At 72.8% G+C, this 57671-nt stretch carries 43 protein-coding genes and 1 pseudogene (1 of these 44 running past the window's edge); 30 read left to right on the plus strand and 14 right to left on the minus strand.

The window, feature by feature from the left end:
• On the minus strand, nt 1-1564 hold a 1564-nt coding region (locus H295_RS0134655), incomplete at its 3' end, for a BTAD domain-containing putative transcriptional regulator (RefSeq protein ID WP_020139952.1).
• A gap of 698 nt (nt 1565-2262) precedes the next feature.
• On the opposite strand from H295_RS0134655, the gene H295_RS0134660 reads away from it, so the two are divergent.
• Nucleotides 2263-3033 (plus strand): site-2 protease family protein, encoded by a 771-nt coding sequence (locus tag H295_RS0134660; protein WP_020139953.1) that lies wholly within the window; start codon nt 2263-2265, stop codon nt 3031-3033.
• Here H295_RS0134660 and H295_RS0134665 read toward each other — a convergent pair.
• Nucleotides 3015-3194: a hypothetical protein gene (locus H295_RS0134665; RefSeq protein ID WP_020139954.1), complete on the minus strand. Its 180-nt coding sequence runs from the start codon at nt 3192-3194 to the stop codon at nt 3015-3017. The genes H295_RS0134660 and H295_RS0134665 overlap by 19 nt on opposite strands.
• A gap of 113 nt (nt 3195-3307) precedes the next feature.
• Nucleotides 3308-4012, minus strand: coding sequence for an NADPH-dependent F420 reductase (gene npdG, locus H295_RS0134670; RefSeq protein WP_020139955.1), 705 nt, complete (start codon nt 4010-4012; stop codon nt 3308-3310).
• Between the two features lie 167 nt (nt 4013-4179).
• On the opposite strand from npdG, the gene H295_RS0134675 reads away from it, so the two are divergent.
• Both H295_RS0134675 and H295_RS0134680 read left to right on the plus strand, forming a co-directional pair.
• Nucleotides 4180-4782, plus strand: coding sequence for a hypothetical protein (locus tag H295_RS0134675; protein ID WP_020139956.1), 603 nt, complete (start codon nt 4180-4182; stop codon nt 4780-4782).
• Nucleotides 4783-4882: 100 nt separating this feature from the next.
• Complete coding sequence (locus tag H295_RS0134680; RefSeq protein ID WP_020139957.1) at nt 4883-6181, plus strand: MFS transporter; 1299 nt, start codon at nt 4883-4885, stop codon at nt 6179-6181.
• On the opposite strand, the gene H295_RS0134685 is transcribed toward H295_RS0134680, so the two are convergent.
• Nucleotides 6182-6412 carry a hypothetical protein gene (locus H295_RS0134685; RefSeq protein ID WP_020139958.1) on the minus strand — a complete coding sequence of 77 codons (231 nt, stop codon included), beginning with the start codon at nt 6410-6412 and terminating at the stop codon, nt 6182-6184.
• A gap of 58 nt (nt 6413-6470) precedes the next feature.
• On the opposite strand from H295_RS0134685, the gene map reads away from it, so the two are divergent.
• Both map and H295_RS0134695 read left to right on the plus strand, forming a co-directional pair.
• Nucleotides 6471-7328 (plus strand): type I methionyl aminopeptidase, encoded by an 858-nt coding sequence (gene map, locus H295_RS0134690; protein WP_020139959.1) that lies wholly within the window; start codon nt 6471-6473, stop codon nt 7326-7328.
• Nucleotides 7329-7445: 117 nt separating this feature from the next.
• Complete coding sequence (locus tag H295_RS0134695) at nt 7446-8093, plus strand: heme oxygenase (biliverdin-producing) (RefSeq protein WP_020139960.1); 648 nt, start codon at nt 7446-7448, stop codon at nt 8091-8093.
• Between the two features lie 67 nt (nt 8094-8160).
• On the opposite strand, the gene H295_RS0134700 is transcribed toward H295_RS0134695, so the two are convergent.
• A complete protein-coding gene (locus tag H295_RS0134700) occupies nt 8161-8817 on the minus strand; it encodes a PhzF family phenazine biosynthesis protein (protein ID WP_020139961.1) in 657 nt (218 codons plus the stop codon).
• 172 nt (nt 8818-8989) lie between these two features.
• Between H295_RS0134700 and efeO the strand changes: the two genes are divergently transcribed.
• From efeO to H295_RS0134720, 4 genes are read left to right on the plus strand one after another with little or no spacing between them, the layout of a single operon-like run.
• A complete protein-coding gene (efeO, locus tag H295_RS0134705; RefSeq protein WP_020139962.1) occupies nt 8990-10135 on the plus strand; it encodes an iron uptake system protein EfeO in 1146 nt (381 codons plus the stop codon).
• Between the two features lie 10 nt (nt 10136-10145).
• Nucleotides 10146-11387 (plus strand): iron uptake transporter deferrochelatase/peroxidase subunit, encoded by a 1242-nt coding sequence (gene efeB / locus H295_RS0134710; RefSeq protein ID WP_020139963.1) that lies wholly within the window; start codon nt 10146-10148, stop codon nt 11385-11387.
• A gap of 3 nt (nt 11388-11390) precedes the next feature.
• Complete coding sequence (gene efeU / locus H295_RS0134715; protein WP_020139964.1) at nt 11391-12263, plus strand: iron uptake transporter permease EfeU; 873 nt, start codon at nt 11391-11393, stop codon at nt 12261-12263.
• The gene (locus tag H295_RS0134720; RefSeq protein WP_106961020.1) at nt 12223-13224 is read left to right on the plus strand and encodes a hypothetical protein; all 1002 of its coding nucleotides are present in this window, start codon (nt 12223-12225) and stop codon (nt 13222-13224) included. Before efeU ends, H295_RS0134720 begins: the two co-directional genes overlap by 41 nt.
• A gap of 42 nt (nt 13225-13266) precedes the next feature.
• Here H295_RS0134720 and H295_RS0134725 read toward each other — a convergent pair whose 3' ends face one another.
• The 5 genes from H295_RS0134725 to H295_RS0134750 all read right to left on the minus strand — a co-directional run bounded on the left by H295_RS0134725 (nt 13267) and on the right by H295_RS0134750 (nt 18697).
• Nucleotides 13267-14004: a bifunctional DNA primase/polymerase gene (locus H295_RS0134725; protein ID WP_020139966.1), complete on the minus strand. Its 738-nt coding sequence runs from the start codon at nt 14002-14004 to the stop codon at nt 13267-13269.
• Between the two features lie 102 nt (nt 14005-14106).
• Nucleotides 14107-14736 carry a TetR/AcrR family transcriptional regulator gene (locus H295_RS0134730; RefSeq protein ID WP_020139967.1) on the minus strand — a complete coding sequence of 210 codons (630 nt, stop codon included), beginning with the start codon at nt 14734-14736 and terminating at the stop codon, nt 14107-14109.
• Between the two features lie 76 nt (nt 14737-14812).
• Complete coding sequence (locus H295_RS0134735) at nt 14813-15802, minus strand: small ribosomal subunit Rsm22 family protein (protein ID WP_020139968.1); 990 nt, start codon at nt 15800-15802, stop codon at nt 14813-14815.
• Between the two features lie 409 nt (nt 15803-16211).
• Nucleotides 16212-17327: a serine hydrolase domain-containing protein gene (locus tag H295_RS0134745; RefSeq protein WP_420706283.1), complete on the minus strand. Its 1116-nt coding sequence runs from the start codon at nt 17325-17327 to the stop codon at nt 16212-16214.
• An 11-nt stretch (nt 17328-17338) separates the two neighbouring features.
• Complete coding sequence (locus tag H295_RS0134750) at nt 17339-18697, minus strand: multidrug effflux MFS transporter (RefSeq protein WP_020139971.1); 1359 nt, start codon at nt 18695-18697, stop codon at nt 17339-17341.
• A 117-nt stretch (nt 18698-18814) separates the two neighbouring features.
• Here H295_RS0134750 and H295_RS0134755 point away from each other — a divergent pair, with 117 nt between their 5' ends.
• From H295_RS0134755 to H295_RS0134770, 4 genes are all read left to right on the plus strand, one after another.
• Nucleotides 18815-19837 carry a Gfo/Idh/MocA family protein gene (locus tag H295_RS0134755; RefSeq protein WP_020139972.1) on the plus strand — a complete coding sequence of 341 codons (1023 nt, stop codon included), beginning with the start codon at nt 18815-18817 and terminating at the stop codon, nt 19835-19837.
• Between the two features lie 389 nt (nt 19838-20226).
• Complete coding sequence (locus tag H295_RS0134760) at nt 20227-20985, plus strand: SDR family oxidoreductase (RefSeq protein ID WP_020139973.1); 759 nt, start codon at nt 20227-20229, stop codon at nt 20983-20985.
• A 365-nt stretch (nt 20986-21350) separates the two neighbouring features.
• Nucleotides 21351-22814 carry an ABC transporter permease gene (locus tag H295_RS0134765; RefSeq protein WP_020139974.1) on the plus strand — a complete coding sequence of 488 codons (1464 nt, stop codon included), beginning with the start codon at nt 21351-21353 and terminating at the stop codon, nt 22812-22814.
• A gap of 73 nt (nt 22815-22887) precedes the next feature.
• A complete protein-coding gene (locus tag H295_RS0134770) occupies nt 22888-23580 on the plus strand; it encodes an ABC transporter ATP-binding protein (RefSeq protein ID WP_020139975.1) in 693 nt (230 codons plus the stop codon).
• A 12-nt stretch (nt 23581-23592) separates the two neighbouring features.
• On the opposite strand, the gene H295_RS0134775 is transcribed toward H295_RS0134770, so the two are convergent.
• On the minus strand, nt 23593-24573 hold the full coding sequence (locus H295_RS0134775; protein ID WP_028810018.1) for an aldo/keto reductase: 981 nt from the start codon (nt 24571-24573) through the stop codon (nt 23593-23595).
• A gap of 40 nt (nt 24574-24613) precedes the next feature.
• Nucleotides 24614-24940 (minus strand): hypothetical protein, encoded by a 327-nt coding sequence (locus H295_RS0134780; protein ID WP_020139977.1) that lies wholly within the window; start codon nt 24938-24940, stop codon nt 24614-24616.
• Nucleotides 24941-25072: 132 nt separating this feature from the next.
• Here H295_RS0134780 and H295_RS0134785 point away from each other — a divergent pair, with 132 nt between their 5' ends.
• The 4 genes and pseudogenes from H295_RS0134785 (at nt 25073) to H295_RS0134795 (ending at nt 27163) form a co-directional block, all read left to right on the plus strand.
• On the plus strand, nt 25073-25627 hold the full coding sequence (locus H295_RS0134785; protein WP_028810019.1) for a DoxX family protein: 555 nt from the start codon (nt 25073-25075) through the stop codon (nt 25625-25627).
• A gap of 57 nt (nt 25628-25684) precedes the next feature.
• Nucleotides 25685-26032, plus strand: coding sequence for a MazG-like family protein (locus H295_RS0134790; protein ID WP_028810020.1), 348 nt, complete (start codon nt 25685-25687; stop codon nt 26030-26032).
• A gap of 57 nt (nt 26033-26089) precedes the next feature.
• Nucleotides 26090-26249 (plus strand): annotated as a pseudogene (locus H295_RS48630) (M24 family metallopeptidase); the annotation flags it as partial.
• A 320-nt stretch (nt 26250-26569) separates the two neighbouring features.
• Nucleotides 26570-27163 (plus strand): RNA polymerase sigma factor, encoded by a 594-nt coding sequence (locus H295_RS0134795; RefSeq protein ID WP_020139980.1) that lies wholly within the window; start codon nt 26570-26572, stop codon nt 27161-27163.
• Here H295_RS0134795 and H295_RS0134800 read toward each other — a convergent pair.
• Nucleotides 27138-27740 carry a helix-turn-helix domain-containing protein gene (locus H295_RS0134800; protein WP_020139981.1) on the minus strand — a complete coding sequence of 201 codons (603 nt, stop codon included), beginning with the start codon at nt 27738-27740 and terminating at the stop codon, nt 27138-27140. The genes H295_RS0134795 and H295_RS0134800 overlap by 26 nt on opposite strands.
• A 180-nt stretch (nt 27741-27920) precedes the next feature.
• On the opposite strand from H295_RS0134800, the gene H295_RS0134805 reads away from it, so the two are divergent.
• The 4 genes from H295_RS0134805 to H295_RS44070 all read left to right on the plus strand — a co-directional run bounded on the left by H295_RS0134805 (nt 27921) and on the right by H295_RS44070 (nt 36334).
• Nucleotides 27921-30947: an AfsR/SARP family transcriptional regulator gene (locus H295_RS0134805; RefSeq protein WP_020139982.1), complete on the plus strand. Its 3027-nt coding sequence runs from the start codon at nt 27921-27923 to the stop codon at nt 30945-30947.
• Nucleotides 30948-31222: 275 nt separating this feature from the next.
• Nucleotides 31223-31783, plus strand: a complete 561-nt coding sequence (locus H295_RS0134810; protein WP_028810021.1) for a sigma-70 family RNA polymerase sigma factor — start codon at nt 31223-31225, stop codon at nt 31781-31783.
• Nucleotides 31784-31826: 43 nt separating this feature from the next.
• Nucleotides 31827-35168 carry a right-handed parallel beta-helix repeat-containing protein gene (locus H295_RS0134815; protein ID WP_020139984.1) on the plus strand — a complete coding sequence of 1114 codons (3342 nt, stop codon included), beginning with the start codon at nt 31827-31829 and terminating at the stop codon, nt 35166-35168.
• A complete protein-coding gene (locus tag H295_RS44070; protein WP_234021749.1) occupies nt 35165-36334 on the plus strand; it encodes a S8 family serine peptidase in 1170 nt (389 codons plus the stop codon). The genes H295_RS0134815 and H295_RS44070 overlap by 4 nt, the downstream gene beginning before the upstream one ends.
• A gap of 225 nt (nt 36335-36559) precedes the next feature.
• Here the strand turns inward: H295_RS44070 and H295_RS0134825 are convergent, their stop codons facing one another.
• Entirely contained in the window at nt 36560-40477 is a 3918-nt protein-coding gene (locus H295_RS0134825) for a type VII secretion protein EccC (RefSeq protein ID WP_043218514.1), read from the minus strand.
• 153 nt (nt 40478-40630) lie between these two features.
• On the opposite strand from H295_RS0134825, the gene eccD reads away from it, so the two are divergent.
• The 9 genes from eccD to H295_RS0134870 form a co-directional block, all read left to right on the plus strand.
• Complete coding sequence (gene eccD, locus H295_RS0134830; RefSeq protein WP_020139987.1) at nt 40631-42037, plus strand: type VII secretion integral membrane protein EccD; 1407 nt, start codon at nt 40631-40633, stop codon at nt 42035-42037.
• Nucleotides 42038-42053: 16 nt separating this feature from the next.
• The gene (eccB, locus tag H295_RS0134835) at nt 42054-43532 is read left to right on the plus strand and encodes a type VII secretion protein EccB (RefSeq protein ID WP_020139988.1); all 1479 of its coding nucleotides are present in this window, start codon (nt 42054-42056) and stop codon (nt 43530-43532) included.
• A 121-nt stretch (nt 43533-43653) separates the two neighbouring features.
• Nucleotides 43654-43989 carry a hypothetical protein gene (locus H295_RS0134840; protein WP_020139989.1) on the plus strand — a complete coding sequence of 112 codons (336 nt, stop codon included), beginning with the start codon at nt 43654-43656 and terminating at the stop codon, nt 43987-43989.
• A 35-nt stretch (nt 43990-44024) separates the two neighbouring features.
• Nucleotides 44025-44345: a WXG100 family type VII secretion target gene (locus tag H295_RS0134845; protein WP_020139990.1), complete on the plus strand. Its 321-nt coding sequence runs from the start codon at nt 44025-44027 to the stop codon at nt 44343-44345.
• Nucleotides 44346-44362: 17 nt separating this feature from the next.
• On the plus strand, nt 44363-44845 hold the full coding sequence (locus H295_RS0134850) for a type VII secretion system-associated protein (RefSeq protein WP_020139991.1): 483 nt from the start codon (nt 44363-44365) through the stop codon (nt 44843-44845).
• Nucleotides 44845-47469 (plus strand): AAWKG family protein, encoded by a 2625-nt coding sequence (locus tag H295_RS0134855; RefSeq protein WP_020665703.1) that lies wholly within the window; start codon nt 44845-44847, stop codon nt 47467-47469. Before H295_RS0134850 ends, H295_RS0134855 begins: the two co-directional genes overlap by 1 nt.
• Nucleotides 47470-47476: 7 nt before the next feature.
• Complete coding sequence (locus H295_RS0134860) at nt 47477-47947, plus strand: YbaB/EbfC family nucleoid-associated protein (protein WP_020139992.1); 471 nt, start codon at nt 47477-47479, stop codon at nt 47945-47947.
• A complete protein-coding gene (locus H295_RS0134865; RefSeq protein ID WP_020139993.1) occupies nt 47940-48284 on the plus strand; it encodes a hypothetical protein in 345 nt (114 codons plus the stop codon). The genes H295_RS0134860 and H295_RS0134865 overlap by 8 nt, the downstream gene beginning before the upstream one ends.
• 7 nt (nt 48285-48291) lie before the next feature.
• On the plus strand, nt 48292-57671 hold the 5' portion of the coding sequence (locus tag H295_RS0134870) for a hypothetical protein (protein WP_028810022.1). Its footprint extends 5365 nt past the window's final position; only the first 9380 of its 14745 coding nucleotides appear in the window; the start codon lies at nt 48292-48294; the stop codon falls past the right edge of the window.

Here is a 57671-nt window from a genome sequence, read left to right on the forward strand (position 1 = left end):
CGTCGAGCAGGTCCCAGGACCAGTCGACGACGGCCCGCAGGGTCTGCTGCCGGGGCAGGACGGTACGGCTGCCGGAGGTCAGCAGCCGGAACCGGTCGTCGAGCCGGTCCGCGATCTGGCGCGGCGTCAGCATCCGCAGCCGGGCGGCGGCGAGCTCGATACCGAGGGGCAGCCCGTCGAGCCGCCGGCAGATCTCGGCGCACGCCTCCGGATCCTCCTCCACCCGGAACCCGGGCCTGGCCGCGGCCCCCCGGTCGGCGAGCAGCCGCAGTGCGACGGGCTGCGGCAGCGGCTCCACGGGACGCAGCAACTCCCCCGGCACACCGAGGGGTTCACGGCTGGTGGCCAGCACGGTCAGGCCCGGGCAGTGCTCAAGGAGCTTCTCCACCAGCCGGGCCGCCGCGTCGACGACATGCTCGCAGTTGTCGAGGATCAGCACCATCCGCCGCCTGCCGCAGTGCTCGGCGAGCCGCTCCACGGGATCGTCGTGCCGCTCGCTGCCGGCGGCTCGTATCGCCTCGGCACCGGCGCCGTACAGCACGGTCTCCCGGGCACCCACGGCGGTCAGCACCGCCTCGGGCACGGCGTCCGGATCGTCCACCGGAGCGAGTTCGGCCAGCCACACCCCGTCCCGGGCGGCCTCCCCCACGCTCTCCCCGGCCTCCTGCGACAACCGGGTCTTCCCGGCCCCGCCGGCCCCCAGCAGCGTGACGAGCCGCGCCCTCGCGAGGTCCCCGCGGATGGCCTCGATATCGGCTTCCCGCCCGACGAAGGAGGTGAGACGGGCGCGGAGGTTGCCGGCCGGCGGGCGGTGCGCACGGACCGGCTCCGGCTCGGGTTCCGGCTCCGATTGCAGCAACTCCCCGTGCAGGGAGCGCAGTTCGGGCCCCGGGTCCGCTCCCAGGCGGTCCGCGAGCAGCTGCCGTACGTCCTCGTAGGCGGCCAGCGCCTCCGCCGTACGGCCGGTGTCGCGCAGGGCGCGCAGCCGGAGGGCCTGGAGGGGCTCGTCCAGGGGGTGGCTGTCGCACAGGGCGGTCAGTTCCGGGAGCGAGTGCTCGGCCTGACCGAGGGCGAGCGCGGCGGCGTGACGGGCACGCAGGGCGTCCAGGCGCCTGGCCTCGGCCCGGGCCGCGTGGGCCGTGCGGTCGGGCAGGTCGGCCAGGGCCGGGCCGCGCCACAGGGCGAGGGCGTCGTCCAGGACCGCGGCGGCCTTCGCGGGGTCGTGGTCGGCGAGGGCGCGCGTGCCGTCGCCGACGAGCCGCTCGAAACGGTGCAGGTCGATGTCGTCCGGGGCGGCGGCCAGCCGGTAGCCGCCGTCCACCGACCCCACGGCCTCCGCCCCGAGCGCCCTCCTGAGCCGCCCCACCAGCGCCTGCACCGCGCCGGTCGCGTCGGCGGGCGGCTCCCCGTCCCACACCTCGTCCACGAGAACGCTCACCGGGACGGTACGGCCGGGCCGCAGCGCGAACACGGTCAGAAGAGCACGCAGCCGCGCACCACCGACGGAAACGGAGGTGCCGTCGGGGCGGAGTGCCTGGGTGGTGCCGAGGATGCGATAGCGCACGGTCCCATTGTCTCTGTTGAGGTCGGGGGCGGTCACGGAGTTATTGGCACGGGGTGTCGGGGGGGGTGAGGGGGTGCCGGGTTCGGTTGTTGGGCGGGTGCGGGTCCGTCGTGGCTGGTCGCGCCCCCGCTGCGCTGGGCTTGGGCCGGGCGCCTATGGGGGTGCCGGGTGCGGTTGTTCGGCGGGTGCGGATCCGTCGTGGCTGGTCGCGCAGTTCCCCGCGCCCCTGGGGAGTTGCAGTCGGCCTGCGCCATGAGGGGACCGTCAGCCGTCCCTGCCTGCCCCCCACCGGACCCTTCCGCCGCGCGCACCCGCCCCCACCGGACCGTTCCGCCGCGCGCGTCCGCCCCCACCGGAGGGTTGGCCGCGTACGGCGTGAAGGGGACGGGGTGGGGGGTGTCCGCCCGCAGCGGCCGGCGTCCGGAACCGGGCCCTGGGAAAGAGACCGAGGCGCCGGACCGAGGACGGACACCCCCCACCCCGGCACCGACCCACCCACCGGACGGAACGCGCTACGCACGCCCCCACCGAAGCCGGGCGGGCCGCCGCAGGCATTCAGGGGCGCGGGGAACTGCGCAAAACGCCCGCCCCCACCCACCCCGCAGACAACCGACAACCGGAACCCCCGCCCCACCCCCACACGTTCCCCCACATGCCCGGTACCGTCGGGCCGTCCCCCCGCGAGTACAGGGAGCCCCATGACCACCGCCACCACCCGCCACAGCGACCGGCGGATCAGCCCCGTGTTCCTCGGGATCGTCGCCGTCACGGCAGTGACCGGCTGGGCCACCTGGACCGGCTTCGCCGAGAAGCCCGGTATCGCCGTGTTCCTCTTCGTCACCGGCGCCTGGATCGTCTCCCTGTGCCTGCACGAGTACGCCCACGCCCGCACCGCGCTGCACAGCGGTGACATCACCATCGGCGCCAAGGGCTACCTCACGCTGAATCCTCTGAAATACACACACGCCCTGCTCAGCATCGTGCTCCCCGTCATCTTCGTGATCATGGGCGGCATCGGCCTCCCCGGCGGCGCGGTGTTCATCGAGCGCGACCGGATCCGCGGCCGCTGGCGGCACAGCCTGATCTCCGCGGCCGGCCCCCTCACCAACGTCCTGTTCGCGATCGCCTGCACGGCCCCGTTCTGGCTGCACGCCCTCGACGGCGTCCCCTGGGAGTTCCGCGTCGCGCTGGCCTTCCTCGCCCTGCTCCAGGTCTCCGCCGCGATCCTGAACTTCCTGCCGGTCCCGGGCCTGGACGGCTACGGCGTGATCGAGCCCTGGCTGTCCCACGGCGTCAAGCGCCAGATCGAACCCTTCGCGCCCTTCGGCCTGCTGTTCGTGTTCGCCCTGCTCTGGGTGCCCCAGGTCAACGCCGTGTTCTTCGACCTGGTCGACGCGGTCCTGCGCGGTCTCGGCGTCAGCGAGTACGACGCGTCGTACGGCTGGAGCCTCTACCGCTTCTGGAGCTGAGCGCCCCGCCCCCGCTTCAGGTAGTACCAGCACATGTTCGACGACAGCCCCGCCAGCAGGACCCACACGATCCCGAGCCAGCTGCCCTGGACGAAGGAGACGACCGCCGCGGCCACGGCGAGGAGGCAGACGGCGAGGGCGTAGAGGGCGAGGCGGGGCATGTCGACGGGCTCCTGTCAGGGGGACACTGCTGCACTGCGACGACCAGTGTCCCCCATCCCGTCACGTCCCCTCACGTCCCCTCGCGTCCCCCTCGCGTCCCCCTCGCGTCCCCTCACACGTCCGTGACCCGCAGCCCCGCATGCGCCTTGTACCGCCGGTTCACCGAGATCAGGTTGGCGACGAGCGCCTCGACCTGGTGGGCGTTGCGCAGCCGGCCCGCGAAGACGCCCCGCATCCCCGCGATGCGCCCGGCGAGCGCCTGGACGATCTCGACGTCCGCGCGCTCCTCGCCCAGCACCATCACATCGGTGTCGATCTCCTCGATCGCCGGGTCCTCGAGGAGTACCGCCGACAGGTGGTGGAAGGCGGCGGTGACCCGGGAGTCGGGAAGCAGGGCGGCCGCCTGTTCCGCCGCACTGCCCTCCTCCGGCTTCAGCGCGTACGCGCCCTTCTTGTCGAAGCCGAGCGGGTTGACGCAGTCGACGACGAGCTTGCCCGCGAGGTCCGCGCGGAGGGACTCCAGGGTCTTGCCGTGGCCCTCCCAGGGCACGGCGACGATCACGATGTCACTGCGGCGCGCGGTCTCGGCGTTGTCGGCGCCCTCGACGCCGTGGCCGAGTTCGGCGGCGGCGGCCTGCGCGCGGTCGGCGGCCCGGGAGCCGATGATCACCTTCTGTCCGGCCCTGGCGAGCCGGTAGGCGAGGCCCTTGCCCTGAGGGCCGGTTCCGCCGAGCACGCCGACGACGAGCCCGGAGACGTCGGGGAGGTCCCACGGGTCCTTGGCGGGAGCCTTCTGTGCACTGTCGCTAGAGGTCATGGGCCGACCTTACGTGCGCCCCGCCGACCCGGGCCGCCCAGGTGGGCTGCGTCACGGACGCCCACCGGAACACACATGGGAACGCCCGCCGCCCGCCTTGCCCGGTTCGGGGGAATCCGGGGTGAACCGCCGGTCGCTACGGACCGGTTGAGGCAGTATGCGGCTCCATGGACGCCGTACGGGTCGCGTTGTTGCGCGAGGTGCTCGCCGGGACCGAGTGGTGGGGGGCCACCCGCCGTTTCGGGGGTGTGCTGCGCGGTTCCGTGGTCTCGCACGGGGGCGGTCTGCTCCTGGTCGGCACCCCGGAGTACGAGCCGTGGCACCTGGCGGCCCATCTGGTGGACGAGGCGGCGTGGTCGGGAACTCCGGAGCTGGCCCCGACTCTCGTACGGCACGACGCGCGCCCCTCCGACCCCGCGCACCTGTCCGTCGGTCCCGGCCGGCTGGCCGCGGCCCGGCGCGGTGAGACCCTCCTCGTGGTCTCCCCGGCCGACCCGGACGCCCCGCTGCTGGAGCACGTCCACGACGCCCGGCGGGCCGGTGCGACGATCCTCGCCCTGGGGCCGGACGAGGGTGAGCTCCCCGCGATGGCCCATGAGTCGCTCGCCGTGCCGGAGGGCACGGAGCTGGACCTGGACACCGTGCAGCACCTGGTCAGTGCGGCGGCCGGGGAGAACGCGGTGCCCGCCCCGCGGGGCCAACGGCGTTGGTGGGACCGCCTCTCCCGGCTGGCCGACCACCTGACGGCCCCGCCGCCGACCCGCTGGTGAGCAGGCGCGGCCGACCCGCCGGTGAGCGTGGCCGCGGCCGGGGCCGGCGGCCCGAAAAGCGGTTGCCCGTGCCGAGTCCGTGCCCGGACCATGGCCCTTCGTGACCGACGACATCCCCGAACCCCCTTCCGGCCTCCGTGCGCTGCTCCCGGACCTCGCCCCCTGGCGGGCCTCCCGGGACTTCCGGCGGCTCTGGTACTCGGGGCTGATCTCGAACTTCGGCAGCTTCCTGACCTTCGTCGCGCTGCCGGTGCAGCTGAAGGAGCTCACCGGTTCGGCCGCGGCGGTGGGTGCGATCGGTGCCGTGGAGCTGGTCCCGCTGCTCGTGTTCGGTCTGTACGGCGGCGCGCTCGCCGATGCCTGGGACAAGCGGAAGCTGATCGTGTGGACGGAGGTCGGCCAGGGTCTGCTGAGCGCGGTTCTGCTGCTGAACGCGCTGCTGCCGGAGCCCGCCGTGTGGCCGCTGTACGTCGTCGCCGCGCTGTCCTCCGGCCTGGTCTCGGTGCAGCGCCCGGCGCTGGACTCGCTGTGGCCGCGGATCGTGGCGCACGACCACCTGCCGGCGGCGGCCTCGCTGAACTCCTTCCGCTGGACGGTCGGCGGGGTCGCGGGACCGGCCCTGGCGGGTGTGGTGGTGGCCTACGCGGGGCTCGGCTGGGCGTACGGCGCCGACCTGCTGACGTTTCTCGTCTCGGTCGCGCTGGTGGTGCGGATCGCGGCCGCCCCCGCCTCCCACGAGGCGGCCAGGCCGTCGCTGCGGGCCATCGCGGAGGGTGCCCGGTACGCGTGGAGCCGCAAGGAGCTGCTCGGCACCTACGCCGTCGACCTGGCGGCGATGTTCCTGGCGATGCCGCTGGCCGTGCTGCCGTTCCTCGCGGACGAGCTGGACGCCGAGTGGTCGCTGGGCCTGATGTACGCGTCCGTCCCGCTGGGCGCGCTGCTGGTGAGCCTGGTCAGCGGCTGGACCGGGCGGATCCACCGGCACGGGCGGATGGTGGTGCTGGCCGCGGCGCTGTGGGGTCTGGCGATCGCGGCGGCCGGGGTGATGAGCAACGTCTGGCTGGTCCTGCTGTTCCTGACCGTGGCGGGCGGCTGCGACATGGTCAGCGGGATCTTCCGGGGGATCATGTGGAACCAGACGATCCCGGACGAGCTGCGGGGGCGGCTCGCCGGGATCGAACTGCTGTCGTACTCGGTGGGCCCGACCGTCGGCCAGGTGCGCAGCGGTGGTTTCGCCGCGTGGTGGGGTGTACGGGCCTCGGTCTGGTCGGGCGGGGTGCTGTGCGCGGGGGCGGTGGGCCTGCTGGCCCTGTGTCTGCCGAAGCTGATGACGTACGACGCCCGCACGGACGAGCACGCGGCCCGGGTCAGGGAACAGCGGGCCGCCGCCCGGGTCTGATCAGTCGTCCTCGCGGCCCCCCGCCGGGGCGTCGTGCCACTTGGGGTCGTTCTCCCACTCCAGGTTGCGCTCGCGTGCCGTCTCCATCGCGTGCTCGGCCTCCGCGCGGCTCGCGTAGGGGCCGAAGCGGTCCTTGGCCGGGCAGTCCGGCCCCTCCTCGACCCGCTTGTGCTGGAGGCAGTAGTACCACTCGCCCGGCTTGCCGGCCGTGCGCTTCTTGAACAAGGGCATGTCCCGCTCCTCTCGCCACCGACATGTTCCCCCATCGGCGCTGGATAGACTCGTCGGCATGTCTGGCCAGTCACTGCTCGTGCCCGGGGCGCTGTCCCCCACCCGTTCCGTGCCCGGAAACATCCGTCGCCCCGAGTACGTCGGCAAGCCCGCGCCGCGGCCGTACACGGGTCCCGAGGTGCAGACCCCGGAGACCGTAGAGGCGATGCGGGTCGCCGGCCGTATCGCGGCGCGGGCGATGGAGGAGGCGGCGAAGCTGATCGCGCCCGGGGTGACCACCGACGAACTGGACAAGGTGGCGCACGAGTACATGTGCGACCACGGCGCCTACCCGTCGACGCTCGGCTACCGGGGCTTCCCGAAGTCCCTGTGCACGAGCGTCAACGAGGTGATCTGCCACGGCATCCCGGACTCCACGGTGCTGCGCGACGGCGACATCATCAACCTCGACGTGACGGCGTACATCGGCGGGGTGCACGGCGACAACAACGCGACGTACCTGGTCGGGGACGTGGACGAGGAGAGCCGGCTGCTGGTCGAGCGCACCCGGGAGTCGCTGAGCCGCGCGATCAAGGCGGTCAGGCCGGGCCGCCAGATCAACATCATCGGCCGGGTGATCGAGTCGTACGCGAAGCGCTTCGGCTACGGCGTGGTCCGTGACTTCACGGGCCACGGCATCAACTCGTCGTTCCACTCGGGGCTGATCATCCCGCACTACGACAGTCCGCACGCGACGACGGTGATGCGGCCCGGGATGACCTTCACGATCGAGCCGATGCTGACGCTCGGCACGCACGAGTACGACATGTGGGACGACGGCTGGACGGTCGTCACGAAGGACCGCAAGCGCACGGCCCAGTTCGAGCACACGCTGGTGGTGACGGAGACGGGGGCGGAGATCCTGACGCTGCCCTGACCGGGACCGGACCGGACCCGCCCTCTGCCGGGGGCGGGTTTTTCTTGTACGGTTTTACCGACAGAGCGTCGGTAAACCTATTGACTTAGGTAAGCCTAACTTCAGAGGATGTCCTGTATGGACTCGTTCTCGACACTCATCCGTACCGCGTCCCACGAGCAGCACGTGGAGGCGGAGACCTCGACGTTCATGAGCGACCTGCTGGGCGGCCGGCTGGGCGTGCAGGCGTACGCCCGCTACACCGAGCAGCTGTGGTTCGTCTACGAGGCGCTGGAGACCGGCACCGACAGGCTGGCGTCGGATCCGGTGGCGGGCGCGTTCATCCGGCCGGAGCTGTTCCGGCTGCGGGCGCTGGAGCGGGACCTGGCGCACCTGCGCGGGCCGCGATGGCGTGCGGGACTGTCGGCGCTGCCCGCCACGCGGGCGTACGCGGACCGGGTGCGCGAGTGCGCCGAGACCTGGCCCGCGGGTTACATCGCCCACCACTACACGCGCTACCTCGGCGATCTCTCCGGCGGCCAGATCATCCGGGACAGGGCGGAGAGGACCTGGGGCTTCGAGAAGAAGGGCGACGGCGTCCGCTTCTACGTCTTCGAGGAGATCCCCAACCCCGCCGCCTTCAAGCGGGGTTATCGCGAGCTGCTGGACGCGGTCCGTGCGGACGACCTGGAGAAGCAGCGCGTGGTGGCCGAGTGCAGGAAGGCGTTCGCCCTGAACACGACCGTCTTCCGGGCTCTGGGCGAGGAGTTCCCGCTCAGCGCCTAGGGCTCGGCGGCGGATCAGGCCGGCCGCGGGGAACCGTGCCGATGCCTGCATGTTCCGCCGGACAGGCCTAGCGTTCCGGCTGGCGTTCCAGGACGACGCGGCCTCCGATCTCGACCCAGCCGTACGGCTGGGGGGCGGTGAGGATCTGGGAGCCCGCGCCCTGGGTGATGTTCAGGGCCCGGCCCAGTTCGTCGGTCAGCTGGAGGGCCGCCGCTCCGGTCGCCTCGTCCTCGTCGACCCCGTCGCCCCGGCCGGGGAATCCCCTGGCCCGGATCCGGCCGGCGGCCTCGTCCTCCCACGCCCAGGCGTAGATCCACTCACCGGCGGGAGGGACGACCAGGTCGTCGACCTCGGCGGCGGAGCCGTACTGCCGGAACGTCCGCGGGGCCGCCCACTCCGCCCGCGCCTCGATCCAGCTGAACTCGCCGTCGAGCCGCGCTCCCACGACCCCGGCGGCCGTGACGAGTTCGGGCACGTCGAGCAGCCAGGCCACGCCGACGCACGGGTAACCCGCGAACGCGAGCCGCGCGGAGGGCGTGTAGATGTCGATGACACCGCGCTCGGGGTCGTCCACGAACACGGTCTCGCTGAAGCCGAGTTTGGCGGCGAACTCCTGCCGCTCGTCCCGCTCCGGCAGTACGGATCCCTCACGGACGACGCCCAGCTCGTTGCCGTAGCCGCCGTTCGGCGCGCAGAAGACGCGCAGCACGTCGTAGTCACTCACGGGGGAATTGAAGCACCCGCGCCAGGCCGGTCATGCAGGCGCGAGGGTCACGCGGCATCCCCGACCCACCCCCTTTGAATCTCCCTTGACTTGCCCTTGACGATTATTTTAAGCCATTTTCAGGTAAGGCTCAGATAAGTTAGGCGAGCCTCACCAACCCTCAGGAGCTTGCATGCGTGCCGTCAGACTGTCCCTCGTCACCGCCACCGCCGTGGCGGCCCTCACCGCCGTCTCGGGGTGCACGGAGAAGGGAAGCTCCGGCGAGAGCGACCGCGTGATCGACGTGACCGCCACCGACAGCAAGTGCGAGGTCTCCAAGAAGGAGTTCCCGGCCGGCCACGTGGAGCTGGCCATCGAGAACAAGGGCTCCAAGGTCACCGAGGTCTACGTCCTCTTCCCGGACGACCGGATCGTCACCGAGCGCGAGAACATCGGCCCCGGCACCAAGCACAAGGTCACCGCCGAGGTGAAGGCCGGCGACTACACGATCGCCTGCAAGCCCGGCATGAAGGGCGACGGCATCCGCCAGGCCGTGAAGGCCACCGGCGGGAGTGCCGCCAAGCGCGACCCGCGGCTCGACTCGGCCGTCGCCGCCTACCGCCAGTACGCGCAGGAGCAGGCCGACGCCACGCTGCCGCTGGCCAAGACGTTCGCCGCCGCCGTCAAGGCCGGGAACCTCGAAGCCGCCAAGAAGGCCTACGCCCCCTCCCGCATCGGCTGGGAGCGCACCGAGCCGGTCGCGGAGTCCTTCGGTGACATCGACCCCAAGGTCGATGTCCGCGAGGACGGCCTGGAGGACGGCCAGAAGTGGACCGGCTGGCACCGCCTCGAGAAGTCCCTCTGGCAGGACAAGAAGATCACCGCCGCGGACAAGACCCTCGCGGACCAGCTGATCACCGACCTCACCGACTGGCAGAAGCGGGTCGGCAAGGCCGACATCACCCCGACCTCCATGGCCAACGGCGCCAAGGAACTCCTCGACGAGGTCGCCACCGGCAAGGTCACCGGCGAGGAGGAGCGCTACTCCCACACCGACCTCGTCGACTTCAAGGCCAACGTCGAGGGCGCCGAGAAGTCCTACGAGCTGCTGAAGCCGGTCGCCCAGGAGAACAACAAGGCCCTGGTCACCGAGCTGGACAAGCAGTTCGCCGCCCTGAACACGCTGCTCGACAAGTACCGCGCCGACAAGACGTCGTACGACTTCACCTCGTACGACAAGGTCGGCGACGCCGATCGCAAGCAGCTGTCGGACGGGGTGAACGCGCTCGCCGAGCCGCTGTCCAAGCTCGCCGCCGCCGTCGTCACCAAGTCCTCCTGAGGCAGGGGCCATGACCGACGCAGACAAGGCCCCGGCTCCCTCGCGCCGCGCGCTCATCGGCTGGGGCGGAGCCGGGCTCGCGCTCGGTGCCGCCGCGGCCGGGGGCGCCGTCGCGCTGACCCGGGACGGCGACGACCTCCAGCCGACGGCCGCCGAGGCGGGCGCCGCCGTCGACTTCCACGGCACCCACCAGGCCGGTATTGCCACGCCTGTGCAGGACCGGCTGCACTTCGCCGCGTTCGACGTGACGACCGAGGACCGCGCCGAGTTCGTGCAGATGCTCAAGGACTGGACGGCCGCGGCCCGGCGGATGACCGAGGGCAAGGCGGTCGGCGAGGGGGCGTACGGCGGTCTCGCCGAGGCGCCGCCGGACGACACCGGGGAGGCCCTGGGGCTGAAGCCGTCGCGGCTGACGCTCACCCTCGGCTTCGGCCCGTCCCTGTTCGAGAAGTTCGACCTGGCGGGGCAGCGGCCCGAGGCGCTCGTGGACCTCCCGCAGTTCGCCGGGGACAACCTCGACAAAAACCGCAGCGGCGGCGACCTGTGCGTGCAGGCCTGTGCGGACGACCCGCAGGTCGCGGTGCACGCGATCCGCAACCTGGCCCGGATCGGCTTCGGCAAGGTCGTCATCAAGTGGTCGCAGCTCGGCTTCGGCAAGACGTCCTCGACCACGCCCGACGCGCAGACCCCGCGCAACCTGATGGGCTTCAAGGACGGCACCCGCAACATCGCGGGCACCGAGACGGACCGGCTGGAGAAGTTCGTCTGGGCCGAGGGGCCCGGCTGGATGAAGGGCGGCTCCTATCTCGTCGCCCGCCGGATCCGCATGCACATCGAGACCTGGGACCGCACCTCGCTCCAGGAGCAGGAGGACGTCTTCGGCCGCGACAAGGGCGAGGGCGCCCCGGTCGGCAAGGCCAAGGAGCGCGACAAGCCGTTCCTGCCGGCGATGAAGCCCGACGCGCACGTCCGGCTCGCGCACCCCGACTCCAACGGCGGGGCGACGATCCTGCGCCGCGGCTACTCCTTCACCGACGGCACCGACGGTCTGGGCCGGCTGGACGCGGGGCTGTTCTTCCTGGCGTACATGAAGGACGTCCGCGAGGGCTTCATCCGCATTCAGCGCCATCTGGCCACCGACGCGCTCAACGAGTACATCCAGCACGTGGGTTCGGCGGTCTTCGCCGTCCCGCCCGGCGTCCGCGACAAGGACGACTGGTGGGGCCGCACGCTGTTCTCCAAGGAGGCCTGACCCGTGTTCTCCAACTACCTGATCGGTCTGCGCGAGGGCCTGGAAGCCTCTCTCGTCGTCTGCATCCTCATCGCCTATCTGGTGAAGACGGGCCGCAGGGACGCCCTCAGGCCCATCTGGACCGGCATCGGGGTCGCGGTGGCGCTCGCCCTCGGTTTCGGCTGCGCGCTCGAATTCGGCTCCCAGGAGCTGACGTTCGAGGCCCAGGAGGCGCTCGGCGGCTCCCTGTCGGTCCTCGCGGTCGCCCTGGTGACGTGGATGGTCTTCTGGATGAAGCGGACCGCCCGGCACCTGAAGTCCGAACTGCACGACAAGCTGGACGTCGCCCTCCAGATGGGCACGGGCGCGCTGGTCGCCACCGCGTTCCTCGCCGTCGGCCGCGAGGGCCTGGAGACCTCCCTGTTCGTGTGGACGTCCGTGCACGCGGCCGGCGACGGCACCCCGCGCCCGCTGATCGGGGCGGCCCTGGGCATCCTCACGGCGGTCGTCCTGGGCTGGCTGTTCTACCGCGGCGCCCTGCGCATCAACCTCTCCACGTTCTTCACCTGGACCGGCGGCATGCTGGTCGTGGTGGCCGCGGGCGTGCTGGCGTACGGCTTCCACGACCTCCAGGAGGCGAACTGGCTTCCCGGCCTGTACGACAAGCTCTTCGACATCAGCGACACCATCCCGCCGGACAGCTGGTACGGCACCCTCCTCAAGGGCGTGTTCAACTTCCAGCCGGACCCGACGAAGCTTCAGGTCACGGTGTGGCTGCTGTACTTGATCCCCACGCTCGTGCTGTTCCTGCTCCCGGTAGGGTTCGCCTCCGGGAAGGGGAAGGTGAAGGCACCTGATGAGCAGGGATCGCGGCCCTCGAAGGCCCCGCAGGCTTGACCGGAGCGCGCTGACAGCAGTCTCGGTGACCGCTTTGTCGATGACGGCGAGCGGATGCGTGGTGGTGCACGGCGAGCGGGAGGTGCTGCCCGCCACCACCAAGGCGGAGGCCGCCAAGGCACTGGAGCAGTTCACGAACGCGTACAACGCGGCGGACAAGGCGTACGACAGCTCGCTGGACGCCGCGCATGTCACCGGCGCGCTCGGCGCCATCGACGCGGCGCGGCTGAAGGCGGGGAAGACGACCAGCCCAGGCGGCAACACCACGCACACCCCGCTGAAGCTGTCGGACGTCACGTACACCATCCCGAAGAAGGCGGGCTGGCCGCGCTGGTTCGTCGCCGACGCGGCCGGCAACAAGGGCGGCACCGCGCGCTGGCTGCTGGTGTTCACCCGCAACGGCGTGAACGAGCCGTTCCAGGTGGCGTATCTGACGCTGGTGGCCGAGGGCAAGGTGCCGGAGTTCAAGAAGGACGCCGACGGCTGGGCCGAGGCGGTTCCGGCGAACTCGGCCGACCTGGCCGCCGCGCCCGAGGAGCTGAGCAAGGACTACGCGGGCTATCTGAAGGACGGCGGGGACGTCTTCGCGGACGGCGCCCACACCAGCGGGTGGCGGGCGGACCGGGCGAAGGGCGCCACCCGGCCGGGACTGGCCACCCAGTACATCGACGAACCGCTGACGAACGACGCCTACGCCCCGCTGGCGCTGCGCACCGCGGACGGCGGGGCGCTGGTGTTCTTCGCCACGCACCACTACGTGAAGCAGACGGCACACGTCGGTACGGCGATCCCCTCCCCCGGCGAGGCCGCGCTCGCGCTGACCAAGGGCGAGATCAAGCAGTCGCTGACGATGGAGTTCGTCTCCAACGAGGTGGCTCTCGACCCGGCGAAGGGCGCGGACGGCGGGAAGGTCGCCGTGCTCGGGCGGATCCAGGGGCTGACGTCCGCGGAGGGGTCGTAGCGGCTCGTAGCGCGCAGGGTCCTGGCGGGCCTTGAGGAGCCGCTACCGGCGCAGGGGCCAGGCCGTGTTCGCGGGGTCCGGTTCCTGGCCGGCGTGCCGGGCGCAGGCGTCGGTGAGGAACTCCAGCAGGCTCAGCGGGTCGGGCAGCGGGTGCTCGGGGCCGCGGACCCAGTGCACGGCCTGGTCGCCGGGCAGCCGGGCGGGCGGTACGAGGACGTAGGAGCCGCGGCAGTGCCAGCGCAGGCCGGGGTGTTCGTCCGCCGTCTCGGGGTGGCAGTCCAGCTCGCACGGCCACCACTCGTCCTCGTCCTCGGGGGTGCCGCGGGTGAGGGTGAAGAAGAGGAGCCGGCCGTCGTCGCTCTCGGCGACCGGGCCGACCTCGACGCCGGCGGCGTGCAGCCGCTCCAGGGCCTCCTGGCCGGCCTCCAGGGGGACGTCCAGGACGTCGTGGACCATGCCGGTGGCGGTGATGAAGTTGGCCTGGGGCTGGTTCCGGGACCAGCGCTCGATCTGCGCCCGGTCGGTGGTCGACTGGGTCTGCCAGGCGAAGGACACGGGGTGCCGCGCGGGCGTGGGACAGCCGACGCGGTCGCACGAACACCGGTAGTCGGCGGTGGGATACGCGGCGGGCGCGAGCGGAAGTCCCGCGGAGGCGGCGGCCAGCAGCAGGGACTCACGGCCGCCGTCGTCCGCGGCGGCGGCCTCCTTGGGCCGGCGTCCGCGCAGCCACTGGGAGAGTTTGCCCTGCAGGCCCGTCCGGCCCCCCGACTCCGCGCTCATCTATCGCCCTCGCCTCGCTGTCGTCCAAACAGCATGCCTTATGGTCCCATCTTCCTCCGCTTCGGGGGGCCCGGAGCGGATATGTGCGGGGGCTCAGCGGGCTCAGCGGGGGGCGAGGCCGTGCAGGGCGTAGTCGACGAGGGTGTCGGTGTAGTCGTAGGAGATCGGGCCGGTGTACTGGAGCCAGCGCTGGGCGAGCGGGGAGACCCAGAGTTCGAGGGCGATGCGGGGGTCGACCTCGGGGCGCACCTGGCCGGCCTCCTGGGCGGCGCGCACGCGGTCGACGTACAACTGGAGCGAGGGTTCGAGGAGTTTGGCCACGAAGACGCGGCCGACCTGCTCGTTGACGACGCCTTCGGCGGCCAGGGCGCGGGAGGGGGCCTCGAAGCGGGGGTCCTTGAGCTGGTCGACGGTCATGCGCAGGACGGCCTTGAGGTCCGCGGCGAGGTCTCCCGTGTCGGGGATGGCGTACGGCTCGCCGGGGGCGGCCTCCTGTGCGGCCTGCTCGCTCAGGTCGAGGAAGGCCTCCAGCAGTACCTCCGCCTTCGAGGACCACCAGCGGTAGATGGTCTGCTTGCCGACGCCCGCGCGGGCGGCGATGCCCTCGACGGTGGTCCGGGGGTAGCCGACCTCGGCGACGAGGTCGAGGGCGGCGTCGTAGATGGCACGACGGGACTTCTCACTGCGGCGGGTGGCGTCGGGGGCGGGCTGCTTGGACTTCTGGGTGGCCATGGGGCGAACCTACCAGCTGACAAGACGGTGCGTCTCGCGGAGAATGGACGGCTCCAGTGGCCTCGTCCGCGCCGGGCTAGTGGTTCGGTGGGGGCCATGGGGCGCCCCATGCGGTGTCTCTCGCCGTCTTGTACAGGTCGCCGTGGCGTTTGGTGATCGTGCGGCGGGTCAGGTGTTCGTCGGGTTCGCAGAGGTCGAGGAGGACCTGGCCCTTGCGGATCTGGGGGCGGCGGATGATCCGGGCGGGGGCCGGGGTGGCAGGGAGGCGGGTCGCGGCGACGTAGCTGAACTTCTCGTCCTCGTACGGCAGGGAGCCGCCCTTGACCTTGCGGTGCAGGGACGAGCGGCTGACCCGCGCCGAGAAGTGGCACCAGTCCTCGCCGGGCACGATCGGGCAGGCCGCGCTGTGCGGGCAGGGCGCGGCGATCCGGAAGCCGGCGGCGATCAGGCGGTCGCGGGCCTCGATGACACGGGCGTAGCCGGCCGGGGTGCCGGCCTCGACGATCACGACCGCCTGGGCCGCTGCCGCCGCGGCGTCCACGAGGGCGGTCCGGTCGGCCGGGGTCAGCTCGTTGAGGACGTAGGAGACCGTGACCAGGTCCGAGGCGGGCAGGGTGAGCTCCTTGCCGATCCTCGCCCGCTGCCAGCGCACCTCGCCCAGCGCCGGGTGCGCGGCGGCGATCTCGCGGCCGAGGGCGAGGGCGGGTTCGGACCAGTCGAGCACGGTGACCTCGCGGTCGCCGGACCAGGTCGCGGCCACCGCCCAGGTCGCCGCGCCGGTGCCGCCGCCCACGTCGAGATGGCCCGCGGGGGTCCAGCCCGGGGTGGCCTCGGCGAACGCCTCCAGCGCCGCGTGGACCGCCTCGAAGGTCGCGGGCATGCGGTAGGCGGCGTACGCGGCCACGTCCGCCCGGTCGCGCAGGATCGGGGCGTCCGTGGGCGTGGCTCCGCGGTAGTTGGCGATCAGCCGGTCCACCGCCTGGGCCGCCTGCTTCGGGGGAAGCCCGTCGAGGAGGCCGGCGAGGGCGGCGCGGAGGGTCTCGGACGGGAGTGCGGGGGCGGTCACCCGGAGATTCTATGGGCGGCCGGACGCGGGGCGGATCCGACGGCTTCCCGGCCGCCTCGGGGGCCCGGTCACGTACGAGCCCTCGTCCCGGTCGCGTCCCCGTCCCGGTCATGGCTCGGTCACGGCCACTTGCCGCTCCCCGTCACGCCCCGGTCCCGGTGACGGCGCACCCCGGTCACCTCCCGGTCCCGGTCAGCGGTCCCGTCCCGGGGCACCTCCTGGGCCCAGCGCGTCCCGGCCTCAGCCACGCCCCGGTCCCAGCGACGGCGCGACCCCGGTCACCTCCCGGTCCCGGTCAGCGGTCCCGTCCCCGGGCACCTCCTGGGCCCAGCGCGTCCCGGCCTCAGCCACGCCCCGGCCCGGTCAGCCCCCGGCCCCGGGTCACGCCCCGGCCCCGGTCACCTCCCCGTCACGTCTCCCGCACCGCCCGCGCGACCCTCGTCGCGATCTCCGCCCTCGGGCGGTTGTCCGGTGGGCGTCTTCGGGGGTGGACCGTGTTGGCCAGGAGCACGACGAAAGTGTCCGTGGCCGGGTCCAGGACCAGGGAGGTGCCGGTGAAGCCCGTGTGGCCGGCCGCTCCCCGGCCCGCCAGCTCGCCCATGAACCACTTCTGGTCGATCGCGAAGCCGAGGCCCGGCGGGGTCAGCAGCAGCTCCACGAAGTCGGGGCCCAGGATGCGGGCCGGGCCGTACGAGCCGCCCGCGAGCAGGGTCCGGCAGAAGACCGCTAGGTCCCGGGCGGTCGAGAAGAGGCCCGCGTGGCCCGCCACTCCGCCCAGCGCCCACGCGTTCTCGTCGTGGACCACACCCCGCACCATGCCCCGGTCGGCCTTGGCCCATGCCCGACGCTGGTCCTCCGTGGCCGCGGCCTCCGGGCAGGGGCCGAAGCGGGTGGACGTCATCCCGAGCGGCCGGGTGATGCCGTCGTGGACGAGCACGTCGAGCGGCCGGCCGGTGATGCGTTCGAGGACGTGCTGGAGGAGCAGCGGGTTGAGGTCGGAGTAGGTGTAGGTGCCCGGGACGCCGACGGGCGGCTCGGCCCGCAGCAGGGCGAGGCGTTCCTCGTCGTCGGCGCAGTCGTACAGCGGGAGCTCGGGGCGCAGGCCCGAGGTGTGGGTGAGCAGCTCGCGGACGGTGATGCCGTGGGTCGCGGCGGCCGTGAAGTCGGGCAGGTACGCGCCCACCCGGGCGTCGATGCCCAGCGTGCCCCGCTCGATCTGCTGCACCGCCGCCACCGCCGTGAACAGCTTGGTGAGGGAGGCCAGGTCGAAGGGGGTGTCCACGCGGGCGGGGACGCGGCGCTCCGGGGGCAGTTCGACGCCCGCGTCGGCCTCGGGGTCGTAGGACGCGTAGCGGACGGCCCAGCCGGAGGCCTCCTCCACGGCGATCACTGGGCCGCGCCCGGCGGCCAGGACGGCTCCGGCGGCCCAGGGGCGCCGGCCGGTGGTGAGGATCCGGAAGTCCCTGACGAGGTGCCGGAGCTCCTCGCGGTCGAGTCCGGCCCGCTCCGGTGTGTCGGTGCGCAGTTTCGGTGCGCTCAGCTCTTCGCCTCCGTTCTCGGGTCCTCAGTCGCACGCTTGTTCCAGGGACGGCACATTGCCATGAAACACAGGAGCGCTACCAGTGCTGCCGCCACTTGGACGACCGCCATCGGGACGGCCGTGCGCTCCCCGGCCATCCCGACCAGCGGGGAGGCGACCGCGCCGATGAGGAAGGAGGACGTGCCGAGCAGGGCGGACGCGGAGCCCGCGGAGTGCCGGGTGCGCAGGAGGGCGAGGGACTGGGCGTTGGGCAGGGTGACGCCCATCGCGGACATCAGGACGAAGAGCGCGGCGGCCACGGGCGCAAGCCCGACCTCGCCGAAGACGCCGGTCGCCATCAGCAGCAGGGCCGTGGCCGCCGCGGTCACGATCAGCAGGCCCACGCCCAGGACCCGGTCCAGGCCGACCCGTCCCACCAGCACCTTGCCGTTGAACTGCCCGACCACGACGAGCCCGACCGAGTTCACGCCGAACAGCAGGCTGAAGGTCTGCGGGGAGGCGCCGTAGATCTCCTGGATGACGAACGGGGACGCCGAGATGTAGGCGAACAGGGCGGCGAAGGCGAAGCCGCCGGTGAGCATGTAGCCGGTGAAGGGCAGGTCGGCCAGGAGCCCGCGCATCGAGCGCAGGGCGTCGCCGACGCCGCCGGTGTGCCGGTCGGCCGCGGGGAGGGTCTCGGGGAGCCTGGCCCACACCAGGACGGCGAGCAGCGCCCCCACGCCGGTCAGGACCACGAACACGCCCCGCCAGTCCGTCACCCGCAGGATCTGTCCGCCGACCAGCGGCGCCACGACCGGCGCGACCCCGCCGATCAGCATGAGGGTGGAGAAGAACCGGGCCATCGCGACCCCGTCGTAGAGGTCCCGGACCACGGCCCGGGCGATCACTATGCCGGCAGCGCCCGCGAGGCCCTGGAGCAGCCGGAAGCCGACCAGGAACTCCACGGTCGGCGCGACGGCGCACAGCGCGGTGGCGACGACGTACACGGCGAGACCGGCGAGCAGCGGACGCCTGCGGCCCCAGCGGTCGCTCATCGGGCCGACCACCAGCTGCCCGAGCGCCATGCCGAGCAGACAGGCGGTGAGGGTGAGCTGGACGGTGGCGGCGGGGGCGCTCAGGGATTCGGTGACCTGCGGCAGTGACGGCAGGTACATGTCCATCGCCAGCGGCGGGGTGGCGGTGAGCCCGCCGAGGAGCAGGGTGACGAGCAGGCCGGTGCGGCGCACGGCGGTCGTCGGCGCGGTCGGCTCGGGTACGGCCGTCCCCTCGGTGTTCGGTGCGGCCGCCACGTCGATGTCAGGCAGTCCCGCCCCCTCGACTCGGTCCGGCTGCTCAAGGTGCCCTCGCTCGGGCATGTGCCCCTCCCTCTCCGTGTACCGCGTTGTCCCGGGGGACCCCGCGGACCCCCGGCCACCTATGCTCTCAGCTCGTACAAGGTGGCGACGGTCAGGTGAGCGAGGGTGGAGCCGGGCATGACGGAGCAGAGCGTGCGCTGGGGGATTCTGGCGACGGGCGGGATCGCGGCCGCGTTCACCGCGGACCTGGTGGATCTGCCGGACGCGGAGGTGGTCGCGGTGGCCTCGCGCTCCGAGGCGTCGGCGAAGGTTTTCGCGGAGCGGTTCGGGATCGAGCGGGCGTACAGCGAGTGGGGCGCCCTCGCCGAGGACGCGGACATCGATGTCGTGTACGTGGCAACCCCGCACGCGGCGCATCGCGCGGCCGCCGGGCTCTGTCTGAGCGCCGGCCGGAACGTCCTGTGCGAGAAGGCGTTCACGCTGAACGTGCGGGAGGCCGAGGAGCTGGTGGGGCTCGCGAAGGACGGCGGGCGCTTCCTCATGGAGGCCATGTGGATGTACTGCAACCCGCTGATCCGGCGCCTCAAGGCCCTCGTCGACGACGGCGCGATCGGTGAGGTGCGTACCGTGCAGGCCGACTTCGGGCTCGCCGGGCCCTTCCCGCCTGCGCACCGGCTGCGGGATCCCGCGCAGGGCGGGGGTGCGCTGCTGGACCTCGGCGTGTACCCGGTGTCGTTCGCGCATCTGCTGCTCGGGGAGCCGTCGGACGTCGTGGCGAAGGCGGTGCTGTCCGAGGAGGGCGTCGACCTCCAGACGGGCGCGCTGCTGTCCTACGACGGCGGGGCGCTGGCCTCGCTGCACTGCTCCCTGACCGGCGGCACCGCGACGATCGCCTCGGTCACAGGCTCGCTGGGCCGGATCGACATCCCGGACGGCTTCTTCCACCCGGACCGTTTCGTGCTGCACCGGGACGGGCGCGACCCGGAGGAGTTCGCCGCCGACCCGGCCGACGGCCCGCGCAACAGCCTCAAGCACGAGGCCCGTGAGGTCATGCGAGCCCTGCGGGCCGGAGAGACCGAGTCCCCGCTGGTCCCCCTGGAGGGCACGATCGCGGTGATGCGCACCCTGGACGCGGTACGGGACCGGATCGGCGTCCGGTATCCGGGAGAGCGGGCTGGGGAGAGCGTCACGTCGGTGTGAGTGGGTGGGGGCGGTGCGGCGAGGGCGTGTGAGGGGGCCGACCCACCGCGCGTCCGACCTGACCGACCGGCCTCGGGGGCCGCCCTGCCCCGCAGATCTCAGGGACCGATCCCCCGGCCGGGCCCACCGGGGCTCTCACGACCAGTGCCGACGGCTGGACCGTCCGGGGGAACTCCGACGGCTGACGGCAAGACCGCCCGGGAGGGGCTGACGGGCACACCGCACTCCGGCCGCCACCTCCCGACGGCACCACCGCCCCGGCCGCCCCGCCGCCCTCCCGACGGCAGCACCACCCCGGCCGACCTCGCCCCGACCGACCCCCACGGCAACACCCCCGCGCCCTCCCCCACACCACCCGCCCCACCGACGGAGTCCTACGCTGCGGGGCCATGGACACCAACAATGCGAAGACCGCCGTCGTGACCGGGGCGGGTTCCGGGATCGGGCGGGCGGTTGCCGTGGAGCTGTTGCGGGCGGGGTGGGCGGTGGCGCTGGCCGGGCGGCGGGGCGGGGCACTGGAGGAGACGGCATCCCTCGTGCCGGAGGGCGCCGCGCTCGCCGTACGGACGGACGTCTCGGAACCCGGGGACGTGGCCGCGCTGTTCGCCGCCGTCGTGGAGCGGTTCGGGCGGGTCGACCTGCTGTTCAACAACGCGGGGACGTTCGGGCCCGGCGGGGTGCCGGTGGAGGAACTGCCGTACGACGCCTGGCGGCACGTGGTGGACACCAACCTGAACGGGGCGTTCCTGTGCGCGCAGACCGCGTACCGGCAGATGAAGGAGCAGGATCCGCAGGGCGGCCGGATCATCAACAACGGGTCGATCTCGGCGCACACGCCCCGGCCGCACTCCGTCGCCTACACCGCGACCAAGCACGCCCTCACCGGCCTCACCAAGTCGCTGTCGCTGGACGGGCGGCCGTACGGCATCGCGGTGGGGCAGATCGACATCGGGAACGCGGCGACCGACATGACCGCGCGCATGGGCGCCGGGGCGCTCCAGGCCAACGGGGAGGTCGTCCCGGAGCCCGTGATGGACGTGGCCGACGTGGCCCGCACGGTCCGGCACATGGCGGAGCTGCCGCTGGAGGCGAACGTGCAGTTCGCGACGGTGCTGGCGACGGCGATGCCGTACGTGGGGCGTGGCTGAGCCGTCCCGGGGCGGGGGCGGGACGGTCGATTTCTACAAGCGGAATGTGTCATTCCATGCCCACCGGCACTGGTCGGAGGCTTATGCTCGTCACACGCCCTCCACAGGAGCTTCACACTTGGGGAGCGGCATTCCGTAGACCTCGCCCGAGGGGGGAGGCGGCGGTCGTCCATGGCCCGGGTGGGGGTGGATCTCGCGTGGGACCGCGAGGTGCGCACCGGGCCGTGGACGACCGCCGCACACATTCTCAGCTCACCCACATCCCTTCTCAGCCTGCACCTATCGCTTCCTCAGGACCCCCCAATACGCCGTCCCTACCTTGAGGGCGCGCCTGCAGCGGGCGCCAAGAACCTTCGAGGAACGGGATGTTTGGCATCTATCTCAAGCGCGAGCTGGGCCGGCGCAAGAAGGCGGCCCTGGTGATCGCACTGGGTCTGGCGCTCGGTATCGCCCTGGTCATCACCGTCAACTCGGTGTCGGCCGGTATGACGCAGGCGCAGGGCAAGGTCCTGAAGTCGCTCTACGGCCTCGGCACCGACATGACCGTCACCAAGACCAGGTCGGCCCCGACGTCCGGGAGTTCGGGCAGACCGAACTTCCAGTTCGACGCCAGTTCCAACGGCAGCGACACGACGCAGAGTTCCGACCGTGTGATGACCCAGGGCGGTCAGGCCCTGGCGTCCTCGGTGGTCACCAAGGTCACGCAGCAGAAGGGCGTGGCCGGCGCGGTCGGCGCGCTGACGCTGAACGTCACCAAGGTCGACGGGTCCTTCACCCAGGGCAAGGCGCAGAGCTCCGGAGGAAACAGCGGGAGCGGCGGCGGCCAGGGCGGTCCCGGCTCCGGCGGTGACAGCACCGCCCCTCCCCAGGTCCGGGGCGGTGGCGCGAACTTCGACGTGAACTCCTACTCCGTCACCGGCGTGGACGTCGGCGACCAGACCCTCGGCCCGCTGGCCGGCTCGAAGATCACCACCGGCAAGACCTTCACCGCCGCGCAGAGCAACGCGAAGGTCGCGGTCGTCAGCGCGTCGTACGCCAAGGAGAACTCCCTCAAGGTCGGCAAGACCCTGACGATCTCCGGCACCAAGTACTCGGTCATCGGCATCGCGACGCCCGACAGCAGCGAGTCCACCACCGACGTCTACCTGCCCCTGAAGCAGGCGCAGACGCTGGCGGACGCCAAGAACCAGGTCACCACGATCTACGTCAAGGCGAGCGACTCGAAGCAGATCGACGCCGTCAAGTCGGCGATCCAGAAGAACATCTCCGGTACGACCGTCACGACCTCCGCGGATCTCGCCGAGACCGTCTCCGGGTCCCTGTCCACCGCCTCCGACCTCGCAACCAGCGTGGGCAAGTGGCTGTCGATCGCCGTCCTCGCGGCCGCGTTCCTGGTGGCCGCGCTCCTGACCTCCTCGGCGGTCTCGCGCCGGGTCCGGGAGTTCGGCACGCTGAAGGCGCTCGGCTGGCCGAGCCGCCGGGTGACCCGGCAGGTCGTCGGCGAGTCCATGGTGAACGGCCTGCTCGGCGGGGCCCTCGGTATCGGCCTGGGCCTCGCGGCCGCCTACGCGGTCACGGCGATCAGCCCCAAGCTGACCGCGCAGCTCGGGAACAGCGGGGGTGGAACGGGCGGCGGACCGGGCGGTGGCGGCCCCGGCCGGCAGGCCTCGCAGAACACCATGGAGATCGCGCTGTCCGCGCCGGTCTCGATGACCACCATCGTGCTCGCGGTGGGTCTCGCGGTCGCCGGAGGTCTGATCGCCGGGGCGATGGGCGGGTGGCGGGCGTCCCGGATGCGGCCCGCGGACGCGCTGCGCAGCGTGTCGTAACCCCCTCACCCCCTCACCCCCTCACCCCCTCACCCCCTCACCTCCTCGCTACGCACTTCTCGACGGAGCTCTCATGTACAGACTCACGGGCGTCACCAAGCGCTACACACGCGGAAAGGAGACCGTGGAGGCCCTGCGCGGTGTCGACCTCACCATCGAGGACGGCGACCAGCTGGTCGTCCAGGGCCCCACCGGCGGCGGCAAGTCCACGCTGCTCCAGATGATCGGCGGGCTCGACCGGCCGACCGCGGGCAGCGTCGAGCTGGACGGCGTCGACCTCGCGCGCATCGGCGAGGCCAGGCTGACGCGGCTGCGGGCCGAGAAGATCGGCATCATCTTCCAGTCGTTCAACCTCATCCCGACGCTCACCGCCCAGGAGAACGTCGAGACCGCGCTGGTCCCGCTGGGAGTCAGACCGGCCGAACGCCGGGAACGGGCGGCGGAGGCGCTGCGGTCCGTGGGGCTCGGTGAGCGACTCACGCACGCGCCCTCGGAGTTGTCCGGCGGACAGCAGCAACGGGTCGCGATCGCACGGGCGTTGGTGAAGAAGCCGAAGGTGCTGCTGGCCGACGAGCCCACCGGCAACCTCGACGAGTCCATGCGGGACGAGATCATGGCGCTGCTCGAAGGGCTCTGGCACGAGTACGGGTTGACGTTCGTCCTCGTCACGCATGACTCGTCGATCGCACGGCGGGCACCGCGGCTGGCCACGATCAGGGCGGGGCACATCACGCTGACCGAGCAGCAACAGTCGTACACCCGGTAGGACTTGGACCGCTCACCGTGCCAGGATCCGGTCGACCTCGGTCACCTGGTCGGCGGTGAGCGGTCCCTTCGCGATCGCTCCCGCGTTCTGCTCCGCCTGGGCCACCGAGCGGAAGCCCGGGATGGGAATCGTCCGGGGGCTGCGGGCCCAGATCCAGGCCAGGGCGCCCTGCGCGAGGGTACGGCCCTCGCTGGTGAGGATGTCCTTCAGCGCGTCGATCCTCCGCAGCCACTCCGGGTCGGCACTCGCACCGTCGCCGAAGCCCGGCAGCCAGGCCGGGGGGTTGCTGCGGATGTCGCCCGTGTCCTGGGGGCCCTGACGCTTGCCGGCCAGCAGGCCCATGGCCAGGGGGCTGCGGTTGATGCTCGCCAGGCCGGACTTCTCGCACAGGGCGAGCAGTTCGGGGGCGTCCTGCATCACGTTCAGCGCGTGCTGGACGGCGGCGCAGTGCTCCCCCTCGGCGAAGACGGCGGCGCGGGCCGGGTCGTCGGTGCTCCAGGCGTAGGCGCGGATCAGTCCTTCGCGCACGAACTCCTCGCAGGTGTCGCGGAGTTCGGCCGCACGCTCGGGGTCCGCGTCGGAGATGTGGAACTGGTAGAGGTCGATACGGTCGGTGCCGAGGCGGTCCAGGGAGGCGGTGAGGGCGCGGCGGGCGTGGGCTGGGGTGTCGTCCGCGCCGAGGAGGGTGCGGGTCTCCTCGTCGAAGACGTTGCCCCACTTGGTGGCGAGGACGACGTCGTCGCGGCGCTTGCCGAGGGCACGGCCGAGGACCCGTTCGCTGTGCCCGGTGCCGTAGGCGTCGGCCGTGTCGAAGAAGGTGACGCCGAGGTCGAGGGCGCGCCGGACCGCCCGTACGGACTCCTCGTCGTCGACCCTGCCCCAGCCGAGGGGCTGCCCCTCGCTGTTCTGCCATTCACCGCCGATGGCCCAGCAGCCGAAGCCGAGGGCGCTCACTTCGATACCGCTGCGGCCGAGTGTCCTGTTGGTCTCCATGGCCGGAGACTAGGAGTTGGAGCGCACACCAAGGCAAGCGTTACGCCTGGCCGGTCTCGAAGCGCGAGATCCGGCCGTCCTCGCCGACCTCGAAGTGCCACTTGGTGCGCATCTCGCCCCAGGTGTCGTTGCTGTAGCGGGCGATGAGGTCGCGGCCGCCCCGGGACTCGTTGTCGACGTCCATGTGGCCGCGGGAGGAGAAGATCTCCCGGTCGATCCAGTCGTCGAGGTCGCGGTCCCTGCCGTCGTCCGCCATGGTCGCGCCGGGCGCGAGCAGCGCCAGGAAGGCCTCGCGGTCATGGGCGTTGACGGCGGAGACGAAGGCGCGGACGGCCGGGTCGCTGAGCTTGGCTGTCTGAATCGTCATGCCAGCCAGACTCACACCGCTGGTGCGGGGCCGCCACCCGAACGGCCGCGCGGGTCTTCCGGGCAGGTGTGAGCGGTGCGACGGTGGAAACGCGAGGGGGGTCCCGTTCCGCATCTCGTGCTGGGAGTCATCGTGACCGCTTACGACCGAAGTGATCTGGGTCTGCTGCTGCTCCGGCTGGGGACCGGGGGTGTGCTGGCCGCTCACGGCGCGCAGAAACTGCTCGGCTGGTTCGGCGGGGGTGGTATCGAGGGGACCGGGCAGTTCATGGAGTCGGTCGGGTACGCGCCGGGCCGGGCGAGCGCGACGGCGGCCGGGCTGGCCGAGGCGGGCGGCGGCACGCTGCTCGCGCTGGGCCTGGCGACCCCGGCCGCGGGTGCTGCGGCGGCCGGCGCGATGGCCGGCGCGTCCGCCGTGCACGCGCCGAACGGCTTCTTCAACACGGGCGGCGGCTACGAGTACGCGGCCACGCTCGGCCTCACGGCGGCGGGCCTCGCGGTGACGGGCCCCGGCCGCCTCTCCCTCGACCACGCCCTCGGCCACACGGTCAACCGCGGCTGGATGGTCCCGGCGGCCCTCGCGGTGACCGGCCTGGCCACGGCGGCGGTCGTCGGCATGCGCGGCCGCCGGCTCCGGGAGAAGGAGGGACGCTCCGACGACACGCAGGAGGCGCTGTTCGAGGAGTAGGAGGCGTTGTACGGCGAGTGCCCCGTCGGAAGCTCTCGCCGTGACAGGCTGCTCCACATGAGTGATCACGGCATGCCCTCTCCGGATCTCTGGAAGTCCGTCGACGCCCTGTGGGCCTGGCTGGAGGCGGACCAGCCGGTGCGGGGGCGGGAGGGGCTGCTGTTGCGGATGCTGAAGCTGTCCGAGGAGGTCGGGGAGGTCGCCGAGGCCGTCATCGGGGTGGTCGGCCAGAACCCGCGCAAGGGCGTCACCCACACCTGGGAGGACGTCGAGGCCGAGTTGTGCGACGTGGTGATCACCGCGCTGGTGGCACTGCGCACCCTGACTCCGGACACGCGGGAGGTCTTCATGGAGCACTTGGCGCGGGTCAACGAGCGCTCACTGGGTCCTCGTCAGGCGCGGTGAACCTGCTGAAGCCGGTAGGCCTCGGGGTGCGGTCGTAGGAGGACGGGATCACCGGCTGAGGAGACCCCGCTGGTCCCCGCCATGTGCTTCTCGATCGAGCCCGGGGTGTATCTGCCGGGGCGGTTCGGGGTGCGGATCGAGGACATCGTGACGTGCACGGAGGACGGGGGGGCGGCGGTTGAACTCGACGGATCAAGGGATGGCGATCGTGGAGTGAGCACGGCCTCTTCGCACGGCGACTGCCGGGGCGGGAGGTGGCCGTCGTCCGACGGTGCGTCCCAGAAACGAACGGACGACGGCCCAGGACACCGCTCCTGTATCCCTCACCGGTAATCCGGTGCCGCCGCCCGCGCGGATGGGTCCCGGTCGAAGATTTTTCCGGCCGGCAAGCCGACGGCCGGGAAAGCTGTGCCTGACCGCGAGCCGGTCGATCGTGGCGCCGAGCATCCGTTCACCGCCCGGCTCCCGAAGCCGTGCGTGACCTACATGCCGCCGCAGGGGCCGAGACCACCAGGACCGTACGCGCGGAGCCGCCCCGTGCCCGGCGCTCGCCACGACGCCCCGCCGCTGACCGCGGAGCGTGCCGCGGATGACGCCCTCGCGGCGGCCCGTGCGGCGGAGGGGGACGAGGACGCCTTCGCCGGAATGGTGCGCCGGCACGCAGCGTCGCTCGTCGAGATCGCCACCCGGCTGCTCGGCTCTCGCACCGAGGCCGAGGACGTCGTGCGGGACGCCTTCCTCGACGCCTGGCGACTGCTGCCCGAGCTGCCCGAGTTCCAGGGGTACTCCTCCTTCGGCACGTGGATCCGCCGGATCGCGACCGACCACTGCCTGAACGCGCTGCGAGCCCGCAGACTCGCGGCCCCGGCCCGGATCGCCGAGGGCCCGGACGCGGTCCGGCGACTGCGTGGGGCCCTCGACCTGCTCACGGCGGAGCAGCGCGTCTGCTGGATTCTGCGGGAACTGGACGGACACTCCGTCGAGTTCATCACGGAGGTTGTCGGCATGAGCCGGGAGGACGTCCGCGCCCATGTCTTCCGCGCCCGCCGTTGTCTGGCACAGGCGTTGGGGTCCCGGACATCGCCGAGCGGGCTCGAGCTGGGCGTCACAAGTGCGGCGGCGGAGACGTGATCATGAGGTGCAGGAAGAGGGTCCAGGCTCCCGACGCGGCCGCCAGCAGCCGGAATCCGCGGCGGCGTGCGGGGGTGACCGGATCAGGGCCCGCCCCCACCGGGAAGGCGGACGGGACGGGGGTCCGCGACGGCGCCTCCGCAGGCGCCACGGACGCCGCCGGGGCACTGGGCCGGGGCTCCGGACACGTGCGGGCGTCCTCGGCCGGGGGCCGGGGGCCGGGCCGGGAGGCCTCCGCCGGAGGGTCGCAGCGGCGACGCCGTGCCGCTCGGCGCGGAGCGCTCACGGCGGCTCGGGGTGCTTCGGAATCCGCGCCGGCCGGGGCCAGTCCCTGAGCCAGGCCGCTCAGGAACGCGGCATAGGCGGCCCGCCGCAGACCGGTGGGGGTGGTGCGGCCGCTCTCCCAGGAGCGCACCGTCACCGCGGTCACCCCGAACGCCGCGGCGACCTGTTCGTGGGTGAGCTGCCACGCTCGGCGCAACCGGGCGCGCTCGCCGGGCCCGGGCAGAGGTGCTCTGCCGTCGCTGCGGCGCGGGTGGGACGGCATGGGGTGCTGGTGCAGAACGTCGATCGTCATGACCGTATGACAACCCGTCAGCCGTTGATGTGACTCTACGACCGGAACAGCACCCGGATGCCGTAACACGGGAAGCGGTCAGCGGCAGCGCACCGCGTCCAAGCCCGCTCCAAGTCCCTTCCAAGTGGGATGTGAAGAGTCCGTGCCGGGGGGTCTGTGTCGGCGGGGGAGAGTTCTGAGGTGCGGGAGCAGGTTCGGTTCGCGGTGCTGGGGCCGGTCGGCGCGTGGCGCGGCGCGGGCGAGGTGGACCTCGGGCCGCCGCGGCAGCGGGCGGTGCTGGCCGTGCTGCTGCTGGCCGAGGGGGGCCGGGTTCCGGTGGACCGGTTGGTCGACGCGTTGTGGGGCGCCGCTCCACCGGCCTCCGCGGTGGGGTCGGTGCGGACGTACGTGCACCGGTTGCGGCGGGCCCTCGGTGAGGACGCCGCGCTGATCCGGTCCGTGGGGGACGCCTATGTCGTGCGCTCGCTCCCCGGCGACCTCGATCTCGCCGCCTTCCGGGAGCTGACCGCCCGGGCCGAACCGGCCAGGCGTGAAGGGGACTTGCACGGGGCCGCCGTACACCTGCGGGACGCGCTCGCGCTGTGGCGGGGTCCCGCGCTGTCCGGGGTGCGCGGGGAGTTCGCGCAGGTCCGGCGCGAGCAACTGGAGGCGCTCCGGCTGTCCGCCCTGGAGTCCCTGCTGGCGATACGGCTCGACCTGGGTGAACACGCCCAAGTCGTCACCGAGTTGGCCGTACTGGTCGCCGGGCATCCGCTGGACGAGCGGTTCCGCGAGATGCTGATGCTGGCGCTCTACCGGTGCGGTCGGCAGTCCGCGGCACTGGAGACGTACGCCGAGGCCCGGACGCTGCTCGCGGAGGAGCTGGGCGTCGACCCGGCACCCGCCCTGCAACGCCTCTACGAGCGGATCCTGCGCGGGGACGGCGACCTGCTCGCCGTACCGGGCGCCGGGGGTCCGGCAACCGCGAACAGGCACCGTGCGACACCGGACGCGGTGACCCCGAATGTGGTGACCCCGAATGTGGGGGCCCCGGACGCGGTGGCGTCGGACGCGGTCCCGTCGGACGCGCTGGCCCCGGACGCGGCGCCCTCGTACACCGTGGCCCCAGACGCGGTGGCGCCCGCCCCGTCCGCGACCCCGCGACAGCCGTCCCCGCACGGGCCCTCCCGCCCCGTCCCCGCCCAACTCCCCTCCGACCTGCCCGGTTTCGTCGGGCGGGAGGCTCAGCTCGGCCTGGCCTCCGCGCTGGTCCCGGAGGGCGACGCGCCCTCCGGGACCGTCGTGATCGGCGGTACCGCGGGGGTCGGCAAGACCGCGTTCGCCATCCACTGGGCCCGTCGGATCGCCCCCCGCTTCCCGGACGGGCAGCTCTACCTCAACCTGCGCGGATTCGACCCCGTGGGCGCCCCCGTGCCGCCCGCGCAGGCGCTGCGCACCCTGCTGGAGGCGCTCGGCGTCCCGCCGCGTGAACTCCCCGAGGACCAGGACGCGTTGGCGGCGCGGCTGCGGACCGTGCTGACCGGGCGCCGGGTGCTGATCCTGCTGGACAACGCCCGGGACGCCGGTCAGATACGGCCCCTGCTGCCCGGCGCGCCGGGGTGCCTGGTCATCGTCACCAGCCGGAACCGGCTGGGCGGCCTGGTGGCCGTGGACGGCGCCCGCCCGCTGCGCCTGGACGTGCTGACCGCGCGCGAGGGCCGCGATCTGCTGCTGCGCCGCCTGGGCGCCGGGCGGGTGGCCGCCGAACCGGAGGCGGTGCGCGAGATCGTCGAGCTGTGCGCGCGGCTGCCGCTGGCCCTGGCGGTCGCGGCGGCCCGCGCGGCCGACCGCACCGCCTTCCCGCTCGCCGCGCTCGCGGACGAACTCGCCGAAGGACACGGCAGTCTCGACGCGTTCACGGACGCCGACCAGGCGGCCGACGTACGGGCCGTGCTGTCCTGGTCGTACCACGCGCTCTCGCCCGCCGCGGCCCGGCTCTTCCGGCTGCTGGTGCTGCACCCCGGCCCTGACGTCTCGCTGCCCGCCGCCGCGAGTCTGGCCGGTCTCGGCACGGCCGCCACGCGGAGTCTGCTGGGCGAACTGGTGCACGCCCATCTCGTGGACGAGCCGGCGCCCGGCCGCTACGCCTGGCACGACCTGCTGCGCGCCTACGCCGCCGAGCTCTCCGCCGGGACGGACGGCGCCGACGAGATCAGGGCCGCCCGACGTCGCATGGCCGACCACTATCTGCACAGCGCCTACGCCGCCGCCCGGGTCATGGACCTCACCCGGGACCGGATCGTCCTGGCCGAACCGTCCCCGGGGGTGCACAGCGAGTCGCACACCACCCCGCAGCGGGCCATGGCCTGGTTCGGCACCGAACGGGCCGTGCTGGTAGCGGTGTTGAGGGAGGCCTCGGCGCACGGCTTCGACGTCCACGCCTGGCAGCTGGCGTGGTGCGTGGAGCACCACTTCGGCCGGCAGGGGCTGTGGCACGAGCTGGGTGTCACCCTGCGCACCGCGCTGGAGTCCGCAGACCGGCTCGGCGACCCGACCGCCCTCGCGCACATCCACCGGGGGCTGGCCCAGGCCGAGTCGTACGCGAAGCGCACCGGCGACGCGCGGGCGCACATCGAGCGGGCCATCGAGCTGTTCGCGAAGGTGGGCGACGTCCCGGCGCTGACCGAGAGCCATCGTCAGCTGAGCGTCGTCCTGGAGGTGCAGGGCGATCTGGAGGGTGCCCTCGACCACCACCGGCAGGCCCTGGAGCTGCTCGGGCCGGACGGCGACGGCAGGTTGCGGTCCTGGATCCTCAACGGGCTGGGCTGGTACCACTCGTTGCTGGGCCGGCACCGCGAGGCGCTGGAGTTCTGCGCCGCCGCGCTGGAGCTGGCCCGTGCCCGCGACGACGACTACACGCTCGGGCACGTCCTCAACAGCATCGGGCACGCCCGGCACCATCTCGGTGCCCACGACGAGGCCGTCGCCGCGTTCGAGGAGGCGCTGGCGCGTTTCCGGCACGTGGGCGGCGTCCCCTGGGCGGAGGCGCACACGCTGGCCTCGCTCGCCGACTCCCGGCTGGGTCTGGGGCAGCCGGACCAGGCCCGCGCCCTGCTGGCGGAGGGGGTGCGGATCCTGGAGCGGCTCGGGCATCCGGACGCCGGAGCGCTGCGCGAGAAGCTGGCCGCGCTGACGCCGGACGGGGACCGGGCGGCGCGGAGCGGGTGAGGGTCGCCGCATCGGTGCACCTCCTCGTGCCGGCGGACGGGACGCTCACCCGCACTACGGGGGCCGTGGGGCCGCGGGTTCCGCCTCCCCCATCACCGTTACCTTACCGTTACCTTTCGGCTCGGCGGGCCGGATTCCCTTCCGGGGCGAGAACCCCACGCGGCTCTGCTCCGTAGTGAGAGATGGGGCCGGCGGCGCGCACAGGGCCGTGGACGACCATCGAACGGCAATCGGGAATCGATCGGTTGCCGATCGGCGGCCCCGACGATCGGTGCGTGAGCGCGAACGAGCAGCAGGAGAACAGAGAATGCCCGGACGGGGGCCAGGCCTTCGCGCGTGTGATCTACCAGACGCACGGCACCGCCCTGCTCCAGTTCGCCCAGGGACTGACCCTGGGGGACGTGCACGGGGCCGAGGACATCGTCCAGGAGGCCGTGCTCCGGGCCTGGCGCCACGCCGACCGGCTCACCTCGACACCGGGACTGACCCGTCCGTGGCTCTTCACCGTCGTACGGCGGCTGGCCATCGACGCCCACCGCAGCCGCCGGGCCCGTCCCGCGGACCTCATCCCCACCGCCCTGGACCGCGAGGTCGTCTCCGACTGCAGCGAACGCACCCTGACGTCACAGGTGTTGACCCGGGCGCTGGCCGAACTCGACCGCCCTCACCGGGAGGTGCTGGTGCACCGCTACTGCCTCGACCGCAGCATCGAGGAGACCGCGGCCGAACTGAACCTCCCGCAGGGCACGGTCAAGTCCCGCAGCAGCCACGCCCTGCGGGCCCTGCGCCACGCCCTCACCTCGCTCGGCGCGGCCACCCCGGCCGCCCTGCGCTGACCGGCTCCCCCTACGGCACTCACACTTCACTGGAGGCTCCGGCGTGCCACGCCAGCTACTGACCGTCTGCCAGGAAGGCGCCCCGGACTCCCCCGCGGACTCCTTCCGGACCATCGGCGAGGCACTGGAGCGGGCGCGCGGCGGAGCCGTGATCAGTGTCCGTCCGGGCCGTTACCAGGAGGGCCTGGTGATCGGCACCCGGGTGACGATCGTGGCCGAACAGGCCCGCGGCAGCGTGGAGATCGCACCCCGGCGGGGCAGCGCGGTGGTCCTGAAGGCGGACGCCGTGATGCTCACCGATCTCGTCCTGACCGGCCGGGACGAGGAGTTGCCGGTGGTCGACGTGGCGCGCGGCCAACTCGCCCTGGAGGGCTGCGACGTGACCGGCGCGGGCTGGACCGCGCTGCTCGCCCGGGGCACCGGCTCGCTCGCCATGCGCGACTGCCGGGTCACCAACCCGCAGGGCGCGGGCCTGGTCGTCACCTCCCCGGTGGACAGTTCGGTCGAGTCGTGCACGGTGGAGCACCTGGGCACCTCGGGCGCGGTGATCGGCGAACGCGGCCGCGTCACCCTGCGCGGCTGCACGGTCCGCGACGCGCGCGGCAACGGCGTCCTCGCGAACGGCGAGGCGCGCGGCTCGGTCGAGGACTGCGACATCTCCTCCACCGACAAGCCCGCGATCGCCCTGGAGGACCACTGCACCACCCGGGTCGTGCGCACCGCCGTGCACGACACCAGCACCGGCGTCCACCTGAGCAGCGCGGCCCGCACCACGCTGGAGGACGTGACGGTCACCGGCACCACCGGCCCCGGGATCGTGCTGTCCGGCGGCACCGATCCGTGGCTGCGGCGCTGCCGTACGACCCGGACCGAGGGCCACGGCATGGCCGTACTGGAGCGGTCGCGCGGGACCATCGAGGACTGCCGTCTGGAGGCGGCGCAGGCACCGGCGCTGCGGGTCGGCGGGTCGTCCTCGCCGGTGCTCATCGGCCTTTCCGTGCAGGGGAGTTCGGCGGCCGGTGTGCTCCTGGAGGAGGAGTCGGTGGCCGAACTGGACCGGCTGGAGGTGGTCGATGCGGGCGGCGTCGGCATCTCCGTGCGGACCGGGGCCAACCCGCTGCTGCGGCGGGCGCTCGTCACGGCCCCCGGCGGCCACGGCGTGGAGGTCTCGGCCGACGGGCGCGGCCGGTTGGAGGACTGCGTGGTCGAACGTCCCGGCGGGGCGGGCGTCCGGGTGGAGGACGACGGCAACCTGTACGTCGGCGGCGGCAGCGTCGACGTGGCGGGCGGACCCGGTCTGTCGGTCGGGCCGGACGGCAGCGTCACCCTCCGGGACTGCGAGATCCGCGGCGACCGCGGCAGCGCACACCCCGGGGTCCTGGTGGAGAAGGGCGGCGAACTCACCGCCAGCAGACTGCGGGTGACCGGCGCGGGCGGCCACGGTGTGGTCGTGGAGGACGGCGGGCGCGGCGCCTTCACTTCCTGCGAGTCGCTGCGCAGCGAGGGCGACGGCTTCCGCGTGGACACCGACGCGCCGGTCTCCCTGGTCAACTGCACGGCCCGGGAGAACACCGGTGGCGGCCTGGTGCAGGTCCGCCCCGGTGACCGGCTCGCCGTGGAGGGGCTGACCAGTGCGGACAACGGCCGCCGGGACGCCTGGGGGCTGGGCGACGCGGAGGGCACGGACCCGGCGGGCGCCGCGGCCTCCTCCCCGGGCGCGGAAGGGGAGCAAGGGGGCGGCGCGCTGGGCGAGTTGGAGGCTCTCATCGGCCTGGAGGACGTCAAGCAGCAGGTCCGCACGCTGGTCAACCTCACCCGGCTCGCGCAGCGCCGGGCGAGCATGGGGATGCCGGTGCCGCCGATGAGCCGCCACCTGGTCTTCGCGGGCCCGCCCGGCACCGGCAAGACCACCGTCGCCCGTCTCTACGGCGCGATCCTCACCGAGTTGGGCGTGCTGCGCTCCGGCCACCTGGTCGAGGTGTCGCGCGCGGACCTCGTGGCGCAGATCGTCGGCGGGACGGCCATCAAGACCACGGAGACCTTCAACAGGGCCCTGGGCGGTGTCCTGTTCATCGACGAGGCGTACACGCTGGTCTCCGACAGCCGCGGCAGCGGTGCCGACTTCGGCCGGGAGGCCGTGGACACCCTGCTGAAGCTGATGGAGGACCACCGCGAGGACATGGTCGTGGTGGTGGCCGGCTACAGCGAGGAGATGACCGGCTTCCTGGCCTCCAACCCGGGTCTCGCGTCCCGTTTCTCGCGCACGGTGGAGTTCTCGAACTACTCCGTCCCTGAGCTGGTCGCCATCATGGAGTCGATGTGCGCCCGTCACCAGTACGAGCTGGCGGACGACACCCGCAAGGCCCTGGCCGTCCGCTTCGAGCGGATGCCGCGCGACGCGACCTTCGGCAACGGCCGCGCGGCCCGTCAGCTCTTCGAGGAGATGGTGGACCGCCAGGCGACCCGGCTCGCCTCCCAGGCGGAGATCGGACAGCGGGACCTGGCGCTCTTCGTCCCGCAGGACGTGGGCGAGGACGCGGCCGCCGCCGTGAGCGACGAGGGTCCCGCGGGCGGCGATCCGCTGACCCGGCTGGGCGAGATGACCGGCCTGGCAGGTGTCAAGCGGGACGTCACGGACCTGGTCAACCTCCTGGCCACCGCCCGCCGTCGCGAGGCCGCCGGTCTCCCGGCCCCCCGCATCAGCCACCACCTGGTCTTCACGGGCCCGCCCGGCACCGGCAAGACCACGGTCGCCCGCCTCTACGGCGAACTCCTCGTCTCCCTGGGTGTGTTGCCCCGCGGCCAGCTGGTCGAGGTGGCCCGCGCCGACCTGGTGGGCCGCTATGTGGGCCACACCGCCCAGTTGACCCGCGAGGTCTTCGAACGGGCCCTGGGTGGTGTGCTGTTCGTCGACGAGGCGTACACCCTCACCCCGCCGGGCCCGTCGGGATCCTCGGACTTCGGCAGGGAGGCGGTGGACACCCTGCTGAAGCTGATGGAGGACCACCGGGACGAGGTGGTCGTCATCGTCGCCGGCTACACGGAGGAGATGGCCGGCTTCCTGGCCTCCAACCCGGGCCTGTCGTCCCGTTTCTCGCGCCGCGTGGAGTTCACCGACTACTCCACCGACGAGCTGGTCACCATTGTCCGCCGGCACGCGGAGACGAACGGCTACGTGTGCGGGCCGGGCACGGGCACGGCCCTGCGCACGCACTTCGACGCCCTGCCCCGCGACCGCTCGTTCGGCAACGCGCGCCTGGCCCGGCAGGTCCTGGAGACGATGATGACCCGCCAGGCGGGCCGGATCACCGCGATGGCCGCGCCGGGCTTCGACGATCTGCGGCTGCTGGTGCCTTCGGATGTGCCGGGCGGGGAGGTCAAGTGAGCCGTGCAGTAGGCGCGTTGACCGTGGCCCTGGCCCTGACGGCGCTGGGCGGACCGGCCGCGGCGGCTCCCCTCGCCGACGGTGGGGTGAACCTTCCGGTGATCCCCTCCGCGCTGGCTGCCGGAGCCTCCTGTACGGCGGGGTCGTCAGCGGTGGCCGAGGCCGTGCCGTGGGAGCAGCGGTCGCTGGGGCTCGCGCGGGTGTGGCGGACGGCGGGTGGCAGGGCGGGCGGTGCCGGGGTGACGGTCGCGGTCGTGGACACCGGGGTCGCCGCGCAGGCACCCGCGCTGGCGGGCCGCGTGACGTCGGTGGGTGCGGCGGACGGCGACTGCGTGGGACACGGGACCTTCGTGGCGGGCCTGATCGCGGCCGCGCCCTCCCGGCAGGCCCGATTCGCCGGGGTCGCGAGCGGGGCCCGCGTCCTCGCCGTGCGCGGGACGGACGCCCGGGGGGCGGCCACGCCCGCCTCGCTGGCCTCCGGGATCCGCTCGGCCGCGCAGGCGGGCGCCGAGATCATCGTCGTCTCCCCCGCGCTGGCGCAGGGCTCGGCGGAGCTGACGGCCGCGGTGGCGTACGCGGCGAAGCGGGACGCGCTGCTGATCGCGGCCGCGGCTCCCGATCCGACCGGGCCGGCCACCGCGTCGCCCCCGCCGCCCCGGGACTACTGGCCCGGCTCGGATCCCGGGGTCCTGTCCGTCCTGGACCTCGACGCGAAGGGCTCCCGGCCGGCGAACGCCCCCAGTCCCCTGCGGGCCGACCTCTCGGCTCCCGGCGACGGTGTCGTGGGCATCGGTCCCTCCGGGAAGGGCCACTACATCGGTTCCGGTGCGTCGCTCGCGGCGGCGTACGTCGCCGGTACGGCGGCGCTGGTGCGGTCCGCGCATCCCGACCTGACGGCCGCGGAGACGGCTGCGCGGCTCACGGGGACGGCGTACCCGTCCGACGTGCCGCGGCTGGATCCGTACGCTGCGGTGTCCTCCGTACGGGACGGGGACACGGCGCGCTCCTCGGGCGCTGCGGCGGATGGTGCCGTCCGCGTGGACACGCACTCGTCGGCGACGCTCGCGGGCCGCCGTGCGTTGGTCGTCGTTTCGGCGGGGGCTGCGGTGGGGTTGGGGGTCGCGTGGGTGGGGGCGGTCTTCCGGCTCCGGAGGCGGGCGGGGTGACGAGCGGGGAGTTGGGGCTGGGTTGCGTGTCGGCTGCGGGCCGGTGGGGGGCTGGTCGCGCAGTTCCCCGCGCCCCTAAAAGCCCTCACCGCGGCCCGGACCTGAAGAACCCCACCGCCTCCGCAGGGCATCGGCCGCGGGCCGGTGAGGGCTGAGCGCGCCGTTCCCCGCGCCCCTGAAAGCCCTCACCGCGGCCCGCCCCTGAAAGCCCCCACCGTCACCCTGTCAGTCCTCCGTCCCCGCCCACCCCGTCTGAATCAGTGTCGCCTTCCGGCGGACGATGCTCAGCGCCCGCCCCGCCGGCAGGTTCCGGGGCTTGATGTTGCCGAAGACGTAGCCCTCCGACGGGGGGCACGACAGCAGCAGACCCGGGGTGTTCACCTCGTCCAGGCGCCGCAGGAGCTGGTCGTTGAGGCCGCGCCCGGCGCCCGTGGCCGAGCGGACCGCCACCACGTGCAGGCCGACCTCGTGGCCCAGGGCGAGGTGGTCGAAGAGCGGGGCGAAGGGGTGGTCGAAGGCGTTGCTGCCGCCGATCATGTCGTAGTCGTCGACCAGCACGAACAGCCTCGGCCCCTTCCACCAGTCGGCCAGCCGCATCCGCGCCGGGGTGATGTCCGGCCCCGGCGCCCGGGTCTTCAGCGCCCGCGCCGACCCCGCCACCAGCTCCTTCAGGGAGTCCACGGACACCGCGTGCCCGAGCTGGTACTCCGGCGGCACCGCGTCCACCAGCTCGCGCCGGTAGTCCACGACCAGCACCCGGGCCTCCGCGGCCGTGTACCGGGAGGTCACCGCCTGCGCGACCAGCCGCAGCAGGTTGGTCTTGCCGCTCTCGGTGTCGCCGACGGCGACGAGGTGCGGCGTGCGCGAGAAGTCGTGCCACACCGGGGCGAGCTTCTCCTCGTCGAGGCCCAGCGGGATGCGCAGGCCGTCGGCGAGTTCCGGGGAGGGGAGGGCGGACAGGGGCAAGCGGTGCGGGAGCATCCGTACGGGCGGCGCTCCGGGGCCGGTCCAGGCGCCGGCGATCCGTTCCACCAGGTCGGCGACCCCTTCCGCGAGGGTGTCCGTGTCCGGGCCGCCGTCGATCCTCGGCAGCGCCGCGAGGAAGTGCAGCTTGCCGTCCGACGTCAGGCCCCGCCCGCCGGTCCGCGGCACGGAGGCCGCTTTGCGGATGTCCACGACGGAGTCCATCGTGTCGCCGAGCCGCAGTTCGAGCCGGGTGGCGGCCTGGTCGCGGATCTGCGCGGACAGTTCCACCCAGCGGGCGGTGGTGACCACGAGATGCACGCCGTAGTTGAGGCCGCGCGCGGCGATCTGGTTGAAGGTGGCCACGTGCGTGTCGTGGTCCTGGCGGACCGTGGACCAGCCGTCGACGACGAGGAAGACGTCCCCGTGCGGCTGGTCGGCGAACTCGCCCTCCGCGCGCCGCCGTCGGTAGGCGGCCATGGAGTCGATGCCGTGGTCGAGGAAGAACCGCTCGCGGTCGGCGAGCAGGGTGTTCACCTCGGCCACGGTCCGGCTGATCCGTTCGCTGTCGAGCCGACTGGCGACCCCCGCAACATGCGGCAGACCGGCGAGCGCGGCCAGCGAGCCGCCGCCGAAGTCCAGGCAGTAGAACTGGACTTCGCGCGGGGTGTGGGTGAGGGCGAGCGCGGTGATCAGGGTGCGCACCACCGTCGACTTGCCGCTCTGCGAGCCGCCCGCGACGGCCACGTGCCCGCCGGCCCCGGACAGGTCCACCACCAGCGGGTCCCGCCGCTGCTCGAAGGGCTTGTCGACGAGTCCGACGGGGACGCGGAGGCGTCCGGCGCCGGGCCAGCCGGTGGCGCTCAGCCCGCGCTCGGGGTCCTCGGCGATGCCAGGCAGGAGTTCGTCCAGCGTGGACGGCGCCCCCAGCGGCGGCAGCCACACCTCGTGGGCCGGTGGCCCGGAGTCCCGCAGCCGGTCCAGGGCGACGGAGAGCAGCGTGTCCGCGGGCTCCTCGTCCGGGGTGACGACGGGCGCGGCCGGTGCGACGGCCCTCGGCACCACCCAGCCCGCCGTCCACGGCACGATCTGGCTGGCCACCCTGGCCTGGGCGACCCCTCCGCGGCGCGTGCGGTAGGCGCCGGAGACATAGGCCGCCCGGAACCGGGTCAGCGCCTCCACCCCGCTCTTGAGGAACCCGGCGCCGGGCTGCGAGGGCAGCTGGTAGGCGTCCGGCACCCCGAGCACGCCCCGGCTCTCCATGGCGGAGAAGGTCCGCAGGCCGATGCGGTACGACAGGTGGCTCTCCAGCGCGTGCATGCGCCCCTCGTCGAGACGCTGCGAGGCCAGCAGCAGATGCACCCCGAGCGAGCGTCCGAGCCGTCCGATCATCACGAACAGGTCCATGAACTCCCGGTGCGCGGCGAGCAGTTCGCTGAACTCGTCGACGACGACGAACAGGCTGGGGAGCGGTTCGAGAGGGGTTCCGGCCGCGCGTGCCTTCTCGTACTCCAGGGCGGAGCTGTAGTTCCCCGCGGCCCGCAACAGCTCCTGGCGGCGGATGAGTTCGCCGTGCAGGGCGTCCTGCATGCGCTCGACGAGGGCGACCTCGTCGGCGAGGTTGGTGATGACGGCCGAGGTGTGGGGCAGCCCGTCCAGGCCGAGGAAAGTGGCGCCGCCCTTGAAGTCGACGAGCACGAAGTTGAGGGTCTCGGAGGAGTTGGTGAGGGCCAGTCCGAGCACCAGGGTCCGCAGCAGCTCGCTCTTGCCGGAGCCGGTGGCGCCGATGAGCATGCCGTGCGGGCCCATCCCGCCCTGCGCGGACTCCTTGATGTCCAGTTCGACGGGCCGTCCGTCGGCGCCCACGGCGACCGGCACCCGCAGCCGTGCGGCCCCGGTGGCGCGCCGCCACAGGGTCGCCGGGTCGTGCCGGTACAGGTCGGGGATGCCTAGCAGGGTGGTCAACTGCACGTCGCTGGCGAGGGGTTCGGCCGCGTCCGCGCTCAGGCTCATCCGGTACGGCGCCAGCAGCCGGGCCAGCGCCTCGGCCCCGGCCTGTCCGAGCGCGTCCGGCCGGCCGAGCGGGGTGGACTGCTCCTTGCGGCTGCGGTCGGTGCGCACCAGCCTGACCGAGCCGGGCCGTACGTCGAGGCGCAGCGTGGTCCGTCCCGGGCGCCAGCTCAGTGCCCCGGACAGGTCGAGGACGACGGTGTTGCGGGCCCCGGGGCCGTCCAGCCGGTGTCCGGCCGGGACCGTCACGCCGTCCACCACGATCACGGTGAACGGCTCGTCACGGCCCGGGAGTTCGTCGGGGTCGAAGGTGGCCCGCTCGGTGAACTCCGCGCCCAGCAGGTCCTCCAGGTCGGTGAACGTGGACGCCACCATCCGGGCGGGCCCGGCGCCGTCGCGCTCCTGCGGGTGCAGGGTGTGCGGCAGCCACTTGGCCCACTCCCACTGCCCGCGGCGCTCGTCGGAGACGCACAGCGCGATCCACAGGTCCTCGGGTGCGTGGAACACCGCGAGCTGGCACAGCGCGGCTCGCACGAGGGACCGTACGGCCTCCTCGTCGCCCCGCAGCAACACCCTTGACCAGGAACGGAGATACAGGCCGATCGGCTGGTCGGGGACCGTGCTGTAGGCGCGGACGAAACGGCGCAGCGCGTGTGCGGACAGCGGTTCCAGGTCGTCGACCGGCTTGGTGGACAGCGGGCTGAGCCGCATCGACAGCTGCTGCTCGCCGACCGCGATACGGACCTCGCCGAAGTCGTCGTCCTTGGGCCGTCGTTCCCACAGCCGGGTGGTGCGCACCAGGGAGCGCAGCGCGACCGGTGCCGGGTGCCGCCACGCGAGGGCCTGCTGCTGCTCGATGACGGCCCGCTGGACCTTGGCGCGGGTCTGGGTCAAGTACCGCAGGTAGTCCCGGCGTTCGCCGTGCAGCCGCTGCTTGCGCTCGCCGCTCTTGCGCATCACCTGGCCGACCATCATGGCGCCCGAGGCCAGCACCATCATGCCGAGCGCGAGGTAGCTGAAGACGCTGCTGGTGCCGCCGGGCCGGATGAACACCAGCATCATCGAGACCGACATCATCGCCATCGGCAGATACGTCCACACGGCCGACGTGTCCGGCACCGTCTCCGGCAGCGTGGGCGGCTCCTGGAGGGTCAGCTCCCCTTCGGGCATCTCGGGACCGCGGCGGCGGGCGGGTCGGCGGAACAGGACGACGCTCAACGGAGGGGCTCCTCAAGCAAGCAGCGGTGGTCGGGAGAACGCGCAAGGGGTCTCACTCCGTATTACGGATGGGGAGCCCCGCAGGATCTGTGCCAGGAGAATTCGATGACCGACCACCAGGTGGCCGAGCTGTGCCACCTCACCGTCCGGGGCCCGGCCCGGACGATCGACCTCGCCGTGCCGGCGGACGTGCCGGTCGCCGACCTGCTGCCGACCCTGCTGCGGTACGCGGGCGAGGGCACCGAGGTCGAGGAGAGCGGCCTCGACCACGGCGGCTGGGTCCTGCAACGCCTCGGTGAGCGCCCCCTGGACGAGGAGGGCACCCTGAAGTCCCTCGACCTGAAGGACGGCGAGGTGCTCCATCTGCGGCCGCACGACGCGGCGTTGCCGGAGGTGCGCCTGGACGACCTGGTGGACGGCATCGCCAACGTCACCCGGGACCGGCTGCACGGCTGGACGCCGGAGGCGGGCCGCAAGCTGCTGCTGGCCCTCGCGGTGGCCGCGCTCGCCCTCGGCCTCGGGGTGCTGGCCTGGCCGGGCGGCTCACCTGCCGTGCGGGCGACGGCGGCCGGTGCGACCGGGCTGCTGCTCCTCGCGGGCGCCGCGTCGGCCGCCCGGGCGGTGGGCGACCGGGCCGCCGGGGCGGCGCTCGGCTTCATGGCGGGCCCGTTCCTGGCGCTGGCCGGGTTCCTCGTACCGGGCGGCGACCTTGGCGGGCCGCAGGGCCAGGAGGTGTTCGGGTCACGGCTGCTGGCGGCGGGCGCCGCGGGCGCGGGCGGTGCGGTCCTGGCCCTCGCGGTGGCGGCGGTGGCCGCCCCCCTCTTCCTCGGCACCGCGCTGGTGTGGGTGTGCGCGGCGCTCGCCGGAGCCGCGATCGGCGTGTTCGGCCTGTCCGTCGACGGTACGGCGGCCGGGCTCGCCGCCCTGGTCGTGCTGGTCGGCGGGTTCGTGCCCGCGCTGGCCTTCCGGCTCGCCGGGATGCGGATGCCCGCCCTGCCGGGCAGCGCCCAGCAGCTCCAGGAGGGCATCGAGCCCTACCGGGGCCGGGACGTGGCGACCCGCACGGAGCTGGCGAGCGGCTGGATGACCGCCCTGTACGGCGCGACCGGCGCGGTCTGCGCGGGCTGCCTCGCGGCCCTGTCGCTGCGCCCGAACCTGCCCGAGGCCCTCACGACCGGGGTGCTGTCGCTGCTCCTGCTGCTGCACGGCCGGGGCATGGTGAACGTCCCGCAGCGCATGGCCCTGGTGGTGCCGGGCGCGCTCGGCGCGGGCCTGCTCGTCGTCACCGCCGCCGAGGCCGTGGGCGCCGACCAACGGCCGCTGCTGGTGGCCGGGTTGCTCACGCTGACCGCCGTCCTGGCGATCGCGTCCTGGACGGTGCCGGGCCGCCGCATGCTGCCGTACTGGGGGCGGGCGGCCGAGCTGCTGCACTCCGGACTCGCCGTCGCCGTACTGCCGTTGACCCTGTGGACGCTCGGCGTGTTCGGCGCGCTGCGGGCGATCAGCGGCTGAGCGGGGGACGGGAACCATGCAGTCCAAGCGCGACCAGGTACAGGCGCACGCCTTCGTCATGAACCGGCTGTCCTCCGGGATGCTGCTCGCCGACCCGGACGCCCCGGAGAGCCCGCTCGGGCGCACCACCCGGGGCGCGGTGACCGGGATCGTGGTGGCGGTGCTGGTGGCGGCCGGTGCGGTGGTCTACGGGCTCGTCTCGCCCGGCGGCAACGACTCCTGGCGGGCCTCGGGCACGCTCGTCGTGAACCGGGAGACCGGCGCCCGCTACCTCTACTACGACGGCCGGCTGCGCCCGGTGCGCAACTACGCCTCGGCGCGGCTGATCGGCGGCAAGGACCTGAAGACGGAGGACGTCTCCACGGCCTCCCTCGGTGACACCCCGGTCGGCGCGCCGGTCGGCATCGCGGGCGCCCCGGACGCGCTGCCCGGCGGCGGGGACCTCGACTCCGGTGCCTGGCAGGTGTGTTCGGCGCTCGACGAGGACGGCTCGGCGGTCACGGCGCTGATCGCGGGCGGCCCCACCGCGTCCGACGGGATCGGCCCCGGGGACGGTGTGGTGGTCGCTGGGCCGGACGACGCGGTGTACCTGGTGTGGCAGGGCAGCAGGCTGCGGCTCGACGCGAAGTCCGGCGCGGCGGTCTCCCTCGGCTACGGCACCGTCACCCCGCGCCCGGTGTCGGCGGCCTTCCTCGACGCACTGGTGGAGGGCCCCGACCTGGCCGCGCCGAAGGTGCCCGGCCTCGGCTCCTCCGGCCCCGCCCTCGGCGGCTCGGCGAGCCGGGTCGGCCAGGTGTTCCGGGTGAGCGTGCCGGGCTCCGCCGACCGCCCGTACTACCTGCTGCGGAAGGAGGGCCTGGCCCCGCTGACCGACACCGAGGCGGCCCTCGTCCTGGGCGACCCCGCGACCCGCGAGAAGGCGTACGGCGGCTCCTCGCCGACCGCCGCCGACCTGGGCGCCGACACCCTCAAGCAGCATCTCGCGCCGGGCTCCGAGGGCCGCTCCCCCGGCGCCGACGGCCTGCCCACCGCCCCGCCCCGGGCCCTTTCGGTGCCCGAGCGGCAGGCGGCCTGCGCCCGGGTGGAGCCCGGCACCGACGGCACCCGGGTCTCCTCGGTCCTGGTCCCGGTCACCGACCTGGGCCCGGTCACGGCGGCCCCCACGGACCAGGTCGCCCCGGCCTGTCTGCGGGTGGACGGCGTGGTCGTACGGCCGGGTCACGGGGCCCTGGTGCGGGCGCTGGGCGCGGACGGGAGCGCGGTGGGGGACACGACCTATCTGGTGGCCGACAACGGCGTGAAGTACCGGGTGCCGTCGAAGGCGGCCCTGGAGGCACTGGGCCAGACGGACTCCGCTGTCCGGTCGCTGCCCGCGCCCCTGCTGTCGATGCTGCCGACGGGCCCGGACCTGGATCCCGCGGCGGCGACCGGGGCGGGCCGGCCACGCACCACCGGCCCGGTGTGCTCCGACTCCCCCTCGGCGCGGCAAAACTGACCCGCCCTCACGAGAACCCGGCGGCCCACCCGTTCCGTAGTACGGGATGAGGGGCCTCCGCCCACACCCCCCTAGGGGCGGAGGCCCTGCCCCCTACGCGCACTCCGAACGGGAGGTCCCCATGGCCGGTGGCCAGCAGTCAAACGAACAGGCGACCCGCAACGGCGTCCAGGCACTGGAGGCGGCCTTCAGCGGCATCCTCAAGTCCCGCCAGGACGTCGACAACACCCGCGCCACGCTGTCCTCGGGCTACCAGGGCAGCGACGGCGGCCAGTTCGGCGCGCTGCTCGCGCAGTGGGACGAGCAGTGCAACACCATCCTGCGCAACCTGGAGGACATGGTCGACAAGCTCAACACGAGCCTCGTCGAGCACGGCAAGACCCAGGGCTCCTCCAACGACGCCATCAACCAGGCCTACAACGCCTCCCAGTCGGCGTTCGACCAGCTCATCGGCTGAAGTCCCCTCCGTCCACCGCACCGAGCGAGGTTTCGATGTCCGACCTGAACGACGGCTACATCTACGTCGACTACAACCACATGAACAACGCGGCCGACGACATGGTCCAGCAGACCAAGGCGATCGCGAACACCCTGGCCTCCCTGGAGGCGGAGCTCAACGAGCTCGTCAAGTCCTGGTACGGCAACGACGCCGACATGTACCGGCAGAAGCAGGCCGCATGGGACGCGGCCGTGCAGAACATGGAGCGGCTGCTGACCTCGCACGCCTCGCTGCTGACGGACATCTCCGGCCAGTACCAGTACAGCGAGAACCAGTTGACGCAGATGTGGTCCGAAGTCGGCATCGGCCGCTAGCGGGAGCACCGACGACCATGGCGGACCTCACCCATCTCGACGGCCCCGCGCTCCAGCGCTTCGTCGACAACGACCTCGCCGACTTCCTCACCGCGCTCAAGGCGATCCGCCGGGACAGCACGGCGGACAGCGGCGGGATCCGCGCGCTGCGCAGCATCGTGGACGGGGCGACCACGCCCGACTCGCTCCAGCAGAACCAGGCGCTGGCCATCGGCTCGATGGGCGCCGACGACTTCCTGCACGGCAAGTCGCTGCTGACCGCAGCGACGGGCGCCGCCAAGAGCGTGGACGCCGTGTTCGCGCAGCACGTCGACCTGTTCGGCGACATCGAGCGCGACATGAAGCAGACCATCCGCACGATGCTCAACACCCAGGGCAGCAGCCTGCACTCCATCGGCGCGGAGCAGATGCTCGACGTCTTCTCCGACGTCGACGAGGGCATGAGCGAGAACCCCGGGGACGAGACCACCTCCTCCGGCCACCACGAAGACGACAACTGATGCCCTACGACCAGGACGACTACTGGGGCCAGGCGGTGACGCTGTTCACCGGCTACCCCATGCCCAGCCGGGCGGCCCTCTTCGACAAGCTGAAGAGCAAGGAGGGCATCCCGCTGTTCCGCATGGACATCCGCTCGGAGTCCATGCGGAAGCTGACGGACGCCGACTACACCGCGATCAGCGGCTGGCACGTGGCGAGCGGCGACGACTACATCCTGACGTTCGTCGGGACGTCCGGGGGCAAGGACGGCTCGGACCACCAGAGCGCCGACTTCAACCTGTACAAGGCGCACATCGTGTTCATCGGGGTGCCGGTGGACGGCAACGGCCGGGCCCGGCTGCTGGACGCGGGCGAGACCTTCGCCGGCATGCCCTTCACCGGGCACTACGGCGACCAGTGGGACAACTCCACGCTGGCCCAGTACGTCAGCGGGGCGAAGGCCGCCCTGGACGCGCTGGCCGACGGCGAGCACAGCACCGCCGGGTTCTCCTACAACGGCGCCTCCGTGGCCGACAAGGACGCGGTCAAGCTCAAGTCGTTCGAGCAGACCGCCCAGTCCTTCGACCGGGCGAAGAAGTTCTTCGCGGACCAGGCCGTGGTGCTCAAGCAGTGGGAGGACTCCCTCGGCGGCGACGACAGCGCCTGGCAGGGCCAGGCGGCCGGCGTCTTCCGCGACCTGGTGCACCAACTGCGCAAGAACTACGACGCGTACGTGGAGCAGATGGGCGGCGCGACCTATCTGGCGCACAGCACCTCCGTCGACTACTACACTCCGCGCTCCCCGTACTCCGACGCCCTGCTCAAGGCGCAGAAGGACCTGTGGCGGCAGACGGTCGTCCTGCGCACGGCGTGGATCGCGTGGGCGAACACCGGCCAGCACGACCCGCACCGGGGCCTGCTGGAGATGCTCGACGAACTCACCGCCTGGGTCCTGGCGAACAACGTCCACCAGGTCGGCACGCGTCAGGTCCAGGGCAGCCCGCGTTACGAGGCCACCGCCTCCTTCAAGCAGAGCCACCCGGTCTACGGCAACCTCAACGACGTCAACAACTGGAAGAAGGTCGGCGAGGCGGCCGTACAGCGCTGGACGACGTACATCGAACGCCAGTTGATCCCGTACGCCAAGCAGGCGCTGTCCGACCTGAACAACGCGTGGATCGAGGCGATCGACCCGCTCGAGGAGCCCCTGGACGCGAAGGACACCTCGTCCCTGACCGACCAGTACGAGCACCACCAGAACGGCGACCACGAGGGCAACGGCTCGACCGACGACTTCCGCCAAAGTCTCGACGACGCGCTGAACAACCTCAACACGGGGATCAACAACAGCATCTCGGGTCTGGGCGACAACCTCTCCGGCGTCGGCGACAGCCTGAACGGCTTCGGCGACAGCCTGACCGGTCTCGGCGACAACCTGGGCACCGGGCTGAACGACCTGACCACGGGCCTCGGGGCCGGGCTGAACGGCCTCACCTCCAACCTGGGCGCGGGTCTCGGCAACCTCAGTGACCTGAACACCGGGCTGACCAGCAACCTGGGCGACGGCCTGAACCTCGGCTCCGGGCTGGGGACCGGCCTCACCAACCCCGGCGGCGGCACCACGACCCTCAACCCGGACGGCACGCTCACCACGACCTACCCGGACGGCTCGGTCAGCATCTTCGACCCGAGCACCGGCAAGGTCACCACCACGACCAAGGACGGCAGGTCCACCACCACGGACCTGGACGCCGGGGACAGCATCACCAACCCCGACGGCAGCGTCACCACGCTCAACCCGGACGGCACCCTCACCACCACCTACCCCGACGGCACGGTCACCACGGTCGACCCGGACACCGGCGTGGCGACCACGACGGACCCGGACGGCAACGTCACCACCACCGATCTCGGCAGCGGTCTGAGCGGCCTCGGCGACCCCGGCCACGGCCTGGACCTGGGCGACCTCGACGACTTCGACCACCTCAGCGACAGCCTCGGCAGCCTGAACAGCAACCTCAGCGGCCTCTCCCACTCCCTGGGCACGGGCACCGGCACCCCGATGACCTCCGGCCTGACCGGCCTGGACGGCCTCGGTTCGCTCAGTGGCTTCGGCGCTCTCGGGGGCGGTACGACGGGGTCGAACAGCCTGCTCGGCCCGTCCTTCGAGGGATACGACGACTCCCCCTACACCTCGGGCGCGCTCGGCGCCCCGACCGGCACCTCCGCCGCGTCCGGCGCCGCCGGTGAGTCCGCTGCTTCGAACGGCATGCCGATGATGCCGATGGGCGGCATGGGCGGTGCCCCGGGCGCGGCCGGGGGCCAGTCCGGCACCGGCGAACGGGTCCGCAACGTGCTGACCGAACCGGGGAACGGTGGCCCGCTGGGCGGCCGTTCGCGCCGTACCGGCAAGAACAGGTCGATGACGGAAGACGAGGCCGAGGGGACGACGGCCGGGCGGGCCAGGATCAGCACCAGTTCGACGGGCTCCCCGTTCGCCCCGCAGTCCGACGCGGGCCGCCGAGACGGCCGCAGGACGGAGAGCTCCGGGGCGCAGGAGCGGGCCAGCTGGCTCGCCGACGAGGAGGACGAGGACGTGTGGGGCGCCGACGAGGGCGGGGCGCCCTCGGTGATCGGGCGGTGAACGGCCGGTGAGCGGGTCCCCCTACGAGCAGCGGCTCGCCGAGGCGATGGCCGAACTGGACGCCACCCGGGCGGCGGTGGCCCGCGCGGAGGCCGAACTCGCCGAGGCCGCCGTCACCGTACGGTCCAAGGACCGCAGTGTCGAGGTCACCGTGGGCCCCCAGGGCGAGTTGACCGGGTTGCGGTTCCTGGCGGACCGGCACCGGACCATGGCGGCCGGGCAGCTGGCCGCGAGCGTGCTGGAGGCGGCGGCCGAGGCACGGGGACTGATGGCCCGTCAGGTCATGGACCTCTTCGAGCCGTTCACCCATCCCAGCGAGCGGGTCCCGGAACTGACCGGGGTCGATGTCGACTGGGCGAGGATCTTCGGCCCGGCAGTCCTGGAGGACGGCCCCGGCCGGGACGCCGGGCGCCGCCGGCACGACGACATCGGCGACGAGATCACCGAGGACCCCGAGGAGGAGCACCGCCATGGCTGACAGCAACGCCTACTTCGCCGACCCCGGACGCATCCAGGCCGGGGTCCGGCAGGTCGACGCGATCAGTTCGCTGGCCCAGGAGATGGTGCGGGACTTCGTGTCCGCCGTGAACCTCACCCGTGACTGGCCGGGCCAGGACGACGAGTTCGCGCGCGAGGTCAAGCCGCAGGAGAAGTCCGAGCGCGAGTCGGTCACGGACACCGGTCAGGCGGTCACGGACGCCGTCGTCGGCGTCGCCAACGGCACCCACAGCAACCTCCAGAACATCCTCGGCACCCAGAACGGCGTCCTGGACGCCATCCACGAGTCCGCCGCGAACGGACCCGGAAGGCACTGAACCGTCCATGGCCATCCACGTCTCGCCCGAGGTCAACAACCTGCTGCTCCTGCTCATCGGTGAGCGGATGCTCCAGGCGGACGAGGACAAGGCCTACCGGAGCCACGAGCCGTACGACCGTCTCGGCAAGCAGCTCACCAAGCTGTCCGAGCTGATCGAGGAGTCGGTGATCGAGGTCGGCCGCTCGCTGCCGCCGCAGGTCGCCACGCGGTACGTCCGCGCGATGAACATGTTCGTCGACGACGGCGGCCGCAACTACCTCAAGGAGTTCGCCGACGAGCTGGACGTCGTCGCCCGGGGGCGGGTCGAGACGTCCATCAACATCACCGAGGCGAAGTGGCAGATCATCGCCGAGATCGTCCGGCTGCTCATCGAACTCGCCGTGATCCTGGTGATGTCCGTCTTCAGCGGCGGCGCGACGGCCGGGAAGGCGGCGGTCGCGCGGGCGCAGAGCCGGGTGACGGTCCTGGCGATCCTCGACCAGCTCATGAAGCGCACGCATCTGATGCCGAGCCTGAGCGAGGCGTTCGACGAGGCGTTCACGACGTTCGCCGTGCGGCTGGCGCTGATCGCGTTCGGTCCCGACGGGCGGCGGCCGAAGGGGTTCGACTGGTCGCAGATCCTCCAGGACGCCGTGTTCGGCGGGATCACGGGGATGTTCCACGGGGTGTTCGAGGGGGTCGCCGACCGGCTGCGGAACTTCTTCCGGCGCGGCCATCTCGACGACACGGTGTTCAAGAAGTTCGACGAGGACGTGCTGTCGAAGGTGGACCGGGGGCGGGCGGACCTGCCGTCGTCCTCCAACAACCGGGACTTCGGCAACAGGGATCTCGGCAACCGGGATCTCGGCAACCGGGACCCCCATGACCGGGACGGCCTCGGCGACGACATCGGGGACGCGGTGGCGGAGGGGGCCGCCGAGACCTTCGGCGAGTTCGTCACCGTCGGTCTGTTCACCGGGAGTTGGGCGCTCAGCGGCGACACGTTCCTGACGGCGACCGGCAGTGCGCTGTTCATGGGCATGGTGTTCGCAGGGGTGGCGAAGTTCGGGTCGCAGTTCAACATCCACCTGGACACGAACGCGATCAACGACGTCCGGGCGCTGGACGCGGACGCGGCGGTGAGGACGCAGAGCACGAAGGAGTCGCCGGCCCACGACACGGAGTCCGGGAGCGAGGGGACACACCAGGAGGGCCGGTCGACGACTCCGACACCGGTCTCCCCGGGCGGCTCCTCCGGAACGCCGGGCCCCTCACCCCAGCCCAGGAACATACCGACGACCAGTACGAACCCGGCCAAGGCGGACGACACCGAGGAATCCCCGGTCCACGACGTCCTCAGCGAGAGCGAGGGCGGAAGTGAAGACGCCGGACAGCAAGGCCAGTTGACCGCGCCCACGGCCACCTCGTCGGGCGGACAACCGCATGCGTCGAGCACCTCACCCCAGCCCCGGCACACCCCCACCCTAAGCCGGGACGAGCAGAGCGGCACCCCGGAGACCGACCCCACCCCGGTGGCGGCGACCGCCTCCCACGCCCCGACGCCCTCGTCGACGACCGGCACCCACGCGCCCGCACCCGGCCCTGTCTCCGCGGCCCCGGTCTCCGCGGCCCCGGCCACCCCCTCCCCCACCGCCTCCCAACCCCGCGCCGTCACTCAGACCGTCCCCTTCCCCGGGCACGACGAAGACCTCCGTGTCCTGGACGTCGTCGGTGACGGTGACTGTTTCTTCACCTCGCTTCTCGCCGGCCTGCACCACCAGGGCCACGGCTCCCCGCTGACCGCGATGGACGTCCCGCAGCTGCGGCAGCACGCCGCGGACAGGTTCCACGGGTCCGAGCGGTACCAGGAGCTGAACCGGCGGGACGCGCTGGACGTCCTGGTCCAGGACCTCGACGCGGACACACTGTCGGTGGTCCTGGACACCGAACCGCCGCTCCTGTCCCGCCGGCAGAACGAGACCGTCGACGACCAACTGCGCGACAACCTCTACCGCGACGAACTCCGGCAACGCCTCGCCCCCGCCGACCGGGCCGTCCTCGCGGACCTGAACCAGGCCACGATCCGCGCCCTGCTGCCCGGCTACCAGCCGGACGTACGCAGCGCGCCGCGTGTCGAGCGCGAGCGGCTGGTCGCCGTACAGCAGGCCTCCACGATGCGCGCCCAGCTCCGGGAGACGCTGACGGGCGACGACCCCGAGCGGGCCGAGCAGCTCTGGAACCGGCTGCTGGAGACGCGCTACCCCCGGTGGGCCCGGCAGGGTCCCCGCCTGGCCGACTTCCGGGGCCGCCCGCTCGGCGACCTGGTCACCGACTCGATCCGCAGCACGGACCTGTGGGCGACGCCGTTCTTCGACTACGCGCCGACCGAGGTCGCCCACGCTCTCGACCTGAACGTCACCGTCGTACAGCGTCAGGAAGGCAACACCTGGGGCACGCCCGTCAACTCCGGTGCGGGAGTGCCGGTCTACCTCCACTACAACGGCGCCGACCACTACTCGGCGATCGAGAACTCTCCCGCTCCCACGGCCGCCCCGGCCCCGGAAGCACCCGCCGAGGGGACCTTCGTGCGGCCGGCGACGACCAGCAGCGACCGTGCGGAGGAACTGGTCGCCCTCCTGCGCGGCCAGGACGGCCTCGCCGTCGAGGACCGCACTCTGGACCGCCTGCGCACCCTGAGCTCCACGACCGTGGACGCGCTGCTGGGCGACGCAAGCAACGGCGCCAAGGGCGCCAAGGGCAAGGGCAAGCCTCCGAACAACCCGCCGGGTGGAAAGGGCGGCAAGGGTGGCACCGGCGGTAAGGGTGGAAAGGGGGGAAAGCCCGCCACCGAGTCGGCCTCCTCGCCCCCGGGCCCCGCCTACAAGACCGTCCTCACCCACCCCGGCTACGCCACCGGCGACCAGTTCGGCATCGCCGCCGCCCTGCACGGCGACCCGAACCTGCACGTCCTGGTGGACAGCGCCGCACCCGGCACGGACTCCCGCGACAAGGGCCCGGAGATAGCCGAGTTCTACCGTTCCAGCGGCATCGCGCCCGAGCGCATCCACTTCCAGCAGGGCCCGCATGACAAGACCGCGAAACAACGGTCCGAGGAGATCGTGCGGGAGATCAACGCGGGTGCCCCTGACTTCGACAAGCTGAGCAGGACCAAGCTGAACAACCTCAGCGTCCCGGTGGGCACCGGAACCACCTGGATCGGCGACCATTTCAGCCACCCGCTGCGAGACACGATCCGGAAGGGCTGGCGCCTGGACGACGACGGCTTCCCCCCGGAGGACCGGGCGAAGGTCGCCGCCTGGCTCGCCGACCGGGGGATCACCGTGGAACCCCGGCGCAAGGTGATCGTCCTGTGGTCCCGTTTCAGCGGCAAGCGCGGCGACATCCACGTGGAGCACGACACCAGCTACACCGGCATGGACCAGCTCCTCACGGCCATCCACGAGCGCACCAAGGACGACCCGCCAGGACCGCTCGTCATCATCGCGGGCGACGCCAAGGCCAACCCGCAGCGCCCCGACCACTATCCGGCCCTCACGGCCAAGCACTGGAACAACGGCCTGGCCGTCCACGACCTCACCGACTTCTGGAACGACCGGGACGGCGTGGCCACTTGGGGTGGTGACACCCGCACCGGCCAGATGCGGCTGTACGAGTACCTGAACCGTCAGAGCGAGGGCGGACTCAAACACCTCGGCTTCCGCAGCGGCAACCTCGAAGCGATGGCCCTCTCCGGCCACCAGGTCAGGTACCTGGAGGAGCCGGGCAGCATCGGCGGCGACCGGATGGCCAAGTGGCACGCCGTGAACTCCAAGTCCGCCGTGAAGACGGGCTACGAACGCATCACCATCGTCCGGCCGCCCACGCTCTCCGGACAGATCGCCGCCGAGGCACAGGCCGTGTGGGAGCAGACAAAGGAACTGCACGGCAAGACGCCGACCACTGGCCAGAAGGACGAACTCAAGAACCTGGAGACGGAGTTCAAGCACCCCGCGTGGGTCGTCGGCAAGAACAACATGCGCGGCGCCGAGAAGCCCTACAAGGACCCGAGGAACAGGGGCTTCCACGACGACGACGTCAAGGAGATCACCAAGTACCTGGTCGGCGGCCCGCGCCCGGAACCCACCCGTCTGGTCACCCGCCCCGTCACCGCCCGCGGGAAGCTACGGACGCTCGGCAAAGACGACGGCGACATACCGGACTCGGCCGTCAACGGCTACGGCCTCGGCGAGGCCCGGGGCCAGGCCTCCTTCACGCCCGCCGACTGGTCGCGCCGGGAGAGGCGCTACCCGACGGTGACCACCGCGGACGACTACGCGGACCACCGCCCGCAGCGCGGGGTTCTGGTCGGCGGCCCCAAGGACGTGCCCTGGAAGAACAAGAAGGTGTCGTTCTTCGCCGCGCACGGCAAGCCGACCCGGGTCGAACTCGCCCTGGACCAGCGCTACAAGGAGGGCCGTCCCCAGGAGGACGGTGTGCACACGGTCACCGTCAGCGGACGGGAACTGGGCCGGTACATGGTCCGCTGGGGCGGGCTCGGTCCCGACGGCGAGCCGATCGTCCTCTACTCGTGCTCCACCGGCGCCTCCCCCACCCACGGCGGGCTGCCGGTCGCCCAGCACGTCGCCAACGTGACGGGCCGCCCCGTGTACGCGCCGACGACCAAGGTCGGTACGGCGCTGGACGGTTCGGGCCGGGTGCGGCCGATCCTCGACGTCGAGTCGGAGACCGGCGAGGTCGAACCGGGCCGGTGGCGGCTCTTCCTGCCCGAGCCGTCCGGCCCCGACCTCACCGCACTGGCCCGCGCGGCCGGGCAGCACGAGGGCGACGGCGCGCCCGACTCCTTCGCCGCCCTGCGCACCCTCCAGTTCGTCCGCACCCTGCGCGGCACCACCGGCCTCGACACCGGCTCCGATCCCGAACTGCTGCGGGGTCTGGGTGCGTTGGAAGCGCTGCGCTGGAACGGCACCCGACACCCCTACACCGACGCCCGGATGACCCCGGAGCTGCTCACCCGGATCACCCGCGACACCTTCCGCCTGCCCGGTACGGCCGCACCCACCCCGGAGCAGTACCGCGCGGTCCTCGCCGCCGCCACCACGGCGGCCCCGGGGACGGCGCCCGACCGGCTGCCCGTCCAGGGCGCACCGGCGGGCGGCGCGGCGGCCGCACACGGCACCGGGCCCGATGCCGACGAGGGCGGACCCGCCCGGGACCCCCTCTGGGAGGGCGGCGGCAACGGCAGCAAGAAGGCGGGCGGGTCCGGCGCTTCCTCGTCCAAGCTGTCCAAGGAGGAGAAGGCCGCCCTCCACGCCGGGAAGGCGGAGCCCGACCCCGGTCTGAAGAAGGTGCTGCACCACCCCGGTTACGCGACCGGCGACCAGTTCGGCATCGCCGCCTACCTCCTCGCCGACGAGAACCTGCACGTCGTGGTCGCGAGGGACCCCCTGAACGGGCGGGACCGCAGCGCGAGCATCGCCGCGTTCTACCGGGCGAGCGGCATCGACCCCGGCCGGGTCCACGAAGTGGAGGTCACACCCGACACCGACGGCGACGCCCACGCCAAGCAGATCTTCGACGACCTCAACGCCGAGGTGCTGGCGGACCGGCCCCCGTTGTCGAAGTCCAGGCTCAGGAGCCTCGTCCTCGGGGTGGGCGCGGGCACGGAGTGGATCACCGACAACTTCTCCACGGAGGTGCGGGAGCAGGTCCGTGCGGGCTGGCGGCTGGACGACGCCGGATTTCCCGGGGAGCAGCAGGAGAAGGTGGCCGCCTGGCTCGCCGGCAAGGGTGTCCGGGTGGAGCCGGGCCGCAAGGTGATCGTGCTGTGGTCCCGTTTCAGCGGGAAGCGCGGGGACGTCCACGTGGAGCACGACACCAGCTACAAGGGGATGCGGCAGATCCTGCGCGGCATCCGCGACCGTACGAAGGACGACCCGCCCGGACCGCTCGTCGTCATCACGGGCGATGCCCGGGTCGACGAACAGCGCCGCCCGCGCTATCCGGACCTGGTCCGCGACCCGGAGCTCGACGGTCTGGCCGTGCACGACCTCACCGACTTCTGGAACGACCGGGAGGGCGTGGCCACTTGGGGCGGTGACTCCCGCGCCGGTCAGATGCGGCTCTTCGAGTACCTGAACCGGCAGAGCGGCGGCGATCTCAAGCACCTCGGCTTCCGCAGCGGGAACCTCGAAGCGATGGCCCTGTCCGGCCACCGGGTCAACTACCTGGAGGAGCCGAACAGTTTCGGCGGCGAGCGGATGGCGAGGTGGAACAGCGACAACCACAAGGCCAGGGCCACGCTGAAGACCGGTTACGAGCGGATCGTCGTCGACCGGCCGCCCACCCTGTCCGGACGGGTCGTGCTGGAGGCGCGGGCCGTATGGGAGCAGACGAAGGAACTCCACGGCAGGGCCCCGACCGCGAGCCAGAAGGACGAACTCAACAGCCTGGCCGAGGACTTCAAGCACCCTGCGTGGGTCCGGGCCGGCCACGAGGTGCGCAGGCACACGAAGTCCCCGCAGGAGCAGGCGACCAAGGGCTTCAGCACCCCGGACATCGACAAGATCGTCACCGCTCTGCTGGCGCCCGCCCCCGCGACGGCCGCCGAGATCCCGGTCCATGGCGCGGTCACCGAGGGACTCGACGGCACCGTGTACACCAGCGGCGACCGGCGTTTCACCGAGTCGCCCGTCGTCGGGGACGGCGACTGCTGCTTCCGGGCGCTCCTGGACAGCGCACGGCTCCAGGACCCGCAGGCCGCCCCGCTCGGCGACAACGTGCGCGAGCTGCGGAACCGGGCGGCCGACGCCTTCACCGGCACGGCGGAGCACACGCTCCTCAACCAGCAGGACGCCCTGGAGGAGTTGACCCGCGACCTCAGCACCGACCAACTGCGCCGGATCCTGGGCGGCCCGCTGCCCGGTCTGCCCGCGCCGGTCCTGGCGAGGATCGAGGAGCGGCTCGCCGACGCCATGTACCGGGCGGAGCTGCGCCGCAGGGCCGACACCGCCGACAGCGGGGTCCTCGCCGACCTCCCCCGAGCGGCGGTCCGTGCCCTGCTGCCCGGCTACCGGCCCGACCCCGCCGACGCCCCGGCCGCCGACCGGGACCGGCTCATGGACGCGGCCCGGCGTGAGATCCTGCGGCCCCTGCTCCAGGAACGGCTCGCGCAGGACGGCCCGGCCGCCGAGACGGCGTGGCGCAGGCTCCTGGAGGTCGGCTACCCGAGGTGGGCCCTGACCGGCCCGCGGCTGGACGCCGTACGCGGGCACGGGGTGGGCGATCTCGTCGCCGCCTCCCTGCGGGACGTGAACCTGTGGAACACGCCCTTCTTCGACCACGCCCCCGGCCTGGTGGCGCGGGCCCTCGGCGTACGGCTGGTGGTCGTCCGCAGCGACGGCGGCCCTGACCAGGCGTACCACCCGGACGGCACCAGGACCGTCCACGTCCTCTACAACGGGGTCGACCACTACTCGGCGCTGGCCCCCGCGGAGGGTGACGGTACGACCGCGGCGCCCCGGAGCCCGGCCTTCTCCGAAACCGTCGCTCCCGCGACCGACCACGACGACGTCCTGGACTCCGGGGCCTCCCAGGACCTGGCCGACCTCGTCGCCTTCCTCCGCGTCCAGGCTCCGGACACCACGGACCGCACGCTCGACGGCCTCCGCCGGCTCACCCCCGGCACCCTCGCCGCCCTCCGCGCCTCCCGTGGCGAGACACCCCCGCCGCGACGCGATCCGGCCGCCGAACTCCCCGGCCCCACCGACCCGTTCGCCGACGTCGAGGCGGAGCTCGACACGCATCGCCCGCCCCGCCTCGACCGCTCGCTGCTCCCGCCCCCGCCCGCCGGGAAGACCGTCACCTTCACCGACGGCAGCGCCCTCCCCTCCCACCTCGGCGACGGGGCGTACGGCCACAGCCGGGCCCGGCTGCGCGGCACGGCCCAGGTGGTGCGGGAGATCGGCGAGCGCGCCGCGCTCCCCGAGGACGTCCGAGCCCGTCTGGAGCGGGCGCTGCGGGCCACCCCGCAGGCCTTCCACGGCGACGGCTGGCTCTCGCCGCCGTTCACCGACTCCCGGGGCCGGACCAGGGTGATGCGGGTGCGGACCCGCCCGCACGGCGTGTGGGAACGCTTCACCGACGCGCACGGCGTGCCGGTCAAGGTGGACGCCGGGCACCGCAGCCAGGTCACCTCGGGCCCGAGCCGGACCGTGGCCCAGACCAAGCGCCTCGCGGGCTCGCTCCCGATCGGTCCCCCGGCGGGCCCGGTGGCCTACGGCAGGGTCGGCGCCGCGGTGAGCTACGGGCGGTCGTACGACTACGCGATGCAGGACCAGACCCTCAGCCAGGTGGAGACCCGCCGGCTCGACGGCTCCCACCTCCACCTGGACGACGTGCAGTACGAGGTGTCCTTCGAGGGCGCCCCGACGGCCGACCGCAAGGACCGGCTGCCGCGTGCATTCGCCACCGGGGAGGGGCACTTCACCTTCGGCGTGCGCAACGGCCTCACCCTGCGCCTGCCCGAGGGCGAGACCCGTCCCGGGGAGCCCGGCCCGGTGCCGCGCACCCTCTCCCTGGGCCCCGAGAGCGACTACCGGCTGGTGCACACCGAGGGCTACGGCCCGGTCGAGGCGATCCGCAAGTGGGCGCTGGACCGCACCGGCGCCCGGCCCGGCAGCACCGCCCACCAGGAGCTCTCCGGTTTCTTCAGCACCGACACCTTCCACCGCATGGCCGACCGCCTGGCCCGCGGCAAGGTGCCCACTCGGCAGCTGCTGGGCGAGGACAGGGCCCGTTCGCCGCTCGGCGCGTTCGTCGTGGAGAAGGTCGTGCCGGGCCGGGCGGAGCTGCTGACCGAGACCGAGGCCGCCGAACTCCGCAACACCGTCCAGCAGACCGTGAAGAACGAACGCGGACTGACCAAGTCGTACGGCTTCGAGGTCAGCGCCGGCATCGGCCCGAGCGTGGACCTCGCGAACCACGGGCCTTTCTCCGTACGGCTGTTGGCGGGTGCCGTCGGCCGGTACGCGCGCGGGATCACCTCCGGGCAGGTGTTCGGCGGCTCGGGCGGGCGGAAGATCGTGGGCCGGGCGAAGAAGGTGCCGACCGAGCTCTACAAGGTCCACAAGACCGTCTGGGTGCGGCGGACCGGCGACCAGGAGGCCACGCCGTTCCAGACGTGGAGCCTGGACCGGATGACCCGCACCGAGGCGCGCCGGCTCGCGGGCTGGGACGACGGCACGACCCTGCGCAAGCGCCACGGCAACGAGCCGCTGCCGCCCGTCTACCTGACCGACGAGGACCCGGCCGTCCTGGGCATGGCCCGCCCTGAGGCGTTCACCTCGGGGGACTCCGGGGACTCCCCCACGTTGCTCCAGGAGTTCAC

Origin of the sequence: Streptomyces sp. 351MFTsu5.1 (assembly GCF_000383655.1) — a bacterium.
Classification (GTDB): Bacteria; Actinomycetota; Actinomycetes; order Streptomycetales; family Streptomycetaceae; genus Streptomyces; species Streptomyces griseorubiginosus.

Excerpts from the sequence above, each read along its gene's own strand:
- H295_RS0134660 (WP_020139953.1), top strand. The coding sequence starts at position 2,263 with ATGACCACCGCCACCACCCGCCACAGCGACCGGCGGATCAGCCCCGTG.
- H295_RS0134665 (WP_020139954.1), bottom strand. The coding sequence starts at position 3,194 with ATGCCCCGCCTCGCCCTCTACGCCCTCGCCGTCTGCCTCCTCGCCGTG.
- npdG (WP_020139955.1), bottom strand. The coding sequence starts at position 4,012 with ATGACCTCTAGCGACAGTGCACAGAAGGCTCCCGCCAAGGACCCGTGG.
- H295_RS0134675 (WP_020139956.1), top strand. The coding sequence starts at position 4,180 with ATGGACGCCGTACGGGTCGCGTTGTTGCGCGAGGTGCTCGCCGGGACC.
- H295_RS0134685 (WP_020139958.1), bottom strand. The coding sequence starts at position 6,412 with ATGCCCTTGTTCAAGAAGCGCACGGCCGGCAAGCCGGGCGAGTGGTAC.
- map (WP_020139959.1), top strand. The coding sequence starts at position 6,471 with ATGTCTGGCCAGTCACTGCTCGTGCCCGGGGCGCTGTCCCCCACCCGT.
- H295_RS0134695 (WP_020139960.1), top strand. The coding sequence starts at position 7,446 with ATGGACTCGTTCTCGACACTCATCCGTACCGCGTCCCACGAGCAGCAC.
- efeO (WP_020139962.1), top strand. The coding sequence starts at position 8,990 with ATGCGTGCCGTCAGACTGTCCCTCGTCACCGCCACCGCCGTGGCGGCC.
- efeB (WP_020139963.1), top strand. The coding sequence starts at position 10,146 with ATGACCGACGCAGACAAGGCCCCGGCTCCCTCGCGCCGCGCGCTCATC.
- H295_RS0134720 (WP_106961020.1), top strand. The coding sequence starts at position 12,223 with ATGAGCAGGGATCGCGGCCCTCGAAGGCCCCGCAGGCTTGACCGGAGC.
- H295_RS0134725 (WP_020139966.1), bottom strand. The coding sequence starts at position 14,004 with ATGAGCGCGGAGTCGGGGGGCCGGACGGGCCTGCAGGGCAAACTCTCC.
- H295_RS0134730 (WP_020139967.1), bottom strand. The coding sequence starts at position 14,736 with ATGGCCACCCAGAAGTCCAAGCAGCCCGCCCCCGACGCCACCCGCCGC.
- H295_RS0134750 (WP_020139971.1), bottom strand. The coding sequence starts at position 18,697 with ATGCCCGAGCGAGGGCACCTTGAGCAGCCGGACCGAGTCGAGGGGGCG.
- H295_RS0134755 (WP_020139972.1), top strand. The coding sequence starts at position 18,815 with ATGACGGAGCAGAGCGTGCGCTGGGGGATTCTGGCGACGGGCGGGATC.
- H295_RS0134760 (WP_020139973.1), top strand. The coding sequence starts at position 20,227 with ATGGACACCAACAATGCGAAGACCGCCGTCGTGACCGGGGCGGGTTCC.
- H295_RS0134765 (WP_020139974.1), top strand. The coding sequence starts at position 21,351 with ATGTTTGGCATCTATCTCAAGCGCGAGCTGGGCCGGCGCAAGAAGGCG.
- H295_RS0134770 (WP_020139975.1), top strand. The coding sequence starts at position 22,888 with ATGTACAGACTCACGGGCGTCACCAAGCGCTACACACGCGGAAAGGAG.
- H295_RS0134775 (WP_028810018.1), bottom strand. The coding sequence starts at position 24,573 with ATGGAGACCAACAGGACACTCGGCCGCAGCGGTATCGAAGTGAGCGCC.
- H295_RS0134780 (WP_020139977.1), bottom strand. The coding sequence starts at position 24,940 with ATGACGATTCAGACAGCCAAGCTCAGCGACCCGGCCGTCCGCGCCTTC.
- H295_RS0134790 (WP_028810020.1), top strand. The coding sequence starts at position 25,685 with ATGAGTGATCACGGCATGCCCTCTCCGGATCTCTGGAAGTCCGTCGAC.
- H295_RS0134800 (WP_020139981.1), bottom strand. The coding sequence starts at position 27,740 with ATGACGATCGACGTTCTGCACCAGCACCCCATGCCGTCCCACCCGCGC.
- H295_RS0134825 (WP_043218514.1), bottom strand. The coding sequence starts at position 40,477 with ATGCCCGAAGGGGAGCTGACCCTCCAGGAGCCGCCCACGCTGCCGGAG.
- eccD (WP_020139987.1), top strand. The coding sequence starts at position 40,631 with ATGACCGACCACCAGGTGGCCGAGCTGTGCCACCTCACCGTCCGGGGC.
- eccB (WP_020139988.1), top strand. The coding sequence starts at position 42,054 with ATGCAGTCCAAGCGCGACCAGGTACAGGCGCACGCCTTCGTCATGAAC.
- H295_RS0134840 (WP_020139989.1), top strand. The coding sequence starts at position 43,654 with ATGGCCGGTGGCCAGCAGTCAAACGAACAGGCGACCCGCAACGGCGTC.
- H295_RS0134845 (WP_020139990.1), top strand. The coding sequence starts at position 44,025 with ATGTCCGACCTGAACGACGGCTACATCTACGTCGACTACAACCACATG.
- H295_RS0134850 (WP_020139991.1), top strand. The coding sequence starts at position 44,363 with ATGGCGGACCTCACCCATCTCGACGGCCCCGCGCTCCAGCGCTTCGTC.
- H295_RS0134855 (WP_020665703.1), top strand. The coding sequence starts at position 44,845 with ATGCCCTACGACCAGGACGACTACTGGGGCCAGGCGGTGACGCTGTTC.
- H295_RS0134865 (WP_020139993.1), top strand. The coding sequence starts at position 47,940 with ATGGCTGACAGCAACGCCTACTTCGCCGACCCCGGACGCATCCAGGCC.